Source organism: Xanthomonas hortorum (genome assembly GCF_040279205.1).
Lineage (GTDB): Bacteria > Pseudomonadota > Gammaproteobacteria > Xanthomonadales > Xanthomonadaceae > Xanthomonas > Xanthomonas hortorum_F.
Genome location: NZ_JBEOLS010000032.1, coordinates 1 through 54,718 on the forward strand (window position 1 = coordinate 1; position 54,718 = coordinate 54,718).

50 protein-coding genes are annotated in these 54,718 nt (G+C 63.5%); 29 read left to right on the top strand and 21 right to left on the bottom strand.

Going from position 1 to position 54,718, the window contains the following annotated elements:
- Positions 1-500 precede the first annotated feature (500 nt).
- Together ABS769_RS13335 and ABS769_RS13340 are read right to left on the bottom strand one after the other, a co-directional pair.
- Positions 501-1,244: a HutD/Ves family protein gene (locus ABS769_RS13335; RefSeq protein ID WP_317062075.1), complete on the bottom strand. Its 744-nt coding sequence runs from the start codon at positions 1,242-1,244 to the stop codon at positions 501-503.
- A gap of 358 nt (positions 1,245-1,602) precedes the next feature.
- Entirely contained in the window at positions 1,603-1,977 is a 375-nt protein-coding gene (locus ABS769_RS13340) for a ComEA family DNA-binding protein (RefSeq protein ID WP_006452365.1), read from the bottom strand.
- Between the two features lie 179 nt (positions 1,978-2,156).
- On the opposite strand from ABS769_RS13340, the gene ABS769_RS13345 reads away from it, so the two are divergent.
- The 4 genes from ABS769_RS13345 (at position 2,157) to murU (ending at position 5,938) form a co-directional block, all read left to right on the top strand.
- Positions 2,157-3,650, top strand: a complete 1,494-nt coding sequence (locus ABS769_RS13345; RefSeq protein ID WP_317062076.1) for a M20 family metallopeptidase — start codon at positions 2,157-2,159, stop codon at positions 3,648-3,650.
- A gap of 228 nt (positions 3,651-3,878) precedes the next feature.
- The gene (locus tag ABS769_RS13350; protein WP_006452367.1) at positions 3,879-4,151 is read left to right on the top strand and encodes a GlsB/YeaQ/YmgE family stress response membrane protein; all 273 of its coding nucleotides are present in this window, start codon (positions 3,879-3,881) and stop codon (positions 4,149-4,151) included.
- Positions 4,152-4,208: 57 nt separating this feature from the next.
- Positions 4,209-5,231 (top strand): aminoglycoside phosphotransferase family protein, encoded by a 1,023-nt coding sequence (locus ABS769_RS13355; protein ID WP_317062077.1) that lies wholly within the window; start codon positions 4,209-4,211, stop codon positions 5,229-5,231.
- Positions 5,228-5,938 (top strand): N-acetylmuramate alpha-1-phosphate uridylyltransferase MurU, encoded by a 711-nt coding sequence (gene murU / locus ABS769_RS13360; RefSeq protein WP_317062078.1) that lies wholly within the window; start codon positions 5,228-5,230, stop codon positions 5,936-5,938. Before ABS769_RS13355 ends, murU begins: the two co-directional genes overlap by 4 nt.
- Positions 5,939-6,547: 609 nt before the next feature.
- Here the strand turns inward: murU and hda are convergent.
- From hda to ABS769_RS13375, 3 genes are read right to left on the bottom strand one after another with little or no spacing between them, the layout of a single operon-like run.
- Entirely contained in the window at positions 6,548-7,249 is a 702-nt protein-coding gene (gene hda, locus ABS769_RS13365; protein ID WP_115040589.1) for a DnaA regulatory inactivator Hda, read from the bottom strand.
- Entirely contained in the window at positions 7,246-8,415 is a 1,170-nt protein-coding gene (locus ABS769_RS13370) for an AI-2E family transporter (RefSeq protein ID WP_317062079.1), read from the bottom strand. The genes hda and ABS769_RS13370 overlap by 4 nt, the downstream gene beginning before the upstream one ends.
- Complete coding sequence (locus ABS769_RS13375; protein WP_317062080.1) at positions 8,412-9,524, bottom strand: DUF2066 domain-containing protein; 1,113 nt, start codon at positions 9,522-9,524, stop codon at positions 8,412-8,414. The genes ABS769_RS13370 and ABS769_RS13375 overlap by 4 nt, the downstream gene beginning before the upstream one ends.
- A gap of 22 nt (positions 9,525-9,546) precedes the next feature.
- Here ABS769_RS13375 and purM point away from each other — a divergent pair, with 22 nt between their 5' ends.
- From purM to ABS769_RS13400, 5 genes are all read left to right on the top strand, one after another.
- Positions 9,547-10,680 carry a phosphoribosylformylglycinamidine cyclo-ligase gene (gene purM / locus ABS769_RS13380; protein ID WP_317062081.1) on the top strand — a complete coding sequence of 378 codons (1,134 nt, stop codon included), beginning with the start codon at positions 9,547-9,549 and terminating at the stop codon, positions 10,678-10,680.
- A gap of 13 nt (positions 10,681-10,693) precedes the next feature.
- The gene (locus ABS769_RS13385) at positions 10,694-10,828 is read left to right on the top strand and encodes a hypothetical protein (RefSeq protein ID WP_317062082.1); all 135 of its coding nucleotides are present in this window, start codon (positions 10,694-10,696) and stop codon (positions 10,826-10,828) included.
- A gap of 36 nt (positions 10,829-10,864) precedes the next feature.
- Positions 10,865-11,518 carry a phosphoribosylglycinamide formyltransferase gene (gene purN, locus ABS769_RS13390; protein ID WP_317062083.1) on the top strand — a complete coding sequence of 218 codons (654 nt, stop codon included), beginning with the start codon at positions 10,865-10,867 and terminating at the stop codon, positions 11,516-11,518.
- 66 nt (positions 11,519-11,584) lie between these two features.
- Positions 11,585-12,418 (top strand): DUF3108 domain-containing protein, encoded by an 834-nt coding sequence (locus ABS769_RS13395; protein WP_268214524.1) that lies wholly within the window; start codon positions 11,585-11,587, stop codon positions 12,416-12,418.
- 3 nt (positions 12,419-12,421) lie between these two features.
- Complete coding sequence (locus ABS769_RS13400; protein ID WP_023904627.1) at positions 12,422-13,105, top strand: DUF3108 domain-containing protein; 684 nt, start codon at positions 12,422-12,424, stop codon at positions 13,103-13,105.
- A gap of 889 nt (positions 13,106-13,994) precedes the next feature.
- Here ABS769_RS13400 and ABS769_RS13410 read toward each other — a convergent pair.
- The 3 genes from ABS769_RS13410 to ABS769_RS13420 form a co-directional block, all read right to left on the bottom strand.
- Positions 13,995-14,318, bottom strand: coding sequence for an EF-hand domain-containing protein (locus ABS769_RS13410; RefSeq protein WP_317062087.1), 324 nt, complete (start codon positions 14,316-14,318; stop codon positions 13,995-13,997).
- The gene (murA, locus tag ABS769_RS13415) at positions 14,315-15,589 is read right to left on the bottom strand and encodes a UDP-N-acetylglucosamine 1-carboxyvinyltransferase (protein ID WP_317062088.1); all 1,275 of its coding nucleotides are present in this window, start codon (positions 15,587-15,589) and stop codon (positions 14,315-14,317) included. The genes ABS769_RS13410 and murA overlap by 4 nt, the downstream gene beginning before the upstream one ends.
- Positions 15,590-15,706: 117 nt before the next feature.
- Entirely contained in the window at positions 15,707-15,934 is a 228-nt protein-coding gene (locus ABS769_RS13420) for a BolA family protein (protein ID WP_016905061.1), read from the bottom strand.
- 53 nt (positions 15,935-15,987) lie between these two features.
- On the opposite strand from ABS769_RS13420, the gene ABS769_RS13425 reads away from it, so the two are divergent.
- The 5 genes from ABS769_RS13425 to lptB are packed head-to-tail and all read left to right on the top strand — an operon-like array spanning position 15,988 to position 19,418.
- Positions 15,988-16,989, top strand: a complete 1,002-nt coding sequence (locus ABS769_RS13425) for a KpsF/GutQ family sugar-phosphate isomerase (protein WP_168959300.1) — start codon at positions 15,988-15,990, stop codon at positions 16,987-16,989.
- 48 nt (positions 16,990-17,037) lie between these two features.
- Complete coding sequence (locus ABS769_RS13430) at positions 17,038-17,586, top strand: KdsC family phosphatase (protein ID WP_317062089.1); 549 nt, start codon at positions 17,038-17,040, stop codon at positions 17,584-17,586.
- Positions 17,583-18,158, top strand: coding sequence for an LPS export ABC transporter periplasmic protein LptC (gene lptC, locus ABS769_RS13435; protein WP_317062090.1), 576 nt, complete (start codon positions 17,583-17,585; stop codon positions 18,156-18,158). The genes ABS769_RS13430 and lptC overlap by 4 nt, the downstream gene beginning before the upstream one ends.
- Positions 18,136-18,699, top strand: a complete 564-nt coding sequence (gene lptA, locus ABS769_RS13440) for a lipopolysaccharide transport periplasmic protein LptA (protein ID WP_181017975.1) — start codon at positions 18,136-18,138, stop codon at positions 18,697-18,699. The genes lptC and lptA overlap by 23 nt, the downstream gene beginning before the upstream one ends.
- Complete coding sequence (lptB, locus tag ABS769_RS13445) at positions 18,699-19,418, top strand: LPS export ABC transporter ATP-binding protein (protein WP_104560994.1); 720 nt, start codon at positions 18,699-18,701, stop codon at positions 19,416-19,418. The genes lptA and lptB overlap by 1 nt, the downstream gene beginning before the upstream one ends.
- Positions 19,419-19,440: 22 nt before the next feature.
- On the opposite strand, the gene ABS769_RS13450 is transcribed toward lptB, so the two are convergent.
- Positions 19,441-19,989 carry a hypothetical protein gene (locus ABS769_RS13450; protein WP_317062091.1) on the bottom strand — a complete coding sequence of 183 codons (549 nt, stop codon included), beginning with the start codon at positions 19,987-19,989 and terminating at the stop codon, positions 19,441-19,443.
- Between the two features lie 491 nt (positions 19,990-20,480).
- On the opposite strand from ABS769_RS13450, the gene ABS769_RS13455 reads away from it, so the two are divergent.
- The 10 genes from ABS769_RS13455 to ABS769_RS13500 all read left to right on the top strand — a co-directional run bounded on the left by ABS769_RS13455 (position 20,481) and on the right by ABS769_RS13500 (position 29,842).
- Complete coding sequence (locus tag ABS769_RS13455; protein WP_430544165.1) at positions 20,481-21,878, top strand: RNA polymerase factor sigma-54; 1,398 nt, start codon at positions 20,481-20,483, stop codon at positions 21,876-21,878.
- A gap of 87 nt (positions 21,879-21,965) precedes the next feature.
- On the top strand, positions 21,966-22,283 hold the full coding sequence (gene hpf / locus ABS769_RS13460) for a ribosome hibernation-promoting factor, HPF/YfiA family (RefSeq protein WP_006451270.1): 318 nt from the start codon (positions 21,966-21,968) through the stop codon (positions 22,281-22,283).
- A gap of 21 nt (positions 22,284-22,304) precedes the next feature.
- On the top strand, positions 22,305-22,763 hold the full coding sequence (locus tag ABS769_RS13465; protein ID WP_317062093.1) for a PTS sugar transporter subunit IIA: 459 nt from the start codon (positions 22,305-22,307) through the stop codon (positions 22,761-22,763).
- Entirely contained in the window at positions 22,760-23,710 is a 951-nt protein-coding gene (gene hprK, locus ABS769_RS13470; protein WP_006451268.1) for an HPr(Ser) kinase/phosphatase, read from the top strand. Before ABS769_RS13465 ends, hprK begins: the two co-directional genes overlap by 4 nt.
- Positions 23,707-24,579 carry an RNase adapter RapZ gene (gene rapZ / locus ABS769_RS13475; RefSeq protein WP_317062094.1) on the top strand — a complete coding sequence of 291 codons (873 nt, stop codon included), beginning with the start codon at positions 23,707-23,709 and terminating at the stop codon, positions 24,577-24,579. Before hprK ends, rapZ begins: the two co-directional genes overlap by 4 nt.
- 250 nt (positions 24,580-24,829) lie before the next feature.
- Positions 24,830-25,222 (top strand): PTS sugar transporter subunit IIA, encoded by a 393-nt coding sequence (locus tag ABS769_RS13480; RefSeq protein WP_006451266.1) that lies wholly within the window; start codon positions 24,830-24,832, stop codon positions 25,220-25,222.
- Positions 25,215-25,484: an HPr family phosphocarrier protein gene (locus tag ABS769_RS13485; RefSeq protein WP_005913389.1), complete on the top strand. Its 270-nt coding sequence runs from the start codon at positions 25,215-25,217 to the stop codon at positions 25,482-25,484. The genes ABS769_RS13480 and ABS769_RS13485 overlap by 8 nt, the downstream gene beginning before the upstream one ends.
- 58 nt (positions 25,485-25,542) lie before the next feature.
- Positions 25,543-27,273, top strand: a complete 1,731-nt coding sequence (ptsP, locus tag ABS769_RS13490; RefSeq protein WP_350498176.1) for a phosphoenolpyruvate--protein phosphotransferase — start codon at positions 25,543-25,545, stop codon at positions 27,271-27,273.
- 292 nt (positions 27,274-27,565) lie between these two features.
- Entirely contained in the window at positions 27,566-28,927 is a 1,362-nt protein-coding gene (gene mgtE, locus ABS769_RS13495) for a magnesium transporter (RefSeq protein ID WP_023904639.1), read from the top strand.
- Between the two features lie 54 nt (positions 28,928-28,981).
- Positions 28,982-29,842 carry a prolyl oligopeptidase family serine peptidase gene (locus ABS769_RS13500; RefSeq protein WP_317062096.1) on the top strand — a complete coding sequence of 287 codons (861 nt, stop codon included), beginning with the start codon at positions 28,982-28,984 and terminating at the stop codon, positions 29,840-29,842.
- A gap of 34 nt (positions 29,843-29,876) precedes the next feature.
- Here the strand turns inward: ABS769_RS13500 and cydB are convergent, their stop codons facing one another.
- The 7 genes from cydB to ABS769_RS13535 form a co-directional block, all read right to left on the bottom strand.
- Complete coding sequence (gene cydB, locus ABS769_RS13505; RefSeq protein WP_317062112.1) at positions 29,877-30,893, bottom strand: cytochrome d ubiquinol oxidase subunit II; 1,017 nt, start codon at positions 30,891-30,893, stop codon at positions 29,877-29,879.
- Positions 30,893-32,290 (bottom strand): cytochrome ubiquinol oxidase subunit I, encoded by a 1,398-nt coding sequence (locus ABS769_RS13510; protein WP_317062097.1) that lies wholly within the window; start codon positions 32,288-32,290, stop codon positions 30,893-30,895. Before ABS769_RS13510 ends, cydB begins: the two co-directional genes overlap by 1 nt.
- 441 nt (positions 32,291-32,731) lie before the next feature.
- Positions 32,732-33,961 (bottom strand): membrane dipeptidase, encoded by a 1,230-nt coding sequence (locus ABS769_RS13515; RefSeq protein ID WP_317062098.1) that lies wholly within the window; start codon positions 33,959-33,961, stop codon positions 32,732-32,734.
- A gap of 330 nt (positions 33,962-34,291) precedes the next feature.
- On the bottom strand, positions 34,292-35,680 hold the full coding sequence (locus ABS769_RS13520) for an amino acid permease (RefSeq protein WP_176339020.1): 1,389 nt from the start codon (positions 35,678-35,680) through the stop codon (positions 34,292-34,294).
- Positions 35,681-35,958: 278 nt separating this feature from the next.
- Positions 35,959-37,020 (bottom strand): pectate lyase family protein, encoded by a 1,062-nt coding sequence (locus ABS769_RS13525; RefSeq protein ID WP_317062100.1) that lies wholly within the window; start codon positions 37,018-37,020, stop codon positions 35,959-35,961.
- 610 nt (positions 37,021-37,630) lie between these two features.
- Positions 37,631-38,572: a proline iminopeptidase-family hydrolase gene (locus ABS769_RS13530; protein WP_317062101.1), complete on the bottom strand. Its 942-nt coding sequence runs from the start codon at positions 38,570-38,572 to the stop codon at positions 37,631-37,633.
- Positions 38,573-38,757: 185 nt separating this feature from the next.
- A complete protein-coding gene (locus ABS769_RS13535) occupies positions 38,758-39,522 on the bottom strand; it encodes a LuxR family transcriptional regulator (protein ID WP_006449226.1) in 765 nt (254 codons plus the stop codon).
- Between the two features lie 194 nt (positions 39,523-39,716).
- Here ABS769_RS13535 and ABS769_RS13540 point away from each other — a divergent pair, with 194 nt between their 5' ends.
- The 4 genes from ABS769_RS13540 (at position 39,717) to ABS769_RS13555 (ending at position 44,530) form a co-directional block, all read left to right on the top strand.
- Positions 39,717-41,102, top strand: a complete 1,386-nt coding sequence (locus ABS769_RS13540) for an APC family permease (RefSeq protein WP_317062102.1) — start codon at positions 39,717-39,719, stop codon at positions 41,100-41,102.
- Between the two features lie 390 nt (positions 41,103-41,492).
- A complete protein-coding gene (locus ABS769_RS13545) occupies positions 41,493-42,890 on the top strand; it encodes a trypsin-like serine peptidase (RefSeq protein WP_317062103.1) in 1,398 nt (465 codons plus the stop codon).
- A 127-nt stretch (positions 42,891-43,017) separates the two neighbouring features.
- Positions 43,018-43,422: a hypothetical protein gene (locus ABS769_RS13550; RefSeq protein ID WP_317062104.1), complete on the top strand. Its 405-nt coding sequence runs from the start codon at positions 43,018-43,020 to the stop codon at positions 43,420-43,422.
- Positions 43,423-43,522: 100 nt separating this feature from the next.
- Complete coding sequence (locus ABS769_RS13555) at positions 43,523-44,530, top strand: MBL fold metallo-hydrolase (RefSeq protein ID WP_317062105.1); 1,008 nt, start codon at positions 43,523-43,525, stop codon at positions 44,528-44,530.
- Positions 44,531-44,545: 15 nt separating this feature from the next.
- Here ABS769_RS13555 and ABS769_RS13560 read toward each other — a convergent pair whose 3' ends face one another.
- The 4 genes from ABS769_RS13560 to ABS769_RS13575 all read right to left on the bottom strand — a co-directional run bounded on the left by ABS769_RS13560 (position 44,546) and on the right by ABS769_RS13575 (position 51,527).
- Positions 44,546-46,063 carry a tryptophan halogenase family protein gene (locus ABS769_RS13560; RefSeq protein ID WP_317062106.1) on the bottom strand — a complete coding sequence of 506 codons (1,518 nt, stop codon included), beginning with the start codon at positions 46,061-46,063 and terminating at the stop codon, positions 44,546-44,548.
- 40 nt (positions 46,064-46,103) lie between these two features.
- On the bottom strand, positions 46,104-47,153 hold the full coding sequence (locus ABS769_RS13565; protein WP_317062107.1) for a cupin-like domain-containing protein: 1,050 nt from the start codon (positions 47,151-47,153) through the stop codon (positions 46,104-46,106).
- Positions 47,154-47,157: 4 nt separating this feature from the next.
- Positions 47,158-47,919: a SapC family protein gene (locus ABS769_RS13570; RefSeq protein ID WP_317062108.1), complete on the bottom strand. Its 762-nt coding sequence runs from the start codon at positions 47,917-47,919 to the stop codon at positions 47,158-47,160.
- Between the two features lie 449 nt (positions 47,920-48,368).
- Positions 48,369-51,527 (bottom strand): TonB-dependent receptor, encoded by a 3,159-nt coding sequence (locus ABS769_RS13575; RefSeq protein WP_317062109.1) that lies wholly within the window; start codon positions 51,525-51,527, stop codon positions 48,369-48,371.
- 443 nt (positions 51,528-51,970) lie between these two features.
- On the opposite strand from ABS769_RS13575, the gene ABS769_RS13580 reads away from it, so the two are divergent.
- A complete protein-coding gene (locus ABS769_RS13580) occupies positions 51,971-52,318 on the top strand; it encodes a hypothetical protein (RefSeq protein ID WP_317062110.1) in 348 nt (115 codons plus the stop codon).
- Here ABS769_RS13580 and ABS769_RS13585 read toward each other — a convergent pair.
- A complete protein-coding gene (locus ABS769_RS13585; protein WP_317062111.1) occupies positions 52,315-54,321 on the bottom strand; it encodes a M1 family metallopeptidase in 2,007 nt (668 codons plus the stop codon). The genes ABS769_RS13580 and ABS769_RS13585 overlap by 4 nt on opposite strands.
- Positions 54,322-54,718: the final 397 nt, after the last annotated feature.

Sequence of the window (54,718 nt, forward strand, 5' to 3'; positions counted from 1 at the left end):
ATGCGCAAACGCAAAAAAGCGTGCCGGCCAGCGGCCGGCACCTACCGATGAACGCGCCTGAAGGAAACCGCTCAAAGGTCGCGGGTTGAGGCCCTGATCAACACAGTTGCTACACGGACGTACTTGCAGCGTGTCCCGCGATGGTGAGCGGGCAAGGGCCTTGCAGCCAAGTGGAAGATCAACCGCTCTGCAACTGATCTATCCGCACTGTCCAATCACTTCACACCAAGCAGCATTTCAAATAGCCCTACACACCGAGCATCTCGACTGGTCCTTGCCCGCCCACCGTCGCGGGACCTTACGCGGCATGGATGCCGCGTAAGAGCCTACACGGACGTACTTGCGGCGTGTCTCGCGAGGGTGGGCGGGCAAGGGCCCTTCAGCCAAGCGGCAAATCAGCTGCTCTGCAATAGACCGGCCTGAAGTAGTTTTGTCAGCCGCTCTCAAACCAGAACTCGACCAATACACGGACACTGCGTGATCGCACGCACGACCGACAACTAAACCGGACTCACCCGGATCGCCAGCAACTCGCCACCGCCATCAAGCACGTAGCGGGTGCGCGTGGAGGCACTGAGCCAGGCAGTATCTCCAGCCACAATAGGTGGCAAGCCGCTATCGCGCCCAAAGCTGGCCTGACCGGCGAGCAGATGGATCGCCCAGGCGCTGCCCGGATCTGCAAAGAACAGCATGGTGCCGACCAGCGGACGATGCAGCAGCTCGGCCTGCAGCACATCGCGCCGCCACATCAGGTTGAAATCCTGGGTCGGCCCGTCGAGCAGCGTTGCACTGACCGCTTCTTCGCCAGCGAATCGGACGCGTTGGTAGGGCGGCAGCAAGTCGTAGCTGCGATCACTGCTGCCGGGAGCATCGGTGCCGCCGTCGGCGCCTACATCATGGCCGCCGTGGTCCGCGTCGCTGCCGTCGTTGCTACCGCCGCCATCGCCTTTATTGCCACTGCCACTACTACTGTTATTGCTACTGCCAGTGCCGGTGACACTCGCACCATCGCCAAACCGTAGCCGCATGCCATTGCCATGCAACAACACCAGTTCGCGATCGATGCCTGGGAAAGCAGAAAACGCCGCATCCTGCTCGATCTCGGCGATCGACAAGCGCAGCGACCACGCATCGGCATCGCCAAGGCGCAGGATCTCTCGCGTCCAGCCCAATTGATTGCGCCATCGCTCGCGCCGGTAGTCGGTGGCCGGAATCACCCGGCTGCTCAGGTCTGTCAGCTGCATTGGCGCATTGTGCCCCAAGCGTTGCGCTGGGGCCGTCATGTGTGACCAACGTGCCGCTGCGTTATGCGTATCAGCAGTAGACGTACAGCGACCTATACCTCACGCTGGATGCCGTGACTTACGCTTCATGCTCTGACCGGCGCCTCATGCTGCAACCGCCACTTCCCTGCAGTCATCTACGCATGTGCGCGCTCGCAACTCATGCGACCCCAAAACGAAAAACGCCCGGCTGCACATCCAAGTGCAACACCGGGCGATTCCACGTCCTTGTCGGCTTCCAGCCATCCCCCGGACATCCTGTCCAGTTAGGTTGCGGCCACGCATCCTCGCGTCGAACCGTATCTCGGATCCCTTCCCCTTAACGCCGTCCCACCGGTTTCACCGCCGCCCCCTTGGCAGCCTTCTTGGCGGGAGCCATCGTGGCTCCTACTTCGATCAGGTCTCGATTCCGTTCGACCGTCTTGAGTCCGATGCCCTTGACCAGTGCCAGTTCCTCGGCACTTTTGAAGGGACCGTTTGCCTGACGGTGCTCGACGATTGCCTCGGCTTTTGATCGCCCGACATTCGTCAGCACCTTGTCCAATTCCTCAGCAGACGCGGTGTTGATATCGACCTTGTCGAGCGCATACGCGTTCGAGGACAACAGCAACGCCAGTAGCAGGGACTTCAGGACTACGGTAAATGACTTCATTGCAACGCTCCTTGTGGCTTGGGTGATGGTCCTAGCCAGCATTCCTGCCGGCGGAGCCAGTGTCCCGCGCCACATGCAGCAATCCTATCGCCAACGAACTTTTCACACAGCAGGTGAACTGCGCGCCGCCTTGTAGGGAAATACCTACCCCCTCCCTTCGCAAAGGCGGCCAGCAGGCCGCAGCGTAGAATGTGGCGTTACTTCAAGCATTCGGAGCCTTCATGGACAGCGCCAAGATCGACCAATTCATCAGCGACACGTGGGATCGGGAGATCGTCCCGCAATTGGTCGATTACATCCGCATTCCCAACAAGTCGCCGATGTTCGACGCAGATTGGGTCGCGCACGGCTACATGGAGCAGGCAGTCACCCTGATGGAAACCTGGGCGCGGGCGCGGGCGATCGAGGGCATGCAGGTCGAGGTGGTGCGCCTGGAAGGCCGCACGCCGTTGATCTTCATCGAAATTCCGGCCACAGGTGCCGAATCGGGCGACGACACCGTGCTGCTGTACGGCCACCTGGACAAGCAGCCGGAAATGACCGGTTGGGACGCCGACCTCGGCCCGTGGGAGCCGGTGCTGCGCGACGACAAGTTGTATGGGCGCGGTGGCGCCGATGATGGCTACGCGATCTTCGGCTCGCTGGCGGCGGTACTGGCGCTGCGCACCCAGGGGCTGCCGCATGCGCGTTGCGTGGTGCTGATCGAAGCCTGCGAGGAATCCGGCAGCTACGATCTGCCGGCCTACGTGGACCACCTTGCCGAGCGCATCGGCAAGCCGTCGCTGGTGGTGTGCCTGGATTCGGGCTGCGGCAACTATGAGCAGCTGTGGTGCACCACCTCGCTGCGCGGGCTGACCGGTGGCAACCTGAGCGTGAAGGTGCTGGAGGAAGGCGTGCACTCGGGCGATGCCTCCGGCGTGGTGCCGTCCAGCTTCCGCTTGCTGCGCCAGTTGCTGTCGCGCATCGAGGACGAAGCCAGCGGCCGCATCCTGCTGGAAGGCCTGCATGTGGAGGTGCCGGCCGAGCGACTGACCCAGGCCAAGGCCGCAGCGGCGACGCTGGATACCGCCATCTTCGACAAATTCCCGATGGTCGAGGGCCTGGTGCCGATGCATGACGACCTCACCGAGCTGGTGTTGAATCGCACCTGGCGCCCTGCGCTGTCGATCACCGGTGTGGACGGCATGCCGCCGCTGGCCTCGGCCGGCAACGTGCTACGTCCGCAGACCGCAGTGAAGCTGTCGCTGCGTCTGCCGCCGACTGCCGATGGCAAGGTGTGCGGCGAATTGCTCAAAGAAGCGCTGCTGCGCGACCCGCCCAACGGTGCGCAGGTGACGCTGGAACTGGAAAAGGCATCATCCGGCTGGAATGCGCCCGAGATGGCACCGTGGCTGGAAAAAGCCATCGACGACGCCAGCCTGGCGTTCTTCGACAAGCCGGCCATGTACATGGGCGAAGGCGGCTCGATCCCGTTCATGGGCATGCTGGGCGAGAAGTTCCCCGGCGCGCAGTTCATGATCACCGGTGTGCTCGGCCCGCATTCCAATGCGCACGGCCCGAACGAGTTCCTGCACATCCCGATGGGCAAGCGCGTGACCGCCTGCGTGGCCAAGGTGATTGCCGAGCATCACGCCGCCTGCCTGCGTGGCGAGACCAGCGGCTCACCGGTGGCTGCCGACAGCGGCACCCGTCATGGCGGGCATGGCTGCTGCTGAGTTGGCGGTTTAGCCGACGCATGCCATCGGCGTGCGCTGAGCGATGAAGTGCTAGATCGGACTGAGTGAGGGGTCGTACGTAGGGGCGTGGGTCATTTGGCTGAGTGGTTTTTACGCATCGCCTTGCTGCGTACCCTCAACCCAACCCCTCTCCCGGTGGGAGAGGGGCTTGGAGCTTGCGCTTAGTGAAGTGCTAGTCTGCCGATCCCACTTACCTCAGTGCCTGCGATGAACAATCTCTTCGGTAGCGACAGCTGGCTTTACATCATTCTGGTCGGTTTCGTGGTCGGGCTGCTGGCGCGTTTCATTACGCCGGGCACGCAGCGCCTGGGTTGCCTGCTGACCATCGTGCTGGGCATCGCCGGTGCAGTGGTGGCCAGCTGGTTCGGGCGCTACATGGGCTGGTATCACGCCGGCGAACCGGCCGGTTTCCTCGGTGCATTGCTGGGTGCGATCGCGATTCTGGCGTTGCTGCGGCTGTTCAGCGGCAGCAAGCGTTGATCGACCCGCCGCCACTCTGACGTGGCGGCGCCTCACTTCACGGCACAGCATTTACTCATGACGTCATCCTTGCTTCCCGATACCGCGCGCGATGCGCTCCGTCTGCAATGGGCGCGGCACACGTTGAACGATCCGCAGGTCACCCTGCAACGCGCGTCGGTCGATGCGGGATTTCGCAGTTATTGGCGCACCCAAGGGAGCGGCATGGATCGCATCCTGATGGATGCGCCACCCGAGCTGGAAAATGTGGCGCCGTGGTTGCGCATGCATGCACTGCTCGACGAGCACGGCGTGCGCGTGCCGCTAGTGCTTGCGCAAGACCTTGAAACCGGATTCTTGCTGTTGGAAGACCTGGGCGTACCGACGCTGGCGCAGGTACTGACCGACGCCAATGCCGACGCCCTGCTGGATGGCGCAATCGCGCAATTGCTGTTGCTGCAACAGATCCCGCCACCTGCCGACAGCGGCATGTTCGGCGAGGCACTGCTGCAACGCGATGCCGGCTTGTTCGAGGAATGGTTTCTGGGTCGCCACCTTGGCGTGCAGTTGGACTGCGGCCAGGCCGAGCAGTTGCAGTTGGTGCAGCGGCGCTTGATGGACAACGCGCTGGCGCAGCCGCGCGTGTTCACCCATCGCGATTTCATGCCGCGCAATCTGATGCCGGTCAGCAATGGACCGGCGGTGCTGGATTTTCAGGACTGCGTGATCGGCCCGATCGCCTACGACCCGATCAGTCTGTTCAAGGACACCTCGGTGAGTTGGCCGATCGCACGCGTGGATAGTTGGCTGCAGCGCTATCACGCACGTGCCCTAGCGGCCGGATTACCGGTGCCGCCGCTGGCGCAATTCCTGCGCGACGCGGACTGGATGGGCGTGCAGCGGCATCTGAAAAACCTGGGCATCTTCTCGCGCCTGAGCCATCGCGACGGCAAGCATTGGTATCTGGATAACGTGCCGCGCTTCATCGTCTATCTGGACGAGGTATTGCCGCGTTATCCCGAACTTGCGCCACTGATCGGCTTGCTGGATGACCTGATCAAACCTGCGCTGGCTGCACGCCAGGCACAGGCAAGCGCATGAAGGCACTGATCTTCGCGGCCGGATTTGGCGAGCGCATGCGGCCGCTCACCGAACGCACGCCCAAGCCGTTGTTGAAGGTCGGCGGCACGCCGCTGATCGTCTGGCATCTGCACAAGCTGGCCGCGCTAGGCGTGGACGAGGTAGTGATCAATACCTCGTGGTTGGCCGAGCAATTTCCGCAAGTGCTGGGCGACGGCAGTGCGTTCGGGCTGCGCCTGACCTATTCCTTTGAGGGCGCCACTCCCCTGGAGACAGGTGGCGGCATGCTGCATGCGTTGCCGTTACTGGGCGATGCCCCGTTTTTGTTGGTCAATGGCGATATCTGGACCGACTTCGATTTCGCGCGGCTGTCGAGCGCGCCAGCAGGACTGGCGCAACTGGTGCTGGTCGATCAACCTGCGTATGCGGCGCGAGCGGATTTCGCGTTACAGGCTGATGGCAAAGTCAGCGCCGATCTACCTGCAACCCACACTTACGCCGGCATCGGTGTCTATCGGCCTGCACTGCTGCGCGATTGGCAATCGGTCATCGGTCAGCTGCCAGAGCAGACCGGCACGGCACCGCGGTTTGCGCTGGCACCGATCCTGCGCGCGCAGATGGCAGCAGGTTTGATCGACGGCATCCACCATCCGGGGCGCTGGACAGATGTGGGCACACCGCAGCGGTTGGCGGAACTGGATGCGCAATTGCTGCACGACGGCAGCTGATCGCACCATACAGCTGCAAAAATCCGCAATCGAGAGTGGCTGACAAAACCTCTTGAAGGTTGTATCGATAGCGGCAACGTGTTGGCCGCCGAGATTTCAACTCATCGCGGCGTTTAAATGCAGTCGAAGGCTTGGGCCAACAGCCTAGTTGGTCCAGTGCGCGGTGCCCTCGCCGCTCGCGGGACACGCCGTGAACCCGTCCCTGGGGGCTCGGTGTCGGCATCCATGCCGCCACACGGTCCCGCAATCGGCAAGGACACCGCACCAGAAAGTGAGCCGGTTACTCTCTATGGAAGCCTGCCTGTTGATCTCGTTGCGTTGCGAAGCTGATAGGACGCGGCGTTATTCAAACAGTACCCGTCACGCCTTGCTTGCAACCATGCATACCGCCCATCTCGACTGGTCCTTGCCCGCCCACCGTCGCGGGACCTTACGCGGCATGGATGCCGCGTAAGAGCCTACATGGACGTACTTGCGGCGTGTCCCGCGAGGGTGGGCGGGCAATGGCCCTGCAGCCAAACACCAGATCAGCCGCTCTGAAACTGATCTATCAGTAGTGTTCAGCACCCCTCGGAAAAACACGGTAAACGCAGTCGTTTCTCAGCCGCTCTAAGACCCACGACCCTCAAGCACCCGCCGCAAAAACGGCACCGTGATACGGCGCTTGGCAGCCAACGATTCGCGATCCAGCCGATCCAGCAAGGCCACCAGCCCGGCCAGTTCGCGTTCGCTATGGGTCAGCAGCCAGTCGATTGCTGCCTCGTCCAGTGCCAGCCCACGCCGTTGCGCACGATCGCGCAACACCGCAGCACGCCCCGCATCGTCGAGCACCGGCAGGCTGATGCGGATGCATTGCGACAGCCGCGAGCGCAGATCCGGCAGTACCAACGCCAGGCCATCAGGCATCTGCCGCGCGGTGTACAGCAGCGTCGTGCCGGCAGCGCGCGCGCGGTTGTGGAAATCGAACAAAGCCACTTCGTCGTCGCGCTGCCCGGCAATGGTGTCCAGACCATCCAGCACGACCAGGCTGCGCCCTTCCAGTGCTTCGAGCGCATCGCGCAATCGACCTGCCGCCGCATGCAGCGGCAGATAGGCCGAAGCGCGGCCGGCCTGCTCGGCCGCCGCGCACAGCGACAACGCCAGATGCGTCTTGCCGGTGCCGGCGGGGCCAGCCAGATACAGCCAGTCGCTCACCTGCCCCGCAGCCAAGGCCTGCAATTGCGCGAGTAACCCCTCGGGCGCGGCGATGTAACTATCGAAGCGCTGATCGGGCGGCGCGCGCAACGCCAATGGCAACTGCGGAACACTCACAACCGATCTGCGTCCTTGCCGGGTTCGACGATCACGCTGCGCTCGGTAGTACCCGATTGCAGCACGATGCCGGCGCGCTCGCCTGCGTACAGATCGCTGTGGGTGTACTGCTCATGTGCGTAGCGCAGCAACACGTTGGCCACCGCTGCCACCGGCAGCGCCAGCAGCATGCCGAGGAAGCCGAACAACTGGCCGCCCGCCATTACCGCAAAGATCACTGCCACCGGATGCAGGCCGATCTTGTCGCCGACGATACGCGGCGTCAGCACATAGCTTTCCAGCAACTGCCCGACCGTAAACACCACGCCCACGCCGATCAGTAACTTGAGATCGAACCCTTGCGCCTGCACCACCGCCGCCAGCAATGCCAGCACGATGCCGGTAGTGGCGCCCAGATACGGAATGAAGCTGATGAAGCCGGCAATGATGCCGATCAACAACCCCAGATTGAGTCCGATGATGGACAGGCCGGTGGCGTAGATCACGCCCAGCGCCAGCATCACCAGGAACTGGCCGCGGATGAAGCCGCCGAGCACGTCGTTGGATTCCTGTGCCAGCCGGCTCACGGTGCCGATATAGGCGCGTGGGATGACGGCGGCCACGCGCTCGACCAGACGGTCCCAGTCGCGCAGGAAGTAGAACGCCAGGATCGGCAGCAACGCCAGGTTGATCACCCAGGTCACCATCGCAAAGCCCGAACGCTGCACGTAACCGAAGAAGGTCTTGGCGGCGCCGCCGGCCTGCTCCCAATGGCTGCGGATCCAGTCGATCAGACGCTCCGGGTCCAGCCAGCCCATCAGCTCCACGCCGGTCTTGGCTTCCAGCCATGGAATGGCGGTGCTGATCGCCCAGGCACGCATCTGCGGCAGCGCGTCGATCAGGGTCATGATCTGGCGCTCGATCATCGGCACCAGGATCATCAGCGCCAGCACGAACAGCAGCAGCGCCAGCACGAACACCAACGACACCGCCATGTTGCGCGAGCGTCCGGCGCGCTCGATGCGATCCACCAGCGGGTCGCCCAGCCAGGCCAGCAGCAACGCCAGCACGAACGGCGTCAGGATCGGCGACAGCAGCGAGACAACCCACAGCACGCCGACAATCACCGCCACCCATTTGAGGCGGCGCAGGAACAGGGCAATTTCGGCTTCGGGAGTCAAAGTCATTTCAGGCGGTACTCGGCGTGCTCGTTTTCGAGAATGATCGGGCCCTCGGTCGGTACCGAAACGGGTACCAACGGGCTGTTGTCGCCGAGCATACGGTTGAGGCCAGAAATGCCCGTGAGCAATTCCAGATCCACTTCCATGCGATCGCCATTGGCGCTGACCGGGCGGATGCTGCGCACCACCGATACGCCCTGCAGCGCGGCCGAGACACGCAAGTAATCGTCAGCGCTGGTGATACCGGTGATCACCGCGCGATAGACGCCGGGCACGCCCGAGTCCACCCGCTTGGCATAGCGCTTGACCAACGCATCAGCCGCACCGTCGGCACCGGCGGCCATCGCGCGACGCGCGTCGCCATCGTTGCTGGTCCAGCTGGACAGCACGTTGCCGTTGTCGACGAACACCCAGTCGGCAGTCCAACCGGCATCGGTACGGTAGAGCTTGCCGATCAGCTGCATCGGCGGGCTGTATTTGGCCGATGCGCGCGACACCGCAGCAGTGTCCTTGCGCCAGATTGCGCCGGCCAGTGCCTGCTCGGCGGCCGCGCCACTTGGCAGGCCGAGCCGGTAGCCACGCTCGATGGCCCGGTCCAGCACGCTGCGCGCGGCATTGGCCTGGGTCACGCTGACCAGACGCGGACCGCTGCCGTCGTCGATGGCCAACCACAGCACCGGCTTGGGACGCGGCAGCGGCCACACCGGCAAGCCCAGCGCCGCGATCAGACTGTCCACATCGGTTTGCCGGAAGCGCGCCACCAGAGTGGTACGGAAGGTCGGCGCACCGGTGCGCGAGGTGCCCTGATCCTGGCGGTAGTCGTAGTGTTCAACGTAGTTGGGCGCATTGCGCAGCGCCTGCGACACTCCGGGGCGGCTCATCGCGCCGCGATCGCCGGAGACCTTGCCCAGTACCGCGCCCAGCGCGCGCGCCAGGGCACCGGGGCGATCTGACTCGCTCTGGCTATTGACCGGTACCTCGGCATCGTAGGCACTTTGCGCCTTGGCGACATCGCCTTCGGTACGCAGATCGGCCTGTGCGAAGGCCGGCAGCACGGGCGCGGCGACCACGAGGACGAGAAAGAAAGCGAGACTGCGGCGCATCGACGGTTCCATGACTTAAGCGTATCCGGGTGAATTGTTGCCCGAATGGGACGCCAGCGCCAACGTGGCTGCTAAAATCGCCGCCTTTACAGCCGAGCCCTCCCCGCCCGTGACCAGCCCAACGCCTTCCAATCCCTCGCCCATGACCTACCGTGAGGCAGGTGTCGACATCGATGCCGGCAACGCGTTGGTCGAACGCATCAAGCCGCTGGTCAAGCGCAGCTTCCGGCCGGAGGTGATGGGTGGCCTGGGCGGTTTTGGCGCCTTGTTCGACCTGTCGGGCAAGTACAAGGAGCCGGTGCTGGTGTCCGGCACCGACGGCGTCGGCACCAAGCTCAAGCTGGCGCAGCAGCTGGGCCGGCACGACACCATCGGCATCGACCTGGTCGGCATGTGCGTCAACGACGTGCTGGTGCAGGGCGCCGAGCCGCTGTTCTTCCTGGATTATTTCGCCACCGGCAAGCTGGACGTGGACACTGCCGCAGCGGTGGTCGGGGGCATTGCGCGCGGCTGCGAGCTGTCCGGCTGCGCCCTGATCGGCGGCGAAACCGCCGAAATGCCTGATATGTATCCGCCGGGCGAATACGACCTCGCCGGCTTCACCGTGGGCGCGGTGGAAAAATCGCAGTTGCTGGATGGCGCGCAGGTACGTGCAGGCGACGTGCTGATCGGCATTGCCTCTTCGGGCCCGCATTCCAACGGCTATTCGCTGATCCGCAAGATCTACGAGCGCGCCGGCGCCCCGGCCGAGTTGGTGCTGGAAGATGGCGTCAAGCTGATCGATGCGCTGATGGCGCCGACCGCGCTGTACGTCAAGCCGATCCTGGCGCTGCTCAAGTCGCACGGCCAGACGATCCACGCCATGGCCCACATCACCGGCGGCGGGCTGACCGAAAACATCATCCGGGTGATCCCCGACGGCCTGGGCCTGGACATCGACGCCAAGGCCTGGACGCTGCCGCCGGTGTTCGCCTGGCTGCAGCGCGAAGGCGCAGTGGCCGATGCCGAAATGTGGCGCACCTTCAACTGCGGGATTGGCTTTGTGCTGATCGCGTCCGCTGAGCAGGCCGCCGCGCTGGAGCAGGCGCTGGATGCGCAGTCGCTGGCGCATTGGCGCATTGGCCAGGTAGTGACGGCGCAGGGCGATGAGCGCGTGCGGATCGGTTGATCCAGGAGACTGCATGGACGCTTCCTCACTCACCTGGCAGTCCCTGCGCCTTCCTGCCATCGGCACCGTGCTCGACGTATTTAAGCCGGTAGTGCTGCTGCGTCCGCAGGTCAGGGCACTGTTCGTGCCTGTCACCGCTGCAGCGTGACACGCACTGCCCCATGACATCAGCGAATCCGACCGAATGAGTCTGCGTCTGGCCGTGCTGGCTTCCGGCCGCGGCAGCAATCTGCAAGCCATCCTCGATGCGATCGCCTGCGGCCGCCTGCAGGCAGAGGTGGTCGGGGTGTTTTCCGATCGCCCGCAGGCGCCGGTCTTGCAGAAGGTGGGCGAGGAACGGCGCTGGAGCGCCAGCCCGCGCGACTTCGCCGACCGCGCTGCCTTCGACGCCGCGTTGGGCGATGCCATCGCCGCCGCGCAGCCGGATTGGGTGATCTGCGCCGGTTACATGCGCATCCTCGGCGAGCCGTTGGTGCGTCGCTTCGCCGGCCGCATGCTCAATATCCACCCCTCGCTGCTGCCCAAGTACCGCGGCCTGCACACCCACGCCCGCGCACTGGAGGCCGGCGATGCCGAGCATGGCGCCAGCGTGCACCTAGTGGTGCCGGAACTGGATGCCGGCACGGTGATCGCACAGGCGCGCGTGCCGGTGCTGCCCGACGACACCGCCGAGCAGCTGGCCGCCCGCGTGCTGGCGCGCGAACACCCGTTGCTGCTGGCCATGCTGAACCTGCTCGCCAGCGGGCGCGTGGCGGTGCACGGCGATGGCGTCCACATCGACGGTCAGTGCCTGTTTACGCCACTGCGACTAGAGTCCGATGACACCGCACTCGCCTGAATGCGGATACGCCCTCCTCATCCTGCCTCGGACATCCTCGCGGGCCCCGTGCCCCGCTCTCAGCGCATGAACGTCATCCCGATCGCCGCCGCGCTGTTGACCACCGCCCTGCTCGCCCAAGCCGGTACCGGCCGTGCGCAACAGGCCCCTGCCGTGCCTGCGCCAGCTACTCCTGCTCCTGCCCCGGTTGCGGCACCGCCGGCTGCGCCGGCCTCTGCAGCTGCACTGCCTGCCAGCACCTGGACGCCACCGCCACTGCAACCCTTCGTGGCGACCTACCAAGCGTTTTATCGCGGCAAGGAAGCCGGCGATGCCACCATGCAGGTCAGCCACGGCGAGGGCAGCCAGTGGCGCATCGACATGTCGGTGCGCGGCCGCAAGGGCTTTGCCAGCATTCTGGGGTTGAACCTTGAGCAGAGCACCGTGTTCCAGGTCGATGGCGACACCTATGTGCCGCTGAGCCAGAGCACCGTGCGCAAGGCGATGTTCTTCGGCAAGAAGGTCACCGGCGTCTACAACTGGCAGACCGCCAGCGCGCAGTGGGACGGTGATCTGAAGAAAGAGCGCCAACAGCCGATTCCGCTGCAGCGTGGCGACCAGAGCGCGCTGTCGTTGAACCTGTCGCTGATGCGCGACGCGCAACCCGGGCGCAGCCTGAGCTATCGCTACGTCGATGTCGGCCGGGTGCGCAAATACGATTACAAGGTCGCCGATGCAACCGAAGTGGTGCAGGTCGGCGATCTGAGCTACGACGCGTTGCGCGTGTACCGCGTCAACAGCGGCGACAACGAAACCATCCTCTGGATCGCCAACGGGGTTCCTACGCCGGTGCGCATCCTGCAACGTGACAAAGGTGAGGATCAGGTCGATCTGCGCCTGGTCGAATACCAAGGAGCCTGAGCCATGAAATCCATTTCCCGCACATCTTCGCTGATTGCCGCTGCCGCACTGGCCGTGGCCAGCCTGCCCGCATTCGCCGTGCAGCCGTTCCAGGCCGATTATTCGGCCAACTACATGGGCATGCAGGCCAACGGCACCATGACCCTGGCCGCGGCCGGCGACAAGCAGTGGCGCTACACGCTCACCATCCAGAACCAGCTGGCCAATCTGACCCAGAGCACCGTGTTCGAAGAGAGCAACGGTCAACTGCGCCCGGTCAGCAGCAACGACACCTCGTCGATGATGGTCAAGCGCCGCAACGTCACTGCCAATTACGACTGGAAGACCAGCCAGGCCACCTGGGGCGGCGACATCAAGCCAGACCGCCGCGGCCCGGTGAAGTTGCAGCCCGGCGATATGGATGCATTGCTGATCAACCTGGCGATCACCCGCGACCTGGCCGCCGGCAAGCCGCTCAACTACCGCATGGTGGACGAAGGCCGCATCAAGCCGATGAGCTACAAGGTTGTCGGCAAGGAAACCATCACCGTCAACGGCAAGCAGGAACAGGCGACCAAGGTGTCGCGCGTGGACGGCGACAAGGAACTGATCGCCTGGGTGGTCAAGGACCTGCCGGTGCCGGCGCGTTTGCTGCAGAAGGAAAAGGGCCAGGACGCGCTGGACTTGACCATCAAGGCGCTGCGCTGAGTGCGCCGAACCTTCGACCAAAGGCAAAGGCTTGATTGCCACCGTAGTTCCGGTCGTAAAGTTATTTAGTGCAGTTCGCAAAGTCGTTTAGTGCAGTCAAACGCTTGCTGAGTCGAGGGCGCGGTGCCCTCACCGCTCGCGGGACACGCCGTGAACCCTTCCCTGGGGGCTCGGTGGCGGCATCCATGCCACCACACGGTCCCGCAATCGGTGAGGACACCGCACCAGAGAGTTTGCCGGCTGTTTTATTGAAAACCATGCACACCGACCATCTTGACTGGTCCTTGCCCGCTCACCGTCGCGGGACCTTACGCGGCATGGATGCCGCGTAAGAGCCTACACGGACGTACTTGCGGCGTGTCCCGCGATGGTGGGAGGGCGAGGGCCCTGCAGCAAAACCGCAGATCATCTGCTCTAAAAGCGATCTATCCGCATTGTCCAACTACTCAAAGCCGACCAATCTTTCGAGTCGGCGCGTCGTCATAGATGCAGTCAAATGCTTAGTTCAAAAGCCAAGTTAGCCGAGCGTGCGGTGCCCTCACCGCACCAGAGAGTCAGTCGGTTGCTTCCTTAAAAGCTTGTTGGTTGCTCGGCTTGCGTTGGAAAGCTGACCGAACTCACCGTTATCCGAACAAAATGCATCGTGCATTGCTTGCACCATGCACACCGCCCCTCTCGACTGGTCCTTGCCCGCCCACCGTCGCGGGACCTTAGGCGGCATGGATGCCGCGTAAGAGCCTACACGGACGTACTTGCGGCGTGTCCTGCGATGGTGGGCGGGCAAGGACCCTGCAGCCAAACAGCAGATCAGCCGCTCCACAAGTGGTCTATCCACACGGAACTATCACTTGCTGCAAAAGTGATCCATCCGCGCCGACCTAGTCACGCCTCAGGGCCTGGCCGCAGCCTTGTCATCGCCGGTACTGAACACCGTGCGGCAATCCACGCGGATCTGCGCATCGGTGCTGCGCCAATAGAACAGGTCGCAATGGCGCTTGCCTTCGACCGTCTTCTTGACTGCCACTGCGTAAAACGACTGCGCAATCTCGTCACGGCTGGCGGTGCCATCGTTGTTCCAGTCCATATCCTTGAACTCGACGCCCTGGGTGATCGCCATGCCCACCGACCAGGCGTAGGCCAGCCACGCCAGGATCAGCACGATCACGCCAAGCAACACCTTGCGGCGGGTGGTGAAGCGTCCGCGCAGGATCATGCGGTGCGCTGGATGGTCGCGCCCAGCGCCCCCAGCTTCTCCTCGATGTTTTCGTAACCACGGTCCAGGTGGTAGATGCGATCGATGGTGGTGTCGCCGTCGGCGACCAGCCCGGCCAGGATCAACGACGCCGAAGCGCGCAGATCGGTTGCCATCACCGGCGCGCCGCTGAGGCGTTCGGCGCCGCGCACGATCGCGGTGTGGCCTTCGACCTGGATATCCGCACCCAGGCGCAGCAGTTCGTTGACGTGCATGAAGCGGTTTTCGAAGATGGTTTCATTGATCACGCCCACACCGTCGGCCACGCAGTTGAGCGCCATGAATTGCGCCTGCATATCGGTCGGGAATGCCGGGTACGGCGCAGTGGTCAGGCTCACTGCGCGCGGGCGCTTGCCATGCATGTCCAGCGTGATGCTTTCGGCGGTGGTGGTGATCGTCGCGCCGGCTTCGGTGAGCTTGTCCAGCACCGCGTCCAGGGTGTCCGGACGTGCGCGACGCACGGTGACGCTGCCGCCGGTCATTGCCGCAGCGACCAGGAAGGTGCCGGTCTCGATGCGATCCGGCAGCACCGCATGGTGCCCGCCGCCCAGACGCTCCACGCCCTGCACCACGATGCGCGGCGTGCCGGCACCTTCGATCTGCGCACCGAGTGCGACCAGGCAGTCGGCCAGGTCGGTGACTTCCGGCTCCATCGCCGCGTTTTCCAGCACGGTGGTGCCTTCGGCCAGCACGGCAGCCATCAGCACGTTCTCGGTACCGGTGACGCTGACCATGTCGAACACGTAGCGGCCGCCCTTCAGGCGCCCGTTGCTGGTGGCCTTGATGTAGCCGTTCTCCACGCTGATCTCCGCACCCAGCGCCTGCAGGCCCTTGATGTGCTGGTCGACCGGGCGCGAGCCGATCGCGCAGCCGCCGGGCAGCGACACTTCGGCGGTGCCGTAGCGCGCCAGCAGCGGGCCGAGCACCAGGATCGAGGCGCGCATGGTCTTGACCAGCTCATAGGGCGCGACCTGGTGGGTGACCGAGCGCGGGTCGACCAGGATCGAGCGGCCCTTGGCCAGCGTGCCTTCGTCGATGGTGACCTCGGCGCCCAGTTCGCTGAGCAGCTTCACCGTGGTGATCACATCGTGCAGATGCGGCACGTTGCTGATCTCCACCGGCGCATCGGCCAGCAGGGTCGCGCACAGGATTGGCAGCACCGCGTTCTTGGCGCCGGAAATATTGACCTCACCGTGCAGCGCTTGGCCGCCGGTCACTACGATTTTTGCCATGGGAACTCAGGGAATCTGAAAAGGATGTCGGGGGAATGCGTTAGGTGGCCGGGAGCCTGTCTGGCGCTTGCGATCGAGGCGGATGAGCAGCCCGACCAGCCAAGGCCCGACAAACGCTCAGCCTTCGTCGGGGGTCAGCGTCTTGAGCTGCAGCGCGTGGATCGCCCCGCCCATCAACTCGCCCAGGGTCGCGTAGACCATGCGGTGGCGCGCCAACGGCGCCTTGCCGGCGAATGCGGGGCTGATCACGGTCGCCTCGAAGTGCACGCCGTCGTCGCCGTGCACGTCGACGCGGGCTTCGGGCAAGCCGGATTCGATGAGTTTACGGATGGTTTCGGCGTCCAAAGGGCGTTTCCTCATAAAATGAGCGCACATTCTACTCTTCACCCGAGTCCCGCATGGCCGTCTCGCACCTGCCCACCGCCACCGTCAGCGACGCCAGCCTGGTCGCCAGCGGCCAGCGCGTGCTGGAGATCGAGCGCGAGGCGCTGGCCGGCGTGGGCGCGCGGATTGGCAGCGACTTCGCCGCGGCCTGCCGGCTGGTACTGGCCTCGCGCGGGCGCGTGGTGGCCACCGGCATGGGCAAGTCCGGGCATATCGCGCGCAAGATCGCCGCCACCCTGGCTTCCACCGGCACGCCGGCGTTCTTCGTGCATCCCGGCGAAGCCGGCCATGGCGACCTGGGCATGATCACCGAGGCCGACATCGTGCTGGCGCTGTCGTATTCGGGCGAATCCGACGAAGTGCGCATGCTGCTGCCGGTGCTCAAGCGCCAGGGCAACCCGATCATCGCCATGACCGGCCGGCCGAGCTCTTCGCTGGCCCAGGCTGCCGATGTGCATCTGGATGTGAGCGTCTCCGCCGAAGCCTGCCCGCTGCATCTGGCGCCCACCTCCAGCACCACCGCCTCGCTGGCGATGGGGGATGCCTTGGCCGTGGCGCTGCTGGACGCGCGCGGCTTCACCGCCGATGACTTTGCGCGCTCGCATCCGGCCGGCAGCCTGGGCCGGCGCCTGCTGCTGCATATCACCGATGTGATGCACAGCGGCGATGACTTGCCGCGCGTACGTGAGGACGCCAGCCTGAGCGAGGCGCTGATGGAAATGAGCCGCAAGCGGCTGGGTATGACCGCGGTGGTGGACAACGAGGGGCGCCTGATCGGTCTGTTCACCGACGGCGACCTGCGCCGCGCGCTGGACAGCGACATCGATGTGCGCAGTGCCGGCATTGCGCAGGTGATGACGCGCAACCCCCGCACCATCGGCGCCGACCAGCTGGCCGCCGAGGCCGCGCGGCTGATGGAGGATTACAAGATCAACGGTTTGATCGTGGTCGATGCGCAGCAGCGCGCGGTCGGCGCATTGAACATTCACGACCTGTTGCGCGCCAAGGTGGTTTAACAGGTTCAGTTTCAAACGTTGGAACCCCGTTCTCACCGATTCGTACCGATGCCCTATTCCCCACTGCAGCACATGCCCGCCGAGCTGATCGACCGCGCCGCGCGCGTTCGTCTGGCCTGTTTCGACGTCGACGGCACCCTGACCGACGGCCGCCTGTATTACGACCACGCCGGTAACGAGAGCAAATCCTTCAACGTGCTGGATGGCCAGGGGCTCAAGCAGCTCGACCACGCCGGCATCCATGTCGCGCTGATCACTGCGCGCGCCAGCCTGTCGGCGGAAAAGCGCGGCCAGGATCTGGGCCTGCATGTGCAGATCGGGGTCAAGAACAAGCGCCTGGCGGTGCTGGCCCTGTGCCAGGAGCACGGCCTGTCGCTGGACCAGGTGCTTTTCATGGGCGACGACCTGCCCGACCTGCCCGCCTTGCTGGCGGTCGGCCTGCCGGTGGCACCCGCCAACGCGCATCCGTGGATCGCCGAGCGCGTGCAGTGGCATACCCAGGCCCGTGGCGGCGAAGGTGCCGCGCGTGAAGTCTGCGATGTGGTGCTGGCTGCGCAAGGCCAGGTCGAAGGCATCATCGAAAGGTTCTCCGCATGAGCTGGAACTGGCGCACCACCCTGGGCGTGGGGCTGTTCGCCGCCGCCGTGATCTCCGGCTGGTCTGCCTGGCAACAGCGCGCCCGCCCGGTGGCGGCGGCGGTTGACGACTCGCGCGCCGATTACGTGTTACGCGATTTCGAACTGATTGCGCTGGACAAGCAAACCGGCAAGGAATCGATGACGTTGCGTGCGCCGGAAATGCACCGCAACCGCGCCGACCAGACCTCGGACATCACCACGCCGGTGTTTCTGCTGCCCGACAACGCCAATCAACCGTGGACGCTACGTTCCAAGACCGGCTGGATCAGCCCCAAGGGCGACGAACTACGCCTGCGCGGCGATGTCTCCGGCGACAGCCCCACCACCGGCGCGACGCCGCCGACCACGTTCCGCACCCAGAGCCTGGACGTGTTCCCACAGCAGAACCTCGCCAAGACCGCCGCCCCGGTGAGCATGAGCCGGCCGGGTATCATGCAGAGCGGGGTCGGCTTCGAGGCCGACCTCAAATCACGCCAGTACAAGCTCCTTTCTCAGGTCAAGACCCGCTATGAACCGAATGCTGCCCGCTAACTTGATGTTGCTCGCGCTGTTGCTGCCCATGGCTGCATTGGCCAAGACCAGCGATCGTAACCAGCCGATGACGATCGATTCGACTAGGCAGGACGGCAACATGCTCGACGACAACGGCGTAATCCGCTACTCGGGAAACGTCGTGATCGTGCAAGGAACACTTGAGATTCATGCGGAAACTGCCGATCTTCATCGTAAAAATGGCGAGATTGACCGTGTGATATTGGGCGGCAAGCAAGCCACGCTCAAGCAAGAAATGGATGATGGTTCATTGATGAACGGGCAAGCGGACAATATTGAGTACAAGGTTGGCGAAGAGATCATCGTACTCACTGGCAACTACAGCATTAAGTCGCCCAAGGGTTCCAACGCCGGCCAGCGCATGGTCTACAACACCAAGACCGGCAACATGCAGAGCGGCGGCGACGGCAGCCGCGTGCGTACGATCATCCAGCCGAAGACCGCGGCGCCTGCGGCGGCGACGCCTGCTCCGGCACCTGCCGCCAAGCCCGCCGCGGCCAAGCCGCAGGGGAAGAAGTAATGCTGGTCGCCACCGGTCTGCGCAAGAAGTACAAGCAACGCGAAGTGGTCAAGGAATTCGGCCTCACGCTCGAGGCCGGCGAGGTGGTCGGCCTGCTTGGCCCCAACGGTGCCGGCAAGACCACTTGCTTCTACATGATCGTCGGCCTGGTCGAGGCCGATGCCGGGCGTATCGAGCTGGACGGCCGCGACCTCACCGCCGAACCGATGTACGCCCGCGCCAAGCTGGGCGTCGGTTATCTGCCGCAGGAACCCTCGATCTTCCGCAAGCTCACCGTGGCCGACAACATCCGCCTGGTGCTGGAGCTGCGCGAAGACCTGGACAGTGCGGGGCGCGAGAAGGAACTGACCTCGCTGCTGGAAGAACTGCAGATCACCCATGTGGCCGACCAGTTGGGCGCCAGCCTGTCCGGTGGCGAGCGACGCCGTTGCGAAATCGCGCGCGCCTTGGCCGCCAAGCCGCGCATGATGCTGCTCGACGAACCCTTTGCCGGCGTGGATCCGATTTCTGTCGGCGAGATCCAGCGCATCATCATCCACCTCAAGGAACGCGGCATCGGCGTGTTGATCACCGATCACAACGTGCGCGAAACCTTGGGAATCTGCGATCGCGCGTATATTCTCGCGGAAGGGGGCGTGCTGGCGCAGGGATCCCCAAGTTCAATACTTTCGAACTCAGATGTGAGGCGTGTTTACCTAGGTGATAGCTTCCAACTTTAGCAACCCTACTGCAAATAGGATCTTAGCGCCCTGCCACGCCTTTCCCGCTTCCCCCTATAGTAACTAAGAAACGATAGGACTCCCCCCCCTCAATTTTAATTGACTTATCCACAAAAGAACTAAATGCACCATCCACCTCAAAAACCTCGTGCACCATGGCCTTATAATCACCCTTGTTACGGGAATTGAACTCCCCCATACAAAGAGCTTCATTACACTCAAGCTGCACAAGCCTTGAGCCACCATGCTGCCCAGAAAAATCATTAATAGCAGCATAAATCTCACTCCTTACCCTAATAGCATTATAACTTCCGTTGGCACTATTAGAAACAGCATTCAAAGCAGGCTGAAATTTCAAATTATCCAACAAGTAGCCAGCTTTCAGCAAATTTAGCTGACCATCTCTAGACAAGGCACCAGCAAGCACCACTTTGACATCTACAGGCGAAGTGATTTTAGAATTCGGGACGATTGAAGACCCCTTATCAATCAAACCAGCAGGAGATGGCAGGACAGAAATCCCAGCATTAGACTCGCCTACCTTATGCTCTTCTTTAAGAGGACTGGCCACAAAAATCTCGTTACTTCGCTCAAGACCTTCACGAAAAAAAAAATAAATAAAGTCCTGCGAAAATCACAGAAATAATTGCACAAAAGTAAAGTACAGTCTTCATGACCAGCCCTCAATAAAATAGACCATCCAACTAATGCGATCCAGATTATCTCGCTAGCGTCACAAAAAGGCGCCCCCCACAACAATCTCTAACACTATAGCCACCAGCGGTAACAGTAACTACGCAACGATTTGTACAACTATAAGTGTTACCATTAATTTCAACTTCATCAGACGCTTTCGCATCCGGAATAACTAGAGCAAAAGAAAGCATACCGACTGAAGCTACGACCTTGACCCATGAGCCCAAGCTATACATAAAACCATCCTTAGATTGAATAGCGGACGATCGGCGCCTTCACAATCGCATAAGATCTGTTGGACATGCAACAGAACATGGGGAAAAGATGAAAGCCCGGCTTCAGACATCGCTAGGACAACAGTTGGTCATGACGCCGCAATTGCGTCAGGCGATCAAGCTATTGCAGATGTCCACCACCGAGCTGGAACTGGAAATCGCCGAAGCGGTGGAGACCAATCCGCTGCTGGAGTGGGCCGACGAAGCCGCGCATGCGGCCAGCGAGCTGCCGGTGGACGCGTCATCGGCCTCCTCCACCGACGACACCCCGCGCGAAGACCCGACGCCTGCAGAGCGCGATGACGACTGGTCGCAGGACGAACTGCAGTGGACCGGCTCGGGCAGCGGTGGCAGCTTCGACGACGACGAGTCCGGCGATGCCGCCGAGCGGGTGGCCGAGTCGGAAACGCTGGCCGATCACCTGCTGTGGCAGTTGCATCTGTCGCCACTGTCGCCACGCGACCGCCAGATCGGCGCGATGCTGATCGACGCGCTGGACGAAGACGGCTACCTGCGCGAACCGCTGTCGGCCATCCTCGAAACGCTGGCGCTCGGCGCAGCGGTGGACGAGGCCGACGTGCTCACCGTGCTGCACCAGATCCAGCGCTTCGACCCGGTCGGCGTGGGCGCGCGCAATCTTGGCGAATGCCTGGCGCTGCAACTCGCCGTGCTCGACCCCGCCACCCCGGGCCGCGAGCTGGCGTTGCAGATCGTCGCCGGCCCGCTGGAGCGTCTGCCGCGCAGCGGTGTGGCCGGCCTGGCGCACGAACTCAAGCGTTCCACCGCCGACGTGGACCAGGCGGTGCAACTGGTGCGCTCGCTGGACCCGCGCCCGGGCAAGCAGATCGGCGACCTGTCGCAGGACACCTACGTGGTGCCGGACTGCGTGATCTGGCGCCAGCGCGGCGTGTGGCGGGCCTCGCTGGCCGGCCGCGCGCAGCCCAAGGTCACCATCCACCGCGGCTACGAGAACCTGATCCGCAGCTGTGGCGAGTCCGATGCCGGCTATCTGCGTGGGCAGTTGCAGGAGGCGCGCTGGCTGCTCAAGAGCCTGGAAGCGCGCGGCGAAACCCTGCTACGGGTGGTGCGCTGCCTGCTGAAGCACCAGTCCGGGTTTCTGGAATTCGGCGCGCAGGCCTTGCGCCCACTGACCCTGCGCGAGATCGCCGGCGAGCTCGGCCTGCACGAATCGACCATTTCCCGCGCGATCGCCCGCAAATACGTGCGCACCCCGCGCGGCACCATTGCGCTGCGCTCGTTTTTCGCCTCCGGCATCGATACCGACAGCGGCGGCGAGGCCTCCAGCACCGCCATTCAGGCGATGATCCGGCGCCTGATCGATGCGGAAAACCCGCGAAAGCCGTTATCCGATGCCAAGTTGGCAGATCTGCTGAAAACTTCCGGCGTACCTGTAGCGCGGCGCACCGTTGCCAAGTATCGTGAAGCCATGAACATTTCCGCCTCCCACGAACGCGTGCGCATCGCCTGACGTTGCAACCACCGCAACGCCGGCCTGTGCCGGGTTTGTCGGACCACCGGAAAGGTTCATTGGCCCACCGACCAATGGAGGTATCCGATGCGTATCGAGACGTATGGCCACCAGCTTGAAGTGACCCCCGCCCTGCGGGAGTACGTGGCAAGCAAGCTGCAGCGACTGCAGCGCCATTTCGACCAGCACTGTGAAGTTCGAACGCAACTGGCCGTTCGCAAGCCAGACCACCATGTGGTCGCCACCGTCAACCTTCCCGGTCGTACCCTGCACGCAGATGCCAGCGGCTCCACCATGTATGCGGCCATCGACCTGCTGGTCGACAAGCTCGACCGCCTGGTGCTCAAACACAAAGAAAAGAAATGTAACCACCACGCACGCGAGGTGCGCGACAATCTCGCATGACGCTTCTCGCTTGATGCCCTCATGCCTTTAACCGATCTGATGGCGGCCGTGCGCACCGTGGTGTCGCCGGCCGCCGATCGCGACACTGTCCTGCATACCGCTGCCGATCTGCTGTCCTGTCGTCAGGCCGGCGCCGACGAGCTCTACGCCAACCTGTGCGAACGCGAGGCGCTGGGCAGCACCGCCATCGGCCACGGCATCGCCATTCCGCATGGGCGCTGCCCCAACCTCACCGAGCCACGCGGCGCGCTGCTGCGACTGGATACGCCGGTGGCCTTCGGCAGCGATGAACCGGTGGACCTGATCTTCGCGATGGCAGTGCCTGCGCATTACACCCATCAACATCTGATGCTGCTGTCGGAACTGGCCGAGCGCTTCTCGGATGCGGAATTTCGTCTGCAATTGCGCGCCGCACCCAATGCGGACGCCTTGATGGCGTTGCTCATCGACGCGCCGCCACCACAGGCCAGCGCCGCATGAATACCAGCATCACCGCACGCGAACTGTTCGACCAGCAGCGCGACAAGCTGGCGCTGCGCTGGGTGGCCGGCCAGAAAGGCGAACACCGCGAGATCGAAGCCGGCAGCAACAATGCGCGGCGTCCGTCGCTGGCCGGCTATCTCAATGTGATCTACCCCAACAAGGTGCAGATCCTGGGCACCGAAGAGCTGGCCTGGCTGGACTCGCTGGATGCACGCCAGCGCTGGGAGACGATCGAGAAGATCATCCAGGTGCAGCCGCTGGCGCTGGCGCTCAGCAAGAATCAGTCGTGCCCGGAAGACCTGCGCGCGGCCGCGGATGAATCCGGCACCCCGTTGTGGATCTCGCCCAAGCGCGGCCACGAACTGCTCAATCATCTGTCCTACCATCTGGCGCGCACACTGGCGCCGCGGGTCACGCTGCATGGCGTGTTCATGGAGATCTATTCGATCGGCGTGCTGATCACCGGCGAGGCGGGTTCGGGCAAGAGCGAGCTGGCGCTGGAGCTGCTCAGCCGCGGCCACCGCCTGGTGGCCGACGACGCGCCCGAATTCACCCAGATCGCCCCCGACGTGCTCGACGGCACCTGCCCCGAATTGCTGCAGGATCTGCTGGAAGTACGTGGCCTGGGCGTATTGAACGTGCGCGACATGTTCGGCGACACCGCGGTGAAGAAGAACAAGTACCTGCGCCTGATCGTGCACCTGACCCGCCCGATGACCGAGCCCACCCCGTCCGGTTACGAGCGTCTGACCGGCGATTCCGGCAGCCGCCATGTGCTGGATCTGGACGTACCGCTGATCACCCTGCCGGTGATGCCTGGCCGCAACCTGGCGGTGCTGACCGAGGCAGCGACGCGGCTGCATATCCTGCGTACCAAGGGCATCGACCCGGCGGCGATGTTCATCGCCCGCCATAGCAACCTGCTGGAGCGACGCACGCCATGAGTACCGCGCCCTCCACGTTGATGATCGTGAGCGGGCTGTCCGGCTCGGGCAAATCGGTCGCGTTGAAGACCTTCGAAGATCTCGATTACTACTGCTCGGACAATCTGCCGGTGGAACTGCTGCCGGATTTCGTGCGCAGCCGCCTGCGTGGCAACCCGCTCGGCGATCAGCGACTGGCGGTAGGCATCGATGTGCGCAGCCGCAGCGACCTGACCCAGCTGGCGCAATGGCGCCAGGCAGCGCAGGAATATGGCATCGAAGCACGGCTGCTGTTTTTCGAAGCCAGCGACGAGGCGTTGATCAAGCGCTATGCCGACACCCGCCGCCGCCATCCGCTCAGCCACCTCGGCCTGGCATTGCCGGAAGCGATCACCCGCGAGCGTCAGTTGACCGAACCGCTGCGCGCGCAGGCCGATGCCATCATCGACACCAGCGCGCTCAATGTGCACCAGCTGCGTCGCCGCGTGGTCACCGAGTTCGCGCTCGGCACCAGCGACCGGCTCTCGCTGCTGTTCGAATCGTTCGCCTACAAGCGCGGCGTGCCGGCCGAGGCCGACTTCGTATTCGATGCGCGCGTGTTGCCCAATCCGCATTGGGACCCGGAGCTGCGCCCGCTCACCGGCCGCGATGCCGGCGTGCGCGACTATCTGGACAAGGAACCCGATGTGGTGCGTTACAGCGCGCAGATCGTGGACCTGCTCGATACCTGGCTGCCACGGCTGCGCAACGACACCCGCAGCTACGTGACCATCGCATTCGGCTGCACCGGCGGCAAGCACCGCTCGGTGTATCTGGCCGAGCGCATGGCGCGGCATGCACGCGAACAGGGCTGGCCGGAAGTGGCGACGTTTCATCGCGAGCAGGATTGAAATCCCGGGAATCGAGAATGGGGATTCGGGAATCGTCAAAGCGGTGCCCCGCAATTCTGCAAGTCTGCAAAAAGTAAGTCGTCGCTACAACTTCGCAGCGCATGCTGGTGCAGCTGCCCAACAGATGCGGACTGCAGCGCTCGTTGCAGACAACGCATTGCAGCGCTCGCCTAAACGGCTATTCATCTCGCAACACATCGGTGCCGGCAAACGCTATCGCGCAGTCATGCCGACCTGTTAACGTTTCGGCATGGCCTGTGGCATTCTCCTCATTACTCATCCCGGCATCGGCGCGGCGTTATTGAACGTGGCGACGGGGCTGTTGCGGCATTTGCCGCTGAAGACCGAAGCATTCGATGTACCGCTGGATGCAGACCTGGACGCCTTGCTGCCCCAGGCGTCATCGGCGATGCGTCGGGTCGACAGTGGCGACGGCGTGCTGGTCATGACCGACCTGTATGGCGCCAGCCCCAGCAATCTCGCCAACCGGTTGGCCAAGCTGGGCACGCCGGTTCGCCGGGTGTCCGCGCTGAGCCTGCCGATGCTGCTGCGGGTGATGAACTACCCCGAACAAGGTTTGCAGGAGCTGCCCGCCACCGCGGCGGCAGGCACCCGCAACGGAGCGATCATCGACGATGCTTGAACGCGAACTCATAGTTTCCAACCGACTCGGACTGCATGCGCGGGCAACCGCCAAGCTGGTGCAGACGCTATCGTCCTATCGCAGCAATGCCACCCTGGCGGCCAAGGGCCGCGAGGTGAATGCCAAGAGCATCATGGGCGTGATGTTGCTGGCCGCCGGCCAAGGTACCAGCGTGGTGGTGCGGCTGGATGGCGAAGACGAAGCCGAGGCCTTGCAGGCGCTGGTGGACCTGTTCGAGCGTCGCTTCGACGAGGACAGCTGAGCATGCGCCACCTCGCTGCGGTGCACACGGACACCACGCGGCCGCGCCAAGGCCGCGCATGAGTCTGCGCTTGCGCGGACACGGTGCCTCGCGCGGCAACGCACTCGGGCGCGCACGCGTGCGCCAGAGCCACATGCTGGAAATCGCCGAGCAGCGCGTGCCCGCCAACCAGGTGGAAACGCAGCTGCAGCGTCTGCATGTGGCCATCGAAGCGGCACGCACCGAAATGCAGCAACTGCGCGACCGCCTGCATGGCGCGCTGGCACGCGAGGTCGGCGAATTTCTCGAACTGCATGCATTGCTGCTCGACGACCCGGAGCTGCTGCAAGGCCTGGACGAGTTGATCCGCACCCATCGCTACAGCGCCGACTATGCCTTGCGCGTGCAGCGCGACCGGCTGGCGGCGGTGTTCGACGGCATGGAGGATGCGTACCTCAAAAGCCGCATGGACGATCTGGATCATGTGATCGGCCGCATCCACGCGTTCTTGCACAAGCGCGCACCCGACCTCAAGGGCGTGGCCGGCGAAATCCTGGTCTGCGACAACGTGGCGCCGTCCGAACTGGCGCAGCTGCAATCGCAGGGCGTGGTCGGCATCGTCACCACTGCCGGCAACACGCTGTCGCACAGCGCGATCCTGGCGCGCAGCCTGCATTTGCCATTGGTGGTGGGTGTGGCCGATGCGCTGCAGCGCATCGACGATGGCGATGTCTTGATCGTCGATGCCGGTTCGGGCCAGGTGATCGTCGATCCCAAACCCGAACATCTGCGCGACTACCGCGAGCGTCTGCGCGCGCTGGCAAAAGAGCAGCGCGAGCTGGGCCGGCTGCGTTCCAAACCCACGCGCACGCGCGACAACGTCGATATCACGCTGCTGGCCAATGCCGAATCGCTGGAAGACGTGGCAAAGGCACACGCGCTCGGCGCCAGCGGCCTTGGCCTGTATCGCACCGAATTCCTGTTTCTGCAGCGCAACGAGCTGCCGGACGAAGAGGAACAGTTCCACACCTATCGCGACACCGTGCTGGGCATGAGTGGCCGCCCGGTCACCATCCGCACGCTTGACCTGGGCGCCGACAAGGCCGACCGCACCGGCCTGACCCTGAGCGACGAAGACAACCCGGCGTTGGGCTTGCGCGGCGTGCGGCTGTCGCTGGCCCGCCCCGCGGTGGCGCAGGCGCAATTGCGCGCGATCCTGCGGGCCTCCGGCTACGGGCCGGTACGCATTCTGGTACCGATGGTCAGTGGCCGCGAAGAAATCCAGCTGCTGCGACGGCAGATCAAGAAGCTGGCCGTGCAACTGCGCGAACAAGGCCACGAGATCGCCGAGCATATTCCGCTGGGCGCGATGATCGAGGTGCCGGCTGCGGCCCTGGCGCTGGACTGCTTTATCGACGATATCGATTTTTTGTCGATCGGCACCAACGATCTGGTGCAGTACCTGCTGGCAGTGGATCGCAACAACGAGGCCTTGGGCGAGTTGTATTCGCCATTGCATCCGGCGGTGCTGCGCCTGATCGCGCAGGTGATCGCCACCGGGCGCGCGTATGGCAAACCGGTGGCGGTGTGCGGCGAGATCGCCGGCGACCCACGTTTCGTGCCGATGTTGCTGGCGTTGGGGCTCACCGAGTTCAGCCTGCATCCGGCCACGTTGCTCGAAGTGCGCCGTGCAGTGCGCGACACCCACCTGGGCGAGTTGCGCGTGCAGGGCGAAAAATTGCTGCGCACACGCGACCGCAAGGGCATCGAGAAGTGGTTGGCGGCCGTTGCGCAGGGTTTGCTGCGCTGAGAGCATCAGCAAACCTGCTGCGCTCACCGCCAGACGGGTGCAGCCGATGGTCGGCATCCTCATGTATCGCGCATGGACGCCGGCTCCGAGCGCGCCGGACGTTCCCAAGCTAACGATCGCTCGCCAGGTTTTTTTCAGCCGCTCCGGCTTGGCAGCTGCATCGCGCGGGCGATGTTCAAGCGCGTTACGCGCGGCACTGTATGTTTCGTCACCATGCGCAAGCGATAATGCCGTGCTGACTCAGCACCGCGTCCTGCACTAGGGACGTGTCTACTTTTCAAGGGAGCTGCGCATGGCCGAAGCCGTCCGCCACGACAAGACCGCGCGCCAGCTCCGATTGCTGTCCGATGCACTGGATAGCGGGCGCCTCGGGCCGGTGCGCCGGCTGGTCAACACGCTGGCGCCGGCGGAGATCGGCAACCTGCTCGAATCGCTGCCGCCCGGCAAGCGCGAAGTGGTGTGGGGACTGGTCGACCCGGAAGACGACGGCGAAGTGCTGCTGCATGTCGGCGACGAAGTGCGCGAAAGCTTGCTGGCCGACATGGACACCGACGAGATCGTAGCCGCGGTCGAAGACCTCGACATCGACGATCTGGCCAATCTGGTCGAGGACCTGCCCGACACCGTCATCGACGAAGTGCTCAAGTCGATGGACCGCGAGAACCGCGAGCGGCTCGAACAGGTACTGTCGTACCCGGAGTACACCGCCGGGCGATTGATGAACCCGGACGTGGTGACGGTACGCGCCGACGTCAATGTCGATGTGGTGCTGCGTTACTTGCGCCTGCGCGGCGAGCTGCCCGACCACACCGATCATCTGTACGTGGTGAGCCGGCGCCATCAATACCTGGGCCGCGTGTCGCTGGCCGCGTTGGTCACGCATGAGGACAACACGCCGGTCAATCGCCTGATCGACGACGAACAACCGGCGATCGATGTGGGCGATGGCTCCGACGAGGTCGCACGGCGCTTTTCGGATCACGACTGGATCTCTGCGCCGGTGGTGGACGACAACAACATCCTGCTCGGCCGCATCACCATCGATGACGTGGTCGACATCATCCGCGAACAGGCCGAGCACCAGGCCATGAGCGCGGCCGGTCTGGACGAAGACGAGGACATGTTCAGCCCGGCGCGGCGTGCGTTCCGTCGCCGCCTGATCTGGCTGGGCATCAACCTGTGCACTGCGTTTCTGGCCTCTAGCGTGGTCAGCAAGTTCGAAGGCACCATCGAAAAACTGGTGGCACTGGCGGCGCTGATGCCGATCGTGGCCGGCATGGGCGGCAACGCCGGCACGCAGGTGTTGGCGCTGATGGTGCGCGGCTTGGCGTTGGGCCAGATCGGCTCGTCCAACGTGATGACGCTGCTCAAGAAAGAGCTGACCGTGGCGCTGATCAATGGTGTGGTGCTGGGCGTGAGCCTGGGGCTGATCGTGCTGGCCTGGTTCCAACAACCGATGCTGTCGCTGGTGATCGGCACTGCGCTGACCTTGAACATGCTCACCGCAGCGTTCGGCGGGGTGCTGGTACCGGTGACGTTGAAACGCCTGGGCTTCGACCCGGCGCTGGCCGGTGGCGTGATTCTGACCACGCTGACCGATGTGATGGGCTTCTTGAGTTTCCTCGGCCTGGCCACGCTGATTCTGCTGCCGTAGCGCGTGCTGTGCACGTTGGGACGAAACTGCAACACAAAATCGCCGCACCGCGGCATGCCAGCGCACCTGCGTGCGGCGATACTGCAGGCATGTCATCGGTTCGGTCAGGAGTGCTGCGTGATTCGTCGCTGCCTTGTTCTTGTGGTCTTCGCGCTGGTGCTTGCCGGCTGCTCCAGCATGGGTGAGCGCCACCACGATGCGCGCCGTGGCCACTTCGTCACCCGCACGCTGGAGATCGAAGGACGGCTGTACCGCTATCAGGTATTCGTGCCGGCCTCGAAGATGCCGCAACCGCTGCCCATCGTGCTGTTTCTGCATGGCTCGGGCGAGCGTGGCGACAACGGGCGCGATCAGGCCGAAGTGGGCGTTGGCCCTTACCTGAGCGAACACACGGCCGAGTTTCCCGCGTTGGTGGTGCTGCCGCAGGTGCCCGACGACGAAGAGTGGCTGGGCGTCAATGCACGCATGGCGATCGCTGCACTGGATGCGACCAGCGCCGAGTTCGCTGCCGACCCGCAGCGCACCTACCTCACCGGCATCTCGATGGGCGGCTACGGCGCGTGGGAAATCGGGCTGATGCAGCCGCAGCGTTTCGCGGCGATCGTGCCGATCTGCGGTGCGCTGAAGGCACCGCGCGATGAGCGCCGCACGCTGTACGTCAGCCTGGTGGCAAAGGAAGCCGACCCGTATACCGCCGCAGTCACCCAGCTCAGGCACGTGCCGATCTGGATGTTTCATGGCGCCAAGGACGATTCGGTACCGCCGCACGACGACCGCGCGCTGTATCGCGCCGCCAAAGGCATCGGCGCCAATGTGCGCTACAGCGAATATCCCGAGGGCAACCACAACGCCTGGGACGCGACGTACGCGGATCCGGCGATGTGGGAATGGATGTTCAAGCAGCGCCTGCGTTGAAGCATGACGCGGCGCAACGCCGCCGCATCTCCCATCAATGGTGATACCCGGTGTCCGCCGTGACCTTGCCGCGGAACACGCGATACGACCACACCGTGTAGCCCAGGATCAGCGGCAGCAACACCACCAGGCCGACCAGTGCGAACATCTGCGAAGACGGCGGCGCAGCGGCCTGCCAGATCGTGTAAACCGGCGGCACCAGATACGGCCACATGCCCAACACCAGGCCCGCAAAACCGAGCACAAACAAGCCCATCGCCAACAGAAACGGCGGCGTATCCGGCCGCCCCGCCTCAGTTGAACGCCAGAGCGCGAAACCCACGAGGGCGACCAGCAACGGCACCGGCATCAGCCACAGATAATGCGAGCCGCTGAACCAGCGCTCCATCACATGCGATTGCAGCGACGGCAGCCAGGCGCTGACCAGGCCGATAAAGATCAACACGCTGATGGTCAGCGGCCGGCTCAACTGACGCGCGAGCTGTTGCACATGGCCTTCGGTCTTGAGGATCAGCCAGGTGCTGCCGAGCAAGGCATAGCCGAACACCAGCGCCGCACCGGTGAGCATCGCGAACGGACTGAACCAGCCCCAGATGCCGCCGACATAGCGGTCGTTCTCGATCGGCAAGCCCTGCACCAGCGCGCCCAGGATCACCCCTTGCGCAAAGGTGGTCAGGATCGAGCCGGCGGCGAAGGCATTGCTCCACAGCCGCCGCGAGCGCTGCGCCTTGAAGCGGAACTCGAACGCCACACCGCGGAACACCAGCGCCATCACCATCAACAACACCGGCAGATACAGCGCCGACAGAATCACCGCATAAGCCTTGGGAAACGCGGCCAGCAGCCCTGCCCCGCCCAACACCAGCCAGGTTTCGTTGCCGTCCCAGATCGGCGCGGCGGTGTTCATCATCAGATCCAGTTGCGCCTCGTCCTTGCGAAACGGGGCCAGGATGCCGATGCCGAGCACGAAGCCATCCAGCACCACGTACATCAGCACCCCGAAGCCGATTACCGCGAACCACGCCACCGGCAAAACACTCGTCATGTCCATCATGCGGCTCCGTCGATCGGTTCATCGGCCGCCGACAGCGGCCGTGCAGGCGTGTGCTCGCCATGGTCCAGCTGCGGCGCGTCGTGCGGGGTCGGCCCGATCTTGCCGATCTTGACCAGGTACCAGATGCCCCAGCCGAACACGAACGCATAACCGACGACGTACACCGTCAGCGAGATCGCGGTCATCAGCGTCGACTGCGGGCCCACCGCGTCGGCGGTATGCAACAGCCCATAGACCACGTACGGCTGCCGACCCATCTCGGTGACGAACCAGCCCGAGACCAGCGCAATGAAGCCGCTCGGCAACATCCAGCGCCAGGTCGCCAGCAGCCAGCGCCACTGCAACAACCTGCCGCGCCACCACGCGAACGCCGACACCCAGGCCACCAGCAACATCAACGAGCCGATCCCCACCATGATGCGGAAGGCGAAGAACACCGGCGTCACCGGCGGGCGATCGGCCGCCGGCACCGAAGTCAATGGCGCGATGCTGCCGTCCAGGCTGTGGGTCAGAAGCACACTGCCCAGGCGCGGAATCGCCACCTCGTAATCGTTATGCTCTGCCTGCGCATTGGGCAGCGCAAACAGCACCAGCGGGAAACCCTTGCCCTGCTCTTCGTCATGCCAATGCGCTTCGATCGCCGCGATCTTCATCGGCTGATGCTTGAGCGTGTTCAAGCCATGCATGTCGCCGACGAAGATCTGCAGCGGCACGGTGATCGCCGCGAAGGCCACCGCCAGCTTGAGCATACGCAGGCCGGACTCACGATGTACGCCGCGATGCAGGTACCACGCACCCACCGCACCCACCACAAAGCAGGTGGTGATGAACGAGCCCAGCGCCATATGCGTCAGCCGGTACGGGAACGACGGGTTGAAAATGATCTGCAGCCAGTCCTGCGGATGCACGATGCCGTCGACCACTTCATACCCGGCCGGGGTCTGCAGCCAGCTGTTGGACGACAGGATCCAGAACGTGGAGAACAACGTGCCCAGCGCTACCATGCAGGTGGCGAAGAAATGCAGACGCTCGGAAATGCGCCCCCACCCGAACATCATCACGCCCAGGAAACTGGCTTCCAGAAAGAACGCGGTGAGCACTTCGTAACTGAGCAGCGGGCCGATCACGCTGCCGGCGATGCGGCTCAGCTCCGGCCAGTTGGCGCCGAACTGGAAGGCCATCACGATGCCGCTGACCACCCCCATGCCGAACGACACCGCGAAGATCTTCTGCCAGAAGAAATACAGCTCGCGCCACACCGGCAGGCGGGTGCGCAGCCAGCGCCATTCCAGAAACGCCAACAGGCTGGACAGCCCGATGGTGAATGCCGGAAACAGCACGTGAAACGCGATGACGAACCCGAACTGGATTCGCGATAACAGCAAGGCATCCATGGAGAGCCCTCCTGGAAAGTGAGGAAGCATCCGCGCGCAGACGGCAGGTCAATCGCCGCAAGACAGTGCGGTGTTCGATCGCGATGTCTGCGCTACGGGATCATCATAAGGACGGTCGTGCTCGTTCCCGATGCGACACGGCGTCGCATCTGCGGCAAATTGCCGCGCTTGCGCTGCAACGCGATGCTACGCCTGGCGTGCGATGCAGCACGGATTTCCTGGGCGCGAATGGGATCGCAGCGAGGCTGTTGCAGCAAGCCGCTAGCTCGTTGACCAGTGCACCGAGCGCAATCGAGCCGACCGTCGACAGCAACCGCGCGCAGGTGCCTGCCGACGACGCCGGCAGCGCCGCCGCGTCCCGACGGCCGTCACCGTAAGGCACGCAACACCGCAGGCCTACTCTCTTACTTTCCCATCCGAATGCAGGTGTACTGGAAAACGCTACGGCCGCGCCCGCTCCCAGACCCGCAGGAAATTGCCGCTATACACATCGACGATGCGTTGGGTGGGCCAGCCGGCATCCATCATCGCCTGCGTGAGTCTGGGCAGATCCGCACCGCTGCGCATCCCGGTCGGCAAGCTGGAAATGCCGCCATCGAAATCGCTGCCGAAACTCAGGTGTTTCCACGGATCTTCGACAATCCCCATGTCGGCGATCTGTCGGGCGAAGGCTTCGTAATAGCCGATGACAAACGCCAGATCGGCATCCATGTTCGGCTTGCCGTCCGCCAGATAGGAATGCTGCAAAAAGTACGGCGCCAGAATGACGCTGATGCAGCCGCCGGTCTGCACGATGGCGCGGATCGCCGCATCGTCGAGCCCGCGGTCGAGATGGCGCGACGGCCGCGTCTGCGCGCCGCGGGTGACGCTGCGCGATGCACCATGCGAGGCAAAGGCCGGCACGTTGCGGCGCGCGCAAATGTCGCACGCATCGAGTATTCCCTGGCTCGACGTATGCGAAAGATCCACCAGCAGTCCAACCTCAATGCAGCGCTCCACGACTTCCCTGCCGAACTCCGACAGCCCCGCGCCCTCGATTCCGCGCCACGGATTGAGCGGCGCATAGCCGGACTGGGAGATGTCGGTATGGCTGAAATGGTTGAGCGTCACATAGGCAGCGCCGGCCTTGGCAGCAAGGTCCAGGCGCTCCAATCGCAGCGCCTGGGTGCGGATGCCGCGTGGACCAAGCATATGCGCGCCTTCCAGCGACAGGATGGCGCAGCAAAGACCCTCGGCCCGAATCGCGCGTAGCTCAGCGGCGCTGCGTGCCAGCCGCATCCGACCGTTACTTGCCGCCACCACCGCCTCGACATAGCGCTGGTGATCCACCCAGTGCTTCCAGGGATCGAGAAAAGGCGCGCCAATCAGGTTTTCCCATAGCGCGTGGGCGCTGAAACACGCACCTCCGTAACCGCCCGCGAGAAAGTCCGGGCCACTCACGTGGTGCATCAGCGGTTGATTGCGACCTCTCGGCGAGGTTTTGAACATCAGCCAGATGATCAGCGAGCGCCGATGCGCTTTCCAGTCGCCTTTCCAGAAATCGTAGCCGGCCAAGCGCGACAGATACAGGGAGTCCAGATGTGTGTCGACTGGATAGGCCAGCGCATGCACTTCTTCCAGCGTGTGGGCGGCAGGCAAGGCAGCAAAATCCTCGGACGAAACGGCACTCATGCACGAACCCCGGCGATGACTCCTGAAACAATCAAGGAATAAACGCGGCCATCAAAACTACTAGGCAGTTTTGTTAGCCACTCTAAAAAGATGCACTTTTATCGTTATTGATTAGTAAGTAGATATTCTTCTAATCAACGCAATGCAACGAACAGCAGTGGCCAAAGGACAGTAACTGAACTGGATCAGCAGATCCAGAAGATCGCCTGTCTGACAGCAAGCAAACCGCAAGATTGCTAGCGTGTTTCTCGTTTCGACGGTGTGCACGAGCGCACTGCGGCCTGTTTCCGCTGCGGCACGATCATGCGCTCCGCACGTGGACCCGGATGGTCACGTCCGGCCACGGACGCGTCGCGCCACTTCGCTGACCACCGCAATGACCGCAGTCAAACCGACCATCGACAGGAACTGCGCACGGGTGTCTGCCGACGAGGCCAGCAGCACGAAGATCACCGCCAGGATCGCCAGCGCCAGTAGGGTCAGAAACGGATACCCACGCATACGGAACGGCAATGTGATGCCGGCGCGGTCGGCGCGTGCGCGCAGGATCAGCTGCGACAGCAACGAGATCGTCCACACCAGCAAGCAGGTGGCGCCGACGATGTTGAGCAGCATCGGCAACACCTTGTTGGGATACAGCAACTCCAGCGCCGCCGCCGCGAAGCCGAACAACACGCTGGCGATCACCGCCACCAGCGGCACCTGCTCGCCACTGGTCCTGCCGAGCAGGCGCGGCGCTTCGCCGCGTTGCGCCAGCGAAAAGATCATCCGCGAGGCGCCATACAGATTGGCGTTGAGCGCCGACAACAAGGCCACCACGGCGACCAACGTGATGGCGGTGGCCGCGCCGGGGATGCGCGCCACCTCCAGCACCGCGGCAAACGGCGAGCTGAGCGCTGCGCTGGTCCACGGCACCACTGCCACGATCACGCTGATCGAGCCGATATAGAACACCAGGATGCGCCAGGCCACAGTACGAATGGTGCGTGCCAAGCTGCGGCCCGGATCGGCGGTTTCCGCGGCGGCCACTGCCACGATCTCGGTGCCACCGAAGGCGAACACCACCACCAGCAACGCCGAGCCGACGCCCACCAGACCCTTCGGGGCGAATCCGCCGTGCTGGGTAAAGTTGGACAGCCCCGGCGACACCACACCCGGCAACCACCCGGCCAGCAAGGCCACGCCGATCAGCAGGAACACGATGATCGCGGCGACCTTGAGGATGGCGAACCAGAATTCGAACTCGCCGAAGTTGCGCACGCCCAGCAGATTGATCGCCGTAAAAGTGGCCATGAACACCACCGCCAGCAGCGGCACCGGCAACGCCGGCCACACCGAGGCGAGCAAGCCTGCCGCACCAACCGCTTCGGCGGCGATCACCACCACGATCTGCAGCCACCACAACCAGCCCACCGTCGCACCGGCGGTCGGCCCCATCGCATCGGCCGCATACACCGAAAACGCGCCGCTGGTCGGCTTGGACGCGGCCATTTCGCCCAGCGCATTCATCACGATGATCACCAGGGCCCCGGCGATCAGGTACGACACCAGTACCGCCGGTCCCGCCGCGTGGATGCCCACGCCCGAGCCCAGAAACAGCCCAGCACCGATTGCCGTGCCCAGGCCCATCATCATCAATTGCCGCGGTTTCAGCGCATGGCGCAACGCGGGCGCGGCGGACGGAGCGTTCTCAGCAACGGGATCGGTCGGAAGCGGCATGGACGGGCTTGAAGAGATGGAATCGCGACACGATACCGCGTCGCGGCGCCTGCCGCGCCTCTTGACGCGGGCCTGGCGAAAGAGTGGACAAGCCAGGCAATCGCGCCTTGCCTCATCGTATCAGCAGGTCGTTCGCACTGGCCTCCAAGTGCGTGACACGCTCCAGACCCGCTTCACTGCACGCAGCTGGTGGGCAAAATCCGCCGCACGCTGCATGCCGCATACAAAGATCCCCGGGCAAGCCGGGGATCTTTGTCACTGCAACGTCTAGTGGCCGATCATTCCGCCAGGTTCTTGCCGGCACCCGCAGTGGCGATCACCTTAGCCTTGACCTGCGCGGCCGGGGTGATGCTGTAGGTGTAGCCCAGCGGTTCCGGGAACACCTTGGTGGTGATCCAGTTGGTGGCGTTGGCGTAGGGCTTGCTGCCATCCGGCGTGCCCCAGGTGATGCCGCTGCCGACGTAGTTGTTGATCAGATCCCAGTAGCCGATCTCGCTGCTGTCGCGTGAGGTCACCGGGTTCTTGATGTTCTCGAAGTAGTTGGATTCGATCTTCGCCACGCCGCCCATGCGCACGTTGATGCCGGAGGTGGTGACGTTGTTGAAGTAGTTGTTGTAGATGTGGCTTAGCCCGCGCCGCTGCAACGGCACGCGCGACTCGACGTTCTCGAAGCGGTTGTGATGATAGGTGGTGCGCGCGGCCGAGTTCTTGGTGTCGCTGTCGCTGTAACCGTTGAGCGCGACCTTTTGATAGTTGTAGACGTGGTTGTAGGACACGGTGACGTGGTGCACGCCCTTCTTCATGTCGATGCCGCCATCGAAGGAGGCATCGCCGGCACCGGAGCACTTGGTCAACGAGGCGAACACGGTGTTGTGATCGACCCAGATCCTGGACGGCGAGCCGCTGGAATTGCCTTCCAACGAAATCGAATCCGCATCTTCGCCGCCTTGCAGCAAGCCGATGGTCATGTTCTGGATGATGATGTTGTTGGCGTTGCCCACCACCCACACACCGAAGTTGGCCGCCGAGCCATTCGCACCCTTGATGGTGACATCGCTCTTGTTCTTGATCTGCACGGTCTTGGCCGGCAGCTTCCACTGCGCGCAGACGTCCTTGATGGTGCTGAAGTCGAACTTGCCGGTGTAATTGAGCACCAGCCCGCCACTGCCGGAATAGCTGTCAATGGCGGCCTGCATCGCTTCGAAGGTGGCGACGTTGACCGGGGTCTTGTTGCCGCCGCCGGTGGTGGCGGCACCGTACCCGACCGGGCCGGCGATGGCACTCGCGGCGCAGGCGGACAGTGCAAGCGCGAGTGCGCCATTGAGCGTCTTGATGATCATGCAGCCTCTCCCAAATGAAATCGAAAAGCGATGCGTGGCGTCGGCGCGATTGCATCGACGGTGGCAAAGCGGTGCGTGGGGGCCGCATTCTTCGCGCGGTTTAAAACATAAAACAATTATCTATATCTGAAACTTTGACGCAGCACGGTGTTCTCCTCGCAGGACATGCAAAAGAGACAGCGAGAGACACGCAGGACAGGACACTGCGGTGATGTGCGCGATGTTTTTTCTATGTATGCAAACGCATGCCGATGCTGTGGTTGCTCACACGCGTGTTCGACTACGCGTGGTACCCGCAATGCGTTTTTCAGGCATGCACGCGGATAAAAAAGGTGCTGTGCGTGGAAAGCTGCACACGAACGCGCTGCCGAAGTTGTCGCGGCGAAGTTGTCGGCGACATCGACGCGCAGCAGCAAAGCGCTACCGCACGGTCATGGGTGCAGATTGGGCGCTATGACGCGCCGCCTTGCTGGCGATGGTGCGTGATAAGGCATGCGAAGCGAAAGCAACGCAGCTAACGCGCAGTCGGCACGCGAAACGCTAGGGAGTGCCATGCCGAGCACGCTCAAGCTCGCATGCAGGCCCTCACACGCACACACACGCCATCAACTCACACAGCGCGGTTGGCCAACACCGACGCGTGCACCAGCTGCTCGCCGGGCCATGGGGTGTGCTCGTCGAGGAAGTTGCCGACCAGCCGCATGCAGGCTGCGCGCTCTTCCACGTGCGGCATGTGGCTGGAATTGGCGAACACATGCCACTGGGCGTCCGGGATCAGGCGTGCGTAAGGCTCGACGGTTTCCGGCGTGGCCTCATCGTATTTGCCCGATAGCACCAGCGCCGGCGCGGTGATGCGGTGCAGGCGTTCGATGATGCTCCAGTTGCGCAGGCTGCCCACCACATGGAATTCGGTCGGGCCGTTCATGGCGTGATAGACGGTGGGGTCGGCATCGATGGCGGCGAAGGTGCGCGCCACTTCTGCAGGCCACGGCAGCAGGCGACACACATGCTGCGCATAGAACGCCTGGCTGGCGGCGCGGTAGGCCGGATGCTCCAGCGTGCCGGCGGCCTCGTGTTCGTCCAGTGCCGCCTGTATGTCCTCGGGCAGGCGCGCGCGCAGGCGCAACGCGGCAGCGCGCCACAAGCCCATCGAGGCCGGCGAGTTGGCGATCACCAACGCACGCAGACCGGCCGGCCGGCGCACCGCATGTTCGGCCGCCAGCATCCCGCCCCAGGACTGCCCCAGCAACGCGTACTGCGACAGCCCAAGCTGGGTGATCAGGGTCTGCAGCTCATCCAGAAACAGCCCCACCGTCCAGAAGCTGGGGTCGGCATTGGGAAGATGGGTGGACTTGCCGTTGCCGAGCTGGTCGTAATGGATGACCGCGCGGCCATTGGCAGCCAGGTCCTTGAAGCTGTCCACATAGTCGTGGGTGCAGCCGGGGCCGCCGTGCAGGACGATCAGCGGGCAGGCGTCACTGCGCAGGTCGCCGGTGATGCGGTACCAGGTACGGTACCCACGGAATTCGACGTAACCCTCAGTGGACTGCATGACCTGCGCCTGCCTACGGCAATAGTGAGCGCTCAGCCTAGCGACCCGGCCCGCGCGCGCTAACTGGTAAAACTCTCAGGTTCGCAGTAGTTTCAGATGCGCGGTTGCGCGCGCCATGGTGTATGAGCCGGGCGACGCATCCAGCCCGCCGATCGCACGCTGCGATCGATAGCCGCAGGCTTGGTTTACGGCTCCAGCAATCGATAATGCATCCCGCGCACCACTGCCTCGACGCGATTGCGCGCACCCAGTTTGCGTGCGGCCGAGTTCAGATGCAGATTCACCGTGGCGGTAGAGCGATTGAGCGCGGCCGCGATGCTTTTGGCGGTCAGCCCCTTGGCCGAGTACTGCAGGCACTCGCGCTCGCGGCGGGTCAAGGCGATGTGGTGACAGCGGCGTTCCTGCGGATCCAGCAGTTCCTGCGCGCGGGCCTGAAACGCGTGTGCCAGTAACAAGAAGGGCGACAGCTGCGCTTCGGCCAGCCGTGGTGCCTCGGCCGCAACCGCATCGACCGCGCCACTGAAGGTCGCGAATGCACCGCCAGGCAAATGCAGGGGCACGGTGACACCGGTTCCCATGCCGCTATCGCACAAATAACGCGTCACCTGCCGATGCTGGCCGCCAACATATTCCACACCTTCCTGATTGCCGTCGGTACGGTACGACCACACGAATGGGGTCATGCGCCGCGTCGCACGCTGCTGAACAGGGTCATGTTGGTAGTAACCATGCTCGCACCAGACATGCCGCATGTCGCCCGGCGCGTTGCGCTGCATGAACACCGATGGCGTGATCAGCGCGCCCTCCATACTCAGCGGGACCGGCGCGTAGTCGTAAACCAGCGACTTGAAACCAAACGCACAGACGTCGCGAAACACTCGATCCAGGCAGGCATTGAGCGTATGCAGCGCCTGCAAATCTCGGCCCAGGCTGGCCAGCGTGTCGAACATGGTGGGTCCTTCGATGACAGCAGGTGCCGCTGGACGACATCCAGCATGGAAAACCTAGCACTTTTACCAATGGATGGGCTTGCCGGCCACATTATCGTCACAATGCCGGTCAGCTAGCTGCAACGCAGCATTCACGGACAAGCGCCCCACCGCGCCTGTCGTGCGACCCGGCCTTCCTTTGAGCGGATACCTGCATGACCGACACACCACGCCGCGACGACGCGGCCACGCTGGAACGCTTTGGCTACACCCAGGAGCTCAAGCGACAGCTCACGCTCAAGGATCTGCTGATCTACGGGCTGGTGTTCATGGTGCCGACCGCGCCGTTCTCCATCTTCGGTGGCGTATTCGATATCAGCGCCGGGATGGTGCCGCTGACCTACCTGGTCGGCTTCGTGGCGATGCTGTTCACCGCCTTGAGCTACCAGCAGATGTCGCAGGCGTTTCCGGTGGCCGGTTCGGTGTATGCGTACGTGGGGCGCGGATTGAGCAGCGGCATGGGGTTTCTGTCCGGCTGGGCGATTCTGCTCGACTATCTGTTGGTACCGACGCTGCTGTATGTGGTTGGCGCCAATGCGATGCACAACGTGTTGCCGGCGGTGCCGCAGCCGGCGTGGATCGCGTTCTTCGTGGTGCTCAATACCGTAGTCAATCTGCGCGGTATCGAAACCACTGCGCGGGCCAATCGTTTCTTTCTGTATGCGCAGTTGCTGGTGCTGGCGGTGTTTGTGGTGCTGGCGAGCCTGGCGATCCAGCGCGGCGTCAACGGTGCGCACTGGAACCTGCGTCCGTTCTACAACCCGCAGGCGTTTTCGCCGCAACTGATCTTCAGTGCGTTATCGGTGGCGGTGGTGTCGTTTCTGGGCTTCGATGCGATCTCCACGCTGTCGGAAGAAACCCGCGGCGGCAACCGTGTGGTCGGGCGCGCCACCTTGATGGCCCTGCTGATGGTGGCCGGCCTGTTCGTGCTGCAGACCTGGCTGGCGGCGCTGCTGCAGCCGAACCTGCAGCGCTACCCCAACGCACAGGCCTCCAACGATGCGTTCTTCGAGATCGGCCGGCTCATCGCCGGACCATGGCTGCAGATCGTCATCGCGCTTACGGTGGCGATCAGTGCCGCGATTGCCAATTCACTGGTTGCGCAGGCGGCCACCTCACGCCTGTTGTTCGCCATGGCACGCGACCGTCAGCTGCCGGGGTTCTTGCGCTACATCCATCCGCGTACCGGCGTGCCGCAGCGCGCCATCCTGCTGGTGGCGGGTTTGAGCATGGTGTTGGGCGAAGTGTTCGTGGGCCAGATCGCGTTGCTGTCCTCGTTGTGCAACGTCGGCGCGCTCACCGCCTTCATCCTGCTGCACGTTGCGGTGCTGTGGCACTTCCGTGGGTACGGCCGCAGCTTGCTATTGCATGGTGCGACGCCGTTGATTGGCATCGTGATCCTTGGCTACGTGTTGATCAATGCCGACCGGCACGCGCAACTCGGCGGCACCGCGTGGATGGCGGTGGGCCTGTTGGTATTGGCATTCCTGAAAGTCAGCGGTCGTTCCACCGAGTTTCGCGCCAGCGACGCGTTGGAATAAGCGCTGCTGCCGGCGTCGCTGTGCAGCAATGCGTTGCTGTGCAGTTGCTCGTCGGCAATCGACCTTGAGCATCGGGTCGTGCAGCGCGCATGGGTCTGCACGCTATTTGCCTTGCGCTGCCGCGCCGCGCTGGATGCTTGTGCATGCCTCGTTTACCCCACCAGGTCGATGACACCTTTCAGGCGCGTCGCGTCACACGGTGCGTGCGTGATGAAACGGAGCGACGCTCCCGAAAGCGATCATATTTTTCTTGATTGCCGACCTCTGAACGAGATTTTCAGCACATATTCAGATGTAAACATTCGCTAGTCTCGTTCGGCGCCACTGATGGCGCCCGCACGCTGCGGCCCCCGCCGCAGCCTGTCGTTCCCTGACGAGTAAGGACTACCCATGAATCGCAAGAATGCGTTGTACCTGGCGCTGTTTTCCGCCCTTTCCGGCTCCGCACTGGCAGCACCGCCGACCGAGATGGACGCAGCGCCGGTGAGCACTGCGCCGCAAGCGGCCAAGCTCGGCGCGGCAACATTGCAATCGGCAAGTCTGCGTGGCGGCATCCTGCCCACGCGCGTGGTGCAACTCACTGCGCCCACCAGCACCGAGATCGGTCGCGTGCGTGAGCGCCGCATTGCACAGGTCAAACATGGGCAGCCTTTGCAGATCGGTTTTTCGCGCGCAGTTGCCAAGCCTTTGGTGAATCTACGCACGCTCGATTGGCAGATGGCCAATGATGGATCGCGCGTTGCAACCCTGAAGGTCAGCTCTGCACAGGCGGCCTCCCTGCGTGCATCGCTGACCTTGCGCGGTGCCGGCGCAACGCCGGGCGATCCATCCAAGGTGACGCTGCGCTTTGCCGGCGACGACGGCCGCGTGTTCGAGCAATCGGGTGCAAGCTTCGTTACCAGCGGTAACGACATCGGCTGGTCGCCGACCGTGAGTGGCGAGAACCTGTTGGTCGAACTTTCGCTGCCGGCCGGCCAGTACCCGGAGAACTTCAGCCTGAGCATTCCGCAGCTGTCGCATCTGGATATCAGCCCCACCGCCAGCGCGCGCGACATGATGACCATTGCCATCGGCGAGAGCGATTCCTGCCAGAACGATATCGTCTGCCGTGCCAACCCCACCGCCGGCTTCACCAGTGCGGCAAAAGCGGTGGCACGCATGGTGTTCACCACCAGCGAGGGCTCGTTCTACTGCACCGGCACCTTGCTCAACAACACCAACTCGCCCAAGCGCAATCTGTTCTGGACTGCGGCGCACTGCATCAGCACGCAGACCGTTGCCAACTCGCTGCAGACCTACTGGTTCTACGATGCGGCCAGTTGCAACGGCAACACTGCAAGTTCGCAGGCAACCACGCTCAGCGGTGGTGCGTTTCTGCGCCACGCCAACACCACACGTGACACCGCGTTGCTGGAGCTGAAGACCGCACCGCCGAGCGGCGCGTTCTACGCCGCCTGGAACAGCGCGGCGATCGGCGCCACCGGCACTGCCATTGTCGGCATCCATCACCCGTCCGGCGACGTCAAGAAGTACTCGCTGGGCAGCGTCAACGGGCTGAATACCTCCATCGATGGCAAGAGCCCGCTGTACCGCGTGGTCTGGAACGACGGCGTGACCGAAGGCGGCTCTTCCGGCTCGGGCCTGTTCACCGTCGCCAGCGGTGGTGCGTACCAGCTGCGCGGCGGCCTGTATGGCGGCTACTCGTTCTGCAGCGCGCAGACCGGTCCGGACTACTACTCGCGCTTCTCGGACGTGTATTCCAGCATCTCCAGCTACTTCGGTCCGTAAGCGGTTGCTGCACGTGGCAGGCGGTGTCTCGCCTGCCACGTGCAGCTGCGCTTGGCCTGCGTGCAGCACTTCATCTGCATCGGCTTGATGATGCAGACTTGGCAGCTCGTCCTCCACCTGGATCGGCATGCCCGTTCAACGCAATCGCTCTCTCATCGCCGCACTTGCACTGGCGACCTTGTCGCTCCAGGTCACCGCCAGCGCAGCCGGCAAGCCCGCCAATCGCGAAGAGGTCAAGGCCTACGCGCTGCAGCTGTGCCTGGACAGCAACTACGAGCGCAGCGGCAAGTACACCTCTGATCAGCTACGCGATCGCTCGTATCTGCTGACGACCTACGCGCTGGACAATGCAAAGACCGGCGCCACCGACCGCCTGCATCGCTATGTTGCCGAGCAGACCGGGGACTTTCATCGTGCCGAAGTGCCGATGAAGGACGAAGCGCGCCGCGGCCCGTTCAACAGGATCTTTGCGCAATGCATGGCGTTTTACCGTTCGCCTGCGTTGAGCGAGTTCATTGCACAGAAGCTCTGACCCGGAGTGCGCAGTCCCAGGTCTGACCGCCTCGCGATAGTCTGCTGCAACGTCGCTCGCCGCCTGGCAAACCTTCCATCACGCTTCGACAGGAGCCGCAATGCCCGCACCTTCAACACGCCGCTCCCGTCGCGAGGTGCTGCGCATCGCGCTGGCAGCGGGCACGTTAAGCATGGCAAGCCACCTCGGTGCTGCAATACGCGGCGAGACCAAGGAGGACGTTGCGCCATCCGACTACATCTCGCCGGCACCCTTCCCGGCCAACCGCAGCGTGCTGGTCCTGCTCGGCACCAAGGGCGGGCCAACGCCGTCACCGCTGCGTGCCGCAGCCGCCAATGCGCTGGCCATTGACGGGCAGCCCTACCTGATCGATTGCGGTAACGGGGTTGCACAGCAACTGGTCAAAGCCGGCATCCGCCTGCCTGCGCTGCGCGATATCTTTCTCACTCACCACCACTCCGATCACAATGCCGACCTGCTCAATGTGGTGTGGCTGGCATGGGCGAGCGGGCTGCAGACGCCGGTGCATCTGTACGGACCGCCCGGTATCGCAAGGATGGTGGATGCGTTTGTCGAGATGAATGCCATCGACATCGATGCGCGCATTCGTGAAGAAGGCCGCCCGCCATTCAAGCAGCTAATCCAGGTGCACGAGTTCGACCAGCCCGGCACGGTGCTGCAGAACGACCAGGTCACCGTCACCGCTACACTGGTGGATCACTACACGCTCAAGCCTGCATTTGCGTACCGTTTCGCGGCGCGCGACCGCACGGTGGTGTTCTCCGGCGATACGCGCTATCTGCCCGCGTTGGCCGAGTTCGCGAAGAACACCGACATCCTGGTGCACGAGGTGATGTACTTGCCCGCGCTGGAAAAGATGCTCAAGACCAACGACAACGCGCCGACCTTGCTCGACCATCTGCTCAAGAGCCACTCCACCAGCGAGGAAGTGGGCAAGATCGCTGCTGCGGCCAACGCAAAAATGCTGGTGCTCAATCACTTCGTCCCCGGTGGCGACCCGACGATTACCGATGCGATGTGGAGCGAGGGCGCGCGCAAGCACTATGCCGGGCCGATCGTGGTCGGCAAGGATTTGATGCGGTTGTAGCGGACCAGATGGGCACTACGCCACCACCGGGCTGCGCAGGCCCCACGCGCTTGTGCCAGCTTTGCAGTACGCATCGATAAACGCCTGCTGCGATGGCATCTGTTCCACCGCGCGCTGGATCGGCTGCGCGATGCCATCCAGCAGGCGATGCAGATCGCGATCGGACACTGCGCGCGCCAGCGGGTGATGCTGCGCAGGGATGAGGCCCTGCCCCATCAGCACATGGGTCCAGGAGTCGACGCGAAACAATTCATCGGCGCCTTGCCAGGCATGCGCACGTTCGCGCCAGGCGCGTAGGCGCAAGGCCAGCGATTCGGGCAGTTCCATCTCACGGCATTGGCGCCATAGCGGTTCGTCGCGCTGGGTGGCGTGGTAATGCAGGATGATGAAGTCGCGCACGTGTTCCATCTCGGCGCGGCTGATGTCGTTGAACAGTTGCACCTGCGAGGGTGCGATGCCGTCTGCGGGGAACAAGCTGATCAGGCGCACTACCGCGGCGATGGTGAGATGGATGCTGGTGGATTCCAGCGGTTCGATAAAGCCGCTGGCCAGACCCAGCGACACCACATTCTTGTTCCAGGCCTTGCGCCGGCGGCCGGTGCGGAACGGCACCAGCCAGGGATCCTTGAGCGCAGGCGCGGCCGCATCGCGCAGCAGCTTAGCGTGGGCTTCGTCGTCGGAGAGATGGCGGCTTGAAAACACCAGGCCGTTGCCGACACGATGCTGCAGCGGGATATGCCAGCGCCAGCCGGCCTGGTGCGCGATGGCGCGGGTGTACGGCACCGGCGGACCGACGGCTTCTGTCTGCACTGCCACCGCGCGGTCGCACGGCAACCAGTGGCTCCAGTCTTCGTAACCGGTGTGCAACGCCTGCTCGATCAGCAAGCCGCGAAAACCGCTGCAATCGATAAACAGATCGCCATCGAGGACCTGCCCGTCTTCCAGCACCAGCGTGGCGACGTCCCCGCTGTCCGGTTGCAGGGTCACTTGCTGGATCTTGCCTTCGATGCGCTTGACGCCAAACGCTTCGCTGCGTGCGCGCAGAAACTTGGCATACAACGCCGCGTCGAGATGGTAGGCGTAATTGACTGCAGGCTCGCGCAACAGTGCGAAGCGATCCACGCGCGAGGCCACGGTTTCAAGACAGTAATCGCCGAACGTGCCAGGCATGCCACGCCGCTGACTTTCCAGCCAGAGATGATGAAACGCGCACACCAGCGTGCTTTGCCCGGTGATACCGAACGGATGGATATAGCGCTCGCCCTGGCGACGCCAATGCTCGAAGGAGATCGACAATTTGAAGGTGCCGGCCACTGCGCGCAGAAATTCCTGCTCGTCGATCTGCAGGAAGCGATGAAAGGTGCGGATCGGCGGCACCGTGGACTCGCCCACGCCCACGGTGCCGATCTGCTCGGACTCGACCAGGGTGATCTCGAGCAGCTCGCGGAACTGGTGCGACAGCGCACAGGCAGTGATCCAGCCGGCGGTGCCGCCACCGACGATAACGACCTTGCGAATCGGGGCCTGGGTCACTGCGCACTCCTGTGGGATGCATTTAGGGCGGTATGGACCATCAGCGATTGAGCTTGCCGATCAGCATCGCGCGCAGCTGTCGCGCGAGGATCGGGTCGATCGGGCCCAACGCATGTCGCGCCTGCTCGGGCAGGTGTTCGCCAGCACGCTCGGCAGGACCGAACACGTAGTAATCGAACAATGCGCGCCAGGCGCCTTTTTCGGATGCTGGCCGGTCGCGAATCGCCCATAGCGCGTGATACAGCGCAGGCATCGGCGCCGGCAATTGCGCGGGTGCGCTGCTCCACCAGTAGTTGACCAGCACATTGAACGGCTGCAGCGATTGCACGTGATGCCACCACATGCTGGGAATGAACAACGCATCGCCCGGTTCCAGCACGGTGGTGCGCGCATGCGCCAGCGCAGCGGCAAATCGCGGATAACGCTGCAGATCCGGGTTGGCGATATCCACCATGCTCACCACCTGCCCGCCCGGCGTGGGATCCAGCGGACCGGGATACAGGTTGGCCACCTGCTCCGGCGGAAACAGCGTAAAGCGGCGCTGCCCCACCGCGCAGCAGGCCAGGTTGTTGGGCGCATCGTAATGACACGAAGCGATGACGCGATTGCCGATCCAGATGCTCGGCTGCACGGCGATGCCGCTGGCGGACAAATCCAGATCGTTGCTGGCGCGGAGGCCGGGCAGGTGGTTGTCGACCGGCAACGACGCCAGATAATACGTCGGCGGCTGTGGGTCATCGCGATGCGCGGCGATGGCCTCCAGCAAGGTGCTCAGCGTGCCACGCTGCACATCGAAATTCAGCGAACTGCAGTCGTCGGTGTAAAACGGCCGGCTCGCGATTTCCGGGCCGCCATGGGAATACTGCAAGACATGTCCGCTGTCGTGCGCGCGCAGCACCGCCATCGCCTCATGGGGGCTGCGCAGCCCGGCCTGTACCAGTGACCAGTCGCGTGCGATGCCACGCACTACCACTGGTTCGGCGGCGGCGCAGAGCGCAGTAAGCGGCAATGCGTCATGTCGGCAGTCTGTACGCTCTGCGATGGGCGCGATTGCGGCAGTTGAAGACATGATGGAGGCGCTCACAGCCATGCGCTCAGGCATACGCTTCAGCAGCGGGCGCGGCCTGCGTGTGTTGCAGGCGGCGTTGCTTCTCTGCCATAAGCCGACGCACGTTATGTAGCGATGCCAGCATCAAGAATGCGCCTTCCAGATAACCGGCCTGATGCAGTTGATGCAGCGCTTGCGCATCGAGCGCGGCAAGCCGCTCGCGGTCGATGGCCAACAGACCTTGCAGATGGGTGGCGTGGTTGGCATCCAGCGTCACGTCCAGCTGCACCGGCTGGATCAGACCCAGCGCATCGAAGGCGGCCGCCATCGCCTGACCGGCGTCCACGCCGTCGCGAATGCCACGCAGCACACTGATGATGTGCTCCAGATACGGGCTATGACCTCCCTGCGGCAGAAACACCGCCTCGCCTTCGTCGCGGCTGACGCGCGGGTGCTCCAGGTCGACATGGATCACCGGCTCCTGCACCAGGGCACCGTCGATGCGCTGCTCCTGGAAACCGATCAGAAACGGCCCCTTGGCGACGATGCCCGGCAGGTAACTGGCAGTCCAGCGCCCGTCCTGCAGAAACAGATTCTCGTCCTGTGCAAAGCCCAACAGCGCCACCGCCTGGTAGGCGCCGGTGGCAGGATCCTTGCGAAAAAACAGCGGGTATTCGCGTTGCAGCTCGGCGAATTCGGTGACGAAGGCCGGCACCAGGCCGAGCGTATCGCCGAACTCGGCGCCAAAGCGCAGGATGACGCGGATGTCGTGATGCGCCACGTTGTTGAGCACTGCGTATCGCGTCATCTAGAACTCCAGCGGTCATCCGCAATGGATCACCGCATTGCGGGGATATGAGTCGATCATGCGGCACCATGCGGTGCCTGCTGGAGTCGAGCATTGCCAAAAAGCAGGAGGCCGGCAAGCGGCACAGCAGCATTGGTGGCAGGCCTGCACAACCAGCGTTGCGGTGATGCCCCGGCCACCATCGTGCTGGCGGCAGTTTGCATGTCGGCGATCGCAGCGGGTGCGTCTGGGCATCCAGCCCGGCAGTGCAGTCGCGGCCGCCAGCCGGATCAGTGGCCGCGCAGGCATCACGACTTAACTCATCTGCGCGAAGCAGCCAACCAACTCCAATGCGCTGCCGTCGGAGCGCACGAACGGTGCGCTCTGAGCAGCGTGCGCGCGGGTATTCCACGCCGCCGCACACCGCACAACGCGCACCTGAGGTGCGCGCAGCGGCTTGTCAGTCGCTCTCAAAACGCATAACGCACACCCAGCGTGTAACGCGGTTGCTGGTCGATCAGGCGGATCATCTGCTTGTCAGAACGCCCATGCCAACGCACGTCCTCACCGGTCAGGTTGATCGCCTCAAAGCCCACCGACAGCTGCTTGCTGAAGCTGTAACTCAGGCTCAGGTCCCATTGCTGGTAGGCCTCCACGTAGTAAGGATTGCGGTTGGCGCCATCCTGGTTTGCCGCGATCAGATACTCGTCACGCCAGTTCCAGGCCAGACGTGCGCTCCAACCGTACTTTTCGTACATCAGCATGGCGTTGGCGGTGTCGCTCAAACCGAGCAGTGCGAACTGGTCGCGATCGATCACGGTGTTGTCGAAGCCCACATCGCCTTCGACGATGGTGTAGTTGGCGTAGATACCGAAGCCAGTGGTGTCGAAGAAGTACTGCCCGCCCAGTTCCCAGCCATGGATGTTGGCCTTGTTCTGGTTGACCGGCCGCGACACATCGAACTGATACAGCGGGTCGGAGGCATTGCCAACGATGTCGTAGGCATTCTCCAGGGCCAGGCTCTGCGCGGAACTGCCGTTATAGGCGGCCAATCCACCGGTGGCCGCGGCGTTGCGCAACAACGCCATCGCCGCGAACAGCGAGGTGTCGTTGGCCGAGCAGGCGCCCGCAACGTCGTTACCGGAGGCGCCAACCTGCGCAGCGCAGGCACCGCTCTGCAGGAAGGCAAGGGCCGATTGCGCATCCGGCCCCGAGGTGGGATCGGTCAGCCCATACAGCGATTCGCGCGACACCGTGTTGCCGATGAAGTTGCTGACGCGCTTGTTCCAGAATGTGGCAGACACATAGCTGGCGTCGGCGAAATACCATTCCAGCGCCAGATCCAGGTTGTCCGATTCCAACGGATCCAGCGTGGGGCTCTGCGAGCTGCCGGAGGCACGGGTGGAGGGGTTGATCAGGATCGAACCGCTCGGTGTATTCGGCGTTGGACCGGCAATCAAGTTGTTGTATGGCGCACGCGCAATGGTCTGGCCAAACGAGGCGCGTCCTTTCAGCTGATCGGTGATGTCGATACTGAAATCGAGATTGGGCAGGATGTAGTTGTAGCTGGTCTTTTCGCTGAAGGGCTGCAGCTCGGTGGAGCGCAACAACTGGAAGTCGTTGTTGGCCTGCCAGAGCAACGCAGTGGGCGTGGCCACCTGCGAGGTGGATTCCACATCGGTGCGCTCGTAACGCAAGCCCAGCCGTGTGTTGGTGGTCATGCCGGAGATATCGCCCTTCAGTTCCAGCTGCACGTAGGCGGCGCGGGTCTTCTCTTCCACCTGGTTGTCGGCGCTGTAGTTCGGGTTGTAGCGGGTGGTGGCGCCGTACTGGCTGCCACCCCACAGGGCCAGCTGATCGGCATCGCCGCGCCAGGCATTGGGCGCCGCACCATTGGCGTTGAAGTCCTTGAACATGCCGGTAATGCTCACCGGCCGCAGCAACGCCTGCATGCCGGGCTCGTTGCCGGCATTGGCCACACTCCAGTCGCCAAGCGTGGAGTTGGTGTCGCTGGTGAGCCGGTTCATGGTGGTGTTGGCGCTGCTCACGCCGAACTGAAAGCGGCCGTCGTCGAAGTCGAAGGTGCCATCCATGCGCCCTTCCTTGATCTCGGTCACCTGCGATTGATAGTAGATGCGCAGCACCTGCGAGCCGAGCTCGGCGGGGGTGAAGTCCGGATTGACCACACCGTTGGTGCCAGCCAGGGAATCGGCAGCGGTGGGATACCAGGTGCGTGCGCCGATCGGCAAGGAATTGTTGAACGAAAGCTCCTGCCCCCATTGACCGCCGCAGGACGGGCCGTTGACGCAGTTGTTGGTGCCGGCGAAGCTGAAGTAGGTGGCACTGCCGCCGGTGACCGGGTCGTTGGGCATGCTCTTGGTTTTCGAGTTATGCGCATCGAACGACAACTGGAAGCGGTCGCTCACCTGCCAATCGGCATTGAAGCCGAGCGAGCCGAGCGTGTACTTCTGCTCGTTGCGCTGCTGCTCCATGCCGAAGTCCTTGGCACCGTTAGGCACATCGCGCAGGTAGATCGGCGTTGCCACCGCCTGACCGGTATCGAAGGTCAGATCGGTGAAGCTGTTGGCGCGTTGCAACCAGATGCCCTGCTCGCCGCGCTCTTCGCGGATCTCGTTGGACGAATAGGTGTAATCCAGGGTCAAGGTCAGGCTGTCGCTGGGTGCGAACTGCACCACTGCCTGGCCGTTGGTGCGCTCGCGCTGGAAGTCGGCGAACGCGTAGCGCAGGTCGTTGGGCATGCCGTACAACTGGCCGATCGCCGGTGCGTTGGTCACCACCGCATCCGGGCGCAGCGCCGGGTCGGTCCCGGTCCAGCGCTGGATGTTCCAGGTGTTTTCGGTGGCCTGCACCGAGCCGCCGTGGCGTTTCTGGTAACTGCCGCTCAAGCCGATACCGAAGGTCTTGTCGGGATTGGTATAGCTGAAAATGCCCGACACTTCCGGGGTGAGCGAATCGCCGAACGGCTGCGAACGGTCGGAGACCATCTTGGCGCCGGCATTGGCCACCACCCCGGAGTGATTGAACGGCTTGTCGGTCTGGATGTTGATGGTGGCGCCGATGCCGCCGCTGGGCGCGGTGGCACGGCTGGTCTTGAACACCTCGATGCCGGTGATGGCTTCGGAGGCGAGCTGGGCGAAGTTGAAGGCGCGCGTGCCCACATCCACGCCGCCGATCGGCGTCTGGCCGGGTGCGCCGAATGCGTCGGCACCGGGAATCAGCCGGCCGTTGAGCGTGACCGTATTGAACTGCGGGCCGAAGCCGCGCGCGGTGACCTGCGCGCCTTCGCCATCGCGGCGTTCGATCGAGATACCGGTGATGCGTTGCAACGACTCGGCCAGGTTGGTATCGGGAAATTTGCCGATGTCTTCGGCGCTGATCGCATCCACCACGCCTGCGGCATCGCGCTTGATACCCATCGACTGATCCAGGCTGCTGCGAATGCCGGTCACGTTGACCGCATCGAGCGTGGTGGCGGTTTGCGCGCTGGATTGCGGCGGCGGCACTGGCGGCGCGGGAACGTCCTGCGCAAAGGCCGGATTGATGACCAACAGGCCACCGACGAAGGTGAACATGGCCTTGGACTTGAAATTGCTCAACGTACGACGCATCGATCTATCCTCGGGTCTGGAGTCCAACACCCACGGCCGTGGTCGCGGAATGCGACGCGGCGATTGTCTGGCCACGCGCCTTGCACGGCACGCGACATACCTTCCGTTGCAGAACGTCATTTGATCCCCCGCATCGAACCAACGGCGGATCCCCCTGATGCCAACCGTGCACGTGCCACGTCCATGACGGACGCTGCCTGCGACGATCTGTACAGCACGTGCGACTGCCTTCCCTACCCTTGAATCCGTGGCTGACGCAGGCTTGTGCGCCACCTCACTGAGCGACTGCGATCGCTAGATCAAGCGTGATAGCGCTACCACGCGGCGCAGACTAGTCACGCGTGACATCGCTTGTCACCCTGCGTTGCAGCAAACATGCGTGGACACATCGAGACACAAAACAACGTGTGCGCTTGAGCCCGCACGGCACATGCAGAGCTGCCGTGGCTGTAAGCGTTATCAGCCGCGACTGCGGTGATGACGCTTTGTTACTGGCTATGCAGGCCACGACAATGATCGCCACAACGCCGCTTTCAAAAGTTGCGCAAAGTCACTGCGCTCGCACGACAGAAGCGCTGCATAGCGGCACTGTTGGCGATGCAGGACAACACCATCGAGAAACGATGCAGGCACATGCGCTGCAGCAATGCGTAGTGTCGATGGCGATGCAGGCTGATGTAGAAACGGCGCAATCGCTGCAATCGATTGCGCCGTTATCCGGCATGCCTCGCCAGTTCTGGTACAGCTCATCCGCGCCGTTGCAGCGCGGACGATTGCATCGGGGCCGCTAGCCGATCACGTCCAGCTGGTTGTCGCCCCGCTGTGCATCGGGCAACACGTGATCCGGATCCAGTCGCACATGCAGCACTTTCTGCGTGGTCGGCAGCGTCAGCGTGGGCGCGGTGTTCTGCAGCCAGGTTTCCACCGGCACGCGACGATCGAGGTGGCTGCCGTCGGCCAGATCCACGCGCACGGTGGCCGGCATCACCAGTTTCTGACTGCTGCGCAGCGTGAGTTGCACGCCCTTGGCAGGATCGTGATCCACGTAATGCGCCGCGCTGATGCCCATATCCAGCTGCCAGTTGTTGAGATACCAGCCGCGCCACCACCAGGCCAGATCTTCGCCGCTCTCGCTTTCCATCAGCCGGAAGAAATCCGAGGGCGTGGGGTGTTTGTAAGCCCAGGTGGCGATGTATTTGCGAAAGGCCGGATCGAAGCGTTCCGGCCCGAGGATCTGCTCGCGCAACAGCACCAACCCCAACGCGCCTTTGAAGTAGGTCAAGGGATGGCGGTATTTTTCGCTGGTGGAATCAGCGTTGTCCATCAACGTCGGCGCACTGGTATCGGCCAACAACGGCAGGATTTCGTCGACCGGGTTGCCACCCTTGGGCGCATATTCCGAATCGCGCTTGGGTGCGTATTCGCCCTTGTTGAAGGCATCCGAGGCATACACGTCGATGAAGGTATTGAAGCCTTCATCCATGAACGCATGCCGCCGCTCATTGGAGCCCACGATCATCGGGAACCATGTGTGACCGATCTCGTGCGCGGTGATCCAGAACAACTCCTTGCCGCTGTCTTCGAAACCATCGAAGACGATGCCCGGATACTCCATGCCCGCGCCATAACCGCCCAGATTGATCGCGGCCGGCCACGGATACGGGTACCACTGCGAGAAATGTTCGATCGCACCTTTGACGTATTCGGTGGAGCGGTTCCACTTGTCCGCGCCCATACCTTCCACTGGATAGACCGACATCGCCAGCGATTGCTTGCCTCCCGGCAGCTTGATGCGCGCGGCATCCCAGACGAACGCAGGCGATGCGGCAAACGCCACGTCACGGGTGTTGTCCATATGGAAGCGCCAGGTCTGCGTGCCCTTGCCCGTCGGCTTGGCCGCACGTGCAGTCACCTCGGCAGGCGTGCGGATCAGCACCGTGCGATCACTGCCGCGTGCCTGCTGCAGGCGTTGCTGCTCGGTGCGGCTGAGCACCTCGGCCGGATTGGTCAGCGCACCGGAGCCGGCGACCAGAAAGCCTTCCGGCACGGTCACCGCGTAGTCGAAGTTGCCGTATTCCAGATAGAACTCCGAGCCCAGATACGGCTGCGTGTCCCAGCCGCGCAGATCGTCATACACCGCCATGCGCGGATACCACTGCGCAATCTCGTAGATCTCGCCCTGCTTGCTGGCACTGAACGCGGTACGCCCGCCCCAGGTACCGGGAATCGTGTAGCGGTAGCGGATATGCACGGTCAGCGCCTTGCCCTGCCCGGCCAGCGGCTGCGGCAGGTCCACACGCAGGCGGGTGTCGTCGACGACGAAGTGCGCCGGCTGGCGTCGCCCGCCATCGTCGATCTCGATGCCGGCGATCTGCATGCCTTCGGTGAACTGGGTGCGGCGCGATGGGCGGCTGGCGGCAGCGCGCGCATCGGCGCGGTAGATGTTCTGGTCAAGCTGCAGCCACAGCACGTCCAGCATGTCGGGGCTGCGGTTGGTGTAGCGGATCGCCGCCTCGCCGGTAAGCGTGTGGGTCGCCGGGTCGATGCTGGCCTTCAGGTCGTAATCCGCACGGTTCTGCCAGAACAGCGGGCCGGGTAAGCCGCTGCCGCTGCGGTAGGCGTTGGGTGCATCGGGCAGTTGCAGTGGCGCGAACAAGGCCAGCGGATCGAAATGGCTGGCCGGAGTGGGTGCTGCGGGAGCGGAACTGGCTGGTGCCGGAGCGGCAATTGCGGGCGCGGCAACGCACGCCAGTGACAGTGCAACGGTAAGCGATCGGCGCACGGTGGGGCTCATGCGAAATCCTGCGGCGTGGGGGACTCCCATCCTACGGCGCGCCTCGCCGCGCGCGGGAATGCCATTGGTCCCGGATGGCGCTACACGATTCCGCAGCAGCAGCACTCCGCCCAACGATCTGCGCGACGGCCATGCCGGTGATGCTGAGAGCGGCTACCAAAACTAACCCACGCCTGACTACCGCAGAGCGGCTGGTCTGTTGATTGGCTGCGGGGCCCTTGCCCGCCCACCGTCGCGGGACACGCCGCAAGTACGTCCGTGTAGCAACTATGTTGATCAGGGCCTCAACCCGCGACCTTTGAGCGGTTTCCTTCAGGCGCGTTCATCGGTAGGTGCCGGCCGCTGGCCGGCACGCTTTTTTGCGTTTGCGCATGGCCGTCAAATGCGCTCAGGCGGG

Coding starts and splice junctions, on each gene's coding strand:
- ABS769_RS13540 (WP_317062102.1), top strand. CDS start 39,717: ATGACCGACACACCACGCCGCGACGACGCGGCCACGCTGGAACGCTTT.
- ABS769_RS13545 (WP_317062103.1), top strand. CDS start 41,493: ATGAATCGCAAGAATGCGTTGTACCTGGCGCTGTTTTCCGCCCTTTCC.
- ABS769_RS13355 (WP_317062077.1), top strand. CDS start 4,209: ATGACGTCATCCTTGCTTCCCGATACCGCGCGCGATGCGCTCCGTCTG.
- ABS769_RS13425 (WP_168959300.1), top strand. CDS start 15,988: ATGGCCGTCTCGCACCTGCCCACCGCCACCGTCAGCGACGCCAGCCTG.
- ABS769_RS13550 (WP_317062104.1), top strand. CDS start 43,018: ATGCCCGTTCAACGCAATCGCTCTCTCATCGCCGCACTTGCACTGGCG.
- cydB (WP_317062112.1), bottom strand. CDS start 30,893: ATGGACATGACGAGTGTTTTGCCGGTGGCGTGGTTCGCGGTAATCGGC.
- ABS769_RS13455 (WP_430544165.1), top strand. CDS start 20,481: ATGACGCCGCAATTGCGTCAGGCGATCAAGCTATTGCAGATGTCCACC.
- ABS769_RS13335 (WP_317062075.1), bottom strand. CDS start 1,244: ATGCAGCTGACAGACCTGAGCAGCCGGGTGATTCCGGCCACCGACTAC.
- ptsP (WP_350498176.1), top strand. CDS start 25,543: ATGAGTCTGCGCTTGCGCGGACACGGTGCCTCGCGCGGCAACGCACTC.
- ABS769_RS13480 (WP_006451266.1), top strand. CDS start 24,830: ATGGCCTGTGGCATTCTCCTCATTACTCATCCCGGCATCGGCGCGGCG.
- ABS769_RS13395 (WP_268214524.1), top strand. CDS start 11,585: ATGAACGTCATCCCGATCGCCGCCGCGCTGTTGACCACCGCCCTGCTC.
- ABS769_RS13585 (WP_317062111.1), bottom strand. CDS start 54,321: ATGAGCCCCACCGTGCGCCGATCGCTTACCGTTGCACTGTCACTGGCG.
- lptC (WP_317062090.1), top strand. CDS start 17,583: ATGAGCTGGAACTGGCGCACCACCCTGGGCGTGGGGCTGTTCGCCGCC.
- ABS769_RS13525 (WP_317062100.1), bottom strand. CDS start 37,020: ATGATCATCAAGACGCTCAATGGCGCACTCGCGCTTGCACTGTCCGCC.
- ABS769_RS13370 (WP_317062079.1), bottom strand. CDS start 8,415: ATGACTTTGACTCCCGAAGCCGAAATTGCCCTGTTCCTGCGCCGCCTC.
- hpf (WP_006451270.1), top strand. CDS start 21,966: ATGCGTATCGAGACGTATGGCCACCAGCTTGAAGTGACCCCCGCCCTG.
- lptB (WP_104560994.1), top strand. CDS start 18,699: ATGCTGGTCGCCACCGGTCTGCGCAAGAAGTACAAGCAACGCGAAGTG.
- ABS769_RS13565 (WP_317062107.1), bottom strand. CDS start 47,153: ATGGCTGTGAGCGCCTCCATCATGTCTTCAACTGCCGCAATCGCGCCC.
- ABS769_RS13345 (WP_317062076.1), top strand. CDS start 2,157: ATGGACAGCGCCAAGATCGACCAATTCATCAGCGACACGTGGGATCGG.
- ABS769_RS13535 (WP_006449226.1), bottom strand. CDS start 39,522: ATGTTCGACACGCTGGCCAGCCTGGGCCGAGATTTGCAGGCGCTGCAT.
- mgtE (WP_023904639.1), top strand. CDS start 27,566: ATGGCCGAAGCCGTCCGCCACGACAAGACCGCGCGCCAGCTCCGATTG.
- ABS769_RS13530 (WP_317062101.1), bottom strand. CDS start 38,572: ATGCAGTCCACTGAGGGTTACGTCGAATTCCGTGGGTACCGTACCTGG.
- ABS769_RS13410 (WP_317062087.1), bottom strand. CDS start 14,318: ATGATCCTGCGCGGACGCTTCACCACCCGCCGCAAGGTGTTGCTTGGC.
- ABS769_RS13430 (WP_317062089.1), top strand. CDS start 17,038: ATGCCCTATTCCCCACTGCAGCACATGCCCGCCGAGCTGATCGACCGC.
- hprK (WP_006451268.1), top strand. CDS start 22,760: ATGAATACCAGCATCACCGCACGCGAACTGTTCGACCAGCAGCGCGAC.
- ABS769_RS13575 (WP_317062109.1), bottom strand. CDS start 51,527: ATGCGTCGTACGTTGAGCAATTTCAAGTCCAAGGCCATGTTCACCTTC.
- ABS769_RS13350 (WP_006452367.1), top strand. CDS start 3,879: ATGAACAATCTCTTCGGTAGCGACAGCTGGCTTTACATCATTCTGGTC.
- ABS769_RS13375 (WP_317062080.1), bottom strand. CDS start 9,524: ATGGAACCGTCGATGCGCCGCAGTCTCGCTTTCTTTCTCGTCCTCGTG.
- ABS769_RS13340 (WP_006452365.1), bottom strand. CDS start 1,977: ATGCTGGCTAGGACCATCACCCAAGCCACAAGGAGCGTTGCAATGAAG.
- ABS769_RS13515 (WP_317062098.1), bottom strand. CDS start 33,961: ATGAGTGCCGTTTCGTCCGAGGATTTTGCTGCCTTGCCTGCCGCCCAC.
- ABS769_RS13570 (WP_317062108.1), bottom strand. CDS start 47,919: ATGACGCGATACGCAGTGCTCAACAACGTGGCGCATCACGACATCCGC.
- ABS769_RS13520 (WP_176339020.1), bottom strand. CDS start 35,680: ATGCCGCTTCCGACCGATCCCGTTGCTGAGAACGCTCCGTCCGCCGCG.
- ABS769_RS13400 (WP_023904627.1), top strand. CDS start 12,422: ATGAAATCCATTTCCCGCACATCTTCGCTGATTGCCGCTGCCGCACTG.
- murU (WP_317062078.1), top strand. CDS start 5,228: ATGAAGGCACTGATCTTCGCGGCCGGATTTGGCGAGCGCATGCGGCCG.
- rapZ (WP_317062094.1), top strand. CDS start 23,707: ATGAGTACCGCGCCCTCCACGTTGATGATCGTGAGCGGGCTGTCCGGC.
- ABS769_RS13555 (WP_317062105.1), top strand. CDS start 43,523: ATGCCCGCACCTTCAACACGCCGCTCCCGTCGCGAGGTGCTGCGCATC.
- ABS769_RS13465 (WP_317062093.1), top strand. CDS start 22,305: ATGCCTTTAACCGATCTGATGGCGGCCGTGCGCACCGTGGTGTCGCCG.
- murA (WP_317062088.1), bottom strand. CDS start 15,589: ATGGCAAAAATCGTAGTGACCGGCGGCCAAGCGCTGCACGGTGAGGTC.
- ABS769_RS13385 (WP_317062082.1), top strand. CDS start 10,694: ATGGACGCTTCCTCACTCACCTGGCAGTCCCTGCGCCTTCCTGCCATC.
- ABS769_RS13485 (WP_005913389.1), top strand. CDS start 25,215: ATGCTTGAACGCGAACTCATAGTTTCCAACCGACTCGGACTGCATGCG.
- purN (WP_317062083.1), top strand. CDS start 10,865: ATGAGTCTGCGTCTGGCCGTGCTGGCTTCCGGCCGCGGCAGCAATCTG.
- ABS769_RS13500 (WP_317062096.1), top strand. CDS start 28,982: ATGCCAGCGCACCTGCGTGCGGCGATACTGCAGGCATGTCATCGGTTC.
- ABS769_RS13510 (WP_317062097.1), bottom strand. CDS start 32,290: ATGGATGCCTTGCTGTTATCGCGAATCCAGTTCGGGTTCGTCATCGCG.
- lptA (WP_181017975.1), top strand. CDS start 18,136: ATGAACCGAATGCTGCCCGCTAACTTGATGTTGCTCGCGCTGTTGCTG.